Here is a 55,445-nt window from a genome sequence, read left to right as displayed (position 1 = left end):
CAGGAAGCCGTCCGGTTCGACAAGGTAGCCGCTGTGGCCCGGGGTGTGACCGGGGAGGTGGACGACGGTCACGGTGCGGCCGCCGAGGTCGAACACCGTTCCGTCGGTGAACCCCGCTGCGTCGGGTCGGTCCCGCACATGGAATCGGTCGCGCAGCGGGGCGAGGTCGGCGTCGTGGACGTGGACGGGCACGTCGTAGCCGCCGAGGCCCGCGACGTGGTCCTCGTGGGCGTGACTGATCAGGACCGCGTCCGCGGGCGGCGCCGCTCCGACGAGCGACAGCGACGGGTCTATGAGCAGTGTTTCGGAAGTTCCGTGTACGAGGACGGAGTTGGCGTACGGGTAGGCGCCCCCCTCGGCTCCGACGAGCACGGAGACCCCGTCGTACTTCTCTTCCGTGTATTCCGTGGCGGCCAAGACCGGAGCTCCTTCGGGTGCGTGCGGGAAGGGGGTGTCCCGCCGATCATGCCGGGCTCCTCCCTCCGCGTCTTCCGCACGGGGCCGGGCCCGGCCCCGTGCGCGCGGCCCCCACCCCTCCGCGCGCCCGGCGCCCCGGCGTCCGGGCCCCGTACCCGCTGTACGGGAGTTCGGTTAGGCTTGCCTTTGCCGGGCGAGCCCGGCTCGGCTCCAGGCCCGGGCCCCGGGTCACCATGGTGGAAGCGCAGCGGACGGAACGGGCATAGGCGGATCTCAGGTGAGAGACGGAGACCGGGCGTGTGCCCGTCGTGGGTCCGCCGGTGCGGCCCCCTCGAAGCGGACGGCGGAGAACGCCCGCCCGGCGCCCCGGGCGGGGCGCCGTGGATAAGGTCGCGCTCACGGCCGGCGCCCTGTACGTCATCGTCCTCCTGCGCGCCGGAGGAACGTTCGCCGTCGGATGGCTGGCCGGTGCCGGTGCCCGGCGCAGCAAGTTCTCCGGACGGATCTCCTCGGCCAAGTTCCTGCGCGCGGAACGGGCCATCCAGCGGTGGGGCGCCCCGGTGGTGGCCGTCTCCTTCCTGACCGTCGGCTTCCAGACCGCCGCCAACTTCCTCGCGGGCAGCATGCGCATGCCCCTGCCGCGCTACCTCCCCGCGCTGTTCGTGGGGGGAGCGGCCTGGGCGCTGATCTACGCGACCGCCGGGATCGGGGTCCTCGAAGTACTGGCGAGGCTGTTCGCCGAGCGGACGGCGTTCGGCGTCGCCGCGGTCGCCGCCCTCCTCCTCGCGGTCTGCGGCGCGGTGCTGTACCGCCGGCGCAGGACCGCCCGGTCCGCCCGGCCCGCTCCCGACGCCGTGGCCGAGGAGTCCTGAGCCCGGACCGGGCCGGGGCGGGACGGGACCTCGCCGGGGCCGGTGGTCCGGGAGGTTGCCGCGGGTCCCGGGCGCGGCATGGCCTCGGGGAATGGTGCGGAGCGGGGCCGACGACGTCGACGGCCACATGACCGGGGTCCCCGAGGAGCGCAGGGCCGCGCCGGCCGAGGGGCGGTGGCTCTGCCGCGAAGAGCTGACGGGCTTCGACGGGGTCGTGGCGTACGGGACGCCCGCGTACGAGCGGGACGGAGTCTGCGCGATCGCGTTCGCCTCCCAGGAGCAGTACATCTCCTCCCTCATGCGCGACGACGGCCGCACCGCCTTCGAGGAGCGGCCGGCCGGCCAGGACACGGGCGAGGGCTGCCTGCGGTTCCGCAGGCCGGAGAGCATCGACCACGCCCTGTTGCGGGACCTGCTCAAGGCCACCGCGGCCCGGCCCGGCAAGACCCGCTGACAGCGGTGCCGGCGGCCGCCACCCGGCCGCCCCCGCTTGATCGTCCCGGGGCGGGGTAGCGACAGTGCATGGCCACCGACAACGCATCCGCCCCCGAGAGCGGCTACGTACAGCCCGAGATCGACGTCCGGGCCCTCGCCGAGGTGCTCGACGGCGAGTACGCCGGGATCCGCGACCTCGTCCGGACCAACCTGGTGACCCACTCCTCCGTCCTGGACGAGGCCGACGAACTCGGCGTCGACGCGTTCCGCGAACGGGTGCGCGAGATCGTGGTCGCGATGGCCGCGACCGGGCAGACCGGCATGGGCTTCCCGGCCGGGTACGGCGGGGGCGGTGACGTCGGGGCCTCGATCGCCGCGTTCGAGACGCTGGCCTTCGGCGACCTGTCGGTCCTGGTGAAGACCGGCGTGCAGTTCGGCCTCTTCGGCGGCGCGATCCTGCACCTGGGCACCGAGCGCCACCACGACGCCCACCTGCCCGACCTGATCGCCGGGCGGCTGATGGGCTGCTTCGCGATGACCGAGACCGGCCACGGCTCCAACGTCCAGGCGCTCGGCACCGTCGCCCGGTACGACGCCGCGACCCGGGAGTTCGTCCTCACCACCCCCGACGACGCGGCCCGCAAGGACTACATCGGCAACGCGGCCCGCCACGCCGAACTGGCCGTCGTCTTCGCCCAGCTGGAGGTGGGCGGCACCTCCCGGGGCGTGCACGCCTTCGTCGTACCCGTCCGGGTCGGCGGCGAGACCGCGCCCGGCGTCCGGATCGAGGACGACGGGCGCAAGATGGGCCTCAACGGCGTCGACAACGGCCGCATCCGCTTCGACGGCGTGCGGGTGCCGCGCGAGGCGCTGCTCAACCGGTTCGCCGACGTCACCCCCGAAGGCGTCTACACCAGCCCGATCGACAACCCCGACCGGCGCTTCTTCACCATGCTCGGCACCCTGGTGCAGGGCCGGGTCAGCGTCGGCGGCGCCGGGGTCGGCGTCGCCAAGGTCGCCCTGGCGATCGCCGTGAAGTACGCCGTGCGGCGCAGGCAGTTCGCGGCGGCCCCGGGCACCGAGGAGCGGCTGCTCCTCGACTATGGGCTCCACCAGCGCCGGCTGCTGCCGCTCCTCGCCCGCACGTACGCGCTCCACTTCGCGCAGGACGTCGTCCGCGCACAGCTCCACGAGGTCTTCTCCGGCACCGAGGACGACCCGCGGGCACGCCGCCGCCTGGAGTCACGGGCCGCCGGGACCAAGGCGCTCGGCACCTGGCACGCCACCCGGGCCGTCCAGGAGTGCCGTGAGGCGTGCGGCGGCGCCGGCTACCTCGCCGTCAACCGGTTCGCCGCCCTCAAGGCCGACAGCGACGTCTTCACCACCTTCGAGGGCGACAACCACGTCCTGCTCCAGCTCGTGGCCAAGGGCCTGCTCACCGACCACGCGAGCGAGTTCGAGGACCTCGACCAGCTCGGCGTGGTCCGCTACGTCGCCGGCCTCGCCGTCGAGACCGTCATGGAGCGCACCTCGGCCCACAAGCTGCTCGAACGGGTCCGGGACCTGCTGCCCGGCGGCGACGAGTGGGACCGCGAGGCCGGGCTCCTCGACCCCGAGTACCAGCTGGCCATGCTCCGCTACCGCGAGGAGCACATGCTCGCGGGCGTGGCCCGCCGGCTCAAGCACGGCATCGACCGGAAGCAGGACCCCGGCGCCGTCTTCTCGCAGGTGCAGGACCACGTCATCGCGCTCGCCCACGCGCACGTCGAGCGCCTCGTCCTCGAAGCCTTCGTGGAGAAGGTGCGGGCGCTGCCCGAGGGCGGCAACAAGGACGCGCTCGGGCTGCTGTGCGACCTGTTCGCCCTCTCGACGATCGAGGCGGACCGGGCCTGGTTCATGGAGCACGGCCGGCTGACCGTCCAGCGCTCCAAGGCGATCACCCGCGAGGTGAACGACCTCTGCCGCAAGGTCCGTCCCCTCGCGGCCGACCTGGTCGACGCCTGGCGCGTCCCGCCCGAGATGCTGCGCGCGCCGGACCTGGTGGGCTGACCCGGCGCGTCCGGCCGCGCCAGGGCGCACGCACACGGAACCGTCCCGGCCGGTGGTCGTACTCCCCACTCGTGCGGGGGGCACGGCCGCCGGCCGGGACGGTTCCGTATGCGGAATCCTCAGGCCCTCGGACCTTCGGGTCACCGGGTCACGCGCTCACGACCACGGCACCGAGGATCATGCCCAGGACCAGGCCCGCGGCGCTGACCACGAGGGCGACGCCGGAGAGCCGCTCGTGCCGGACGAACTTGGCGATGACGGCGAGCACCAGGCCGATCACGCCGAACACGATCGGGAAGAAGACGATCGAGACCACGCCCAGCACGATCGCGATGATGCTCAGCACGTTGCCGGTCGACCCGGCGGTCCGCTGACCGGTGGTGCGGTTTTCATACTGCGTCGTCATGTTCCACTCCTTCGGGACGATCACCCTGAGAGCTGATCCGGAGGTGGACCGGCCCACCACCCGGCTACCCCGAAGTTCCTTGCCGACACGGTCACTTGGAAAAGCGAGAAGAAGTACGGGCCGACCGGGGCCCGTCAGCGGCCCGTCACCAGGACCACCTCCAGGGTCCGGGGCCCGTGGACGCCCTCGACGCGGTCGAGTTCGATGTCGCTCGTCGCGGACGGGCCCGAGATCCAGGTCAGCGGGCGCGCCGGGTCGAGCCGGGGGAGCGCCAGGGGAACCGAGGCGACGACCTGCTCCGGGGCCCGGACCACGCACAGGTGCAGGTCGGGGACGAGGGTGAGGGCGCGGCGGCCCTGCCCCGGACCGCCGTCGAGGACGAGCGTGCCGGTCTCGGCGACCGCCACCGCGCACCCCGTCACCACGGCGTCGACGCCGTCCAGCTCGTACGGGGTCAGCCTCGGTTCGTCGGTCCGCCGCACGGCCTCCGCGGCGGCGAGCCAGTCGGCGGGCAGGCCGGGCGGGACGACGACGGTGCGGGCGCCGCGCTCGGCCAGGAGCCGGGCGATCAGCCCCGCCAGGCCGTCCGGGGCGGTGCGGTGGACGTGGGCCCGGTAGTCGGCGAGGTTCTCGTGGAGCAGGTCGAGGAGGGCCGCCGGGTCCTCGGCGGTGTGGCTCGTCCGGTAGTCGCGGGCGGCGGCGGGCGGCTCGGGCGCGTCCGCGACGGCGGCGCGGATCCGGGCGAGGACGCGCGCGCGTGAGTCGGTCATGTGCGGTTCTTCCTCCACCAGTCGCGGAACGGTTCGGCGGGCATCTCCGGCAGGTCGCGGCTCTCGGTCCACCGGCGGATGCCCGGCCCGGGCGCCCGCCGGGGGTGCAGCGCGCGGGTGCGGGAGGCGAGGCGCTCCCCGGCGGCCAGCACGCCGGGGTGGTCCAGCACCCAGGCGGAGGCCTTGACCGCGGCCCTCTCCGGACGGTGGCCGCCCTGCCCGGCGACCTTCCCCCGCAGGTGGACCAGGACCTCGGGGATGTCGATGGCGACCGGGCACACCTCGTAGCAGGCCCCGCAGAGCGAGGAGGCGTACGGCAGGGAGGCGTCGACCCCGCTCGCCGTGCCCCGGAGCTGGGGGATGAGGATCGCGCCGATGGGCCCGGGGTAGACCGAGCCGTACGCGTGCCCGCCGGCCCGCTCGTACACCGGGCAGACGTTGAGGCAGGCCGAGCAGCGGATGCAGCGCAGGGCCTGGCGGCCGACCTCGTCGGCGAGGGCGGTGGTGCGCCCGTTGTCGAGGAGGACGAGATGGAAGGACCGGGGGCCGTCGTCGTCCGTGGTGCCGGTCCACATCGACGTGTACGGGTTCATGCGCTCGGCCGTCGAGGAGCGGGGGAGGGTCTGGAGGAAGACCTCCAGGTCCCGCCAGGTCGGCACCACCTTCTCGATGCCGACGACCGAGATCAGGGTCTCGGGCAGGGTCAGGCACATGCGGCCGTTGCCCTCGGACTCCACGACGACCAGGGTGCCGGTCTCGGCGACCATGAAGTTCGCCCCCGAGATCCCGACCTTGGCGCGCAGGAACTTCTCCCGCAGGTGCAGCCGGGCCGCCTCCGCCAGCTCGGCCGGGGAGTCGGCAAGGCCCTCCGGTGCCGGACGCCCCCAACTCCCCATCTCCTCACGGAAGATGTCGCGGATCTCGCCCCGGTTGCGGTGGATGGCCGGGACCAGGATGTGCGAGGGCCTGTCCCGGCCGAGCTGCACGATCAGCTCCGCCAGATCCGTCTCGTACGCGGCGATCCCCTCGGCCTCCAGGTGCTCGTTGAGCCCGATCTCCTGCGTGGCCATCGACTTGACCTTGACGACCTCGCTCTCGCCGGTCGCCTTCACCAACTCCGTGACGATCCGGTTCGCCTCTGCGGCGTCCGCCGCCCAGTGCACGGTCCCGCCCGCCGCCGTCACCGCCTCCTCCAACCGGAGCAGATACGTGTCCAGGTGTCGGAGGGTCTCGTCCTTGATCCGCTTCCCCGCCTCGCGCAGGGCGGCCCAGTCGTCCAGCTCGGCCACCGCCCGCGCCCGCTTGTCCCGGATCGTGTGCGTGGCGTGTCGGAGATTGGCCCGCAGGGTCGCGTCACCGACCGCCTTCCGCGCCGCCTCCGGGAAGGCCGGCATCCCGACGAAGGCCGGGCCGGGACCCGGCGGGGTCGTCCTCTCGTCGCCGCTCATCGCCAGGGCTCCTCCTCCGTGCTCGCCAGGATCTCCGCCAGGTGCAGCGCGCGCAGCGGCGCCCCCTGCCTGCTCAGCATGCCGCCCAGGTGCAGCAGGCACGAGTTGTCCGCGCCGCACAGCACCTCCGCGCCGGTGGCCAGGGCGTTCCCGATCTTGTCGGCGCCCATGGCCGCCGACACGTCGGGGTTCTTCACCGCGAAGGTGCCGCCGAAGCCGCAGCACTCCTCCGCACCCGGCAGCTCCACCAGTTCCAGGCCCTTCACCGACTCCAGGAGCCGCCGGGGCCGCTCCCCGAGCCCGAGCAGGCGCAGGCCGTGGCAGGAGGGGTGGTACGTCACCCGGTGCGGGAAGCACGCGCCCACGTCCGTCACGCCGAGCACGTCCACCAGGAACTCCGTCAACTCGTGCACGCGCGGCGCCAGGCCCGCCGCCCCCGGCACCTCCGCGCCGAACGAGCCGTAGTGGTGCCGGACCATGGCCGCGCACGAACCGGACGGGACGACGACGTGGTCGTACCCCTCGAAGGCCCGCACCGTGCGCCGCACGAGGGGAACGGCCTCCTCGCGGTAGCCGGTGTTGAACTGCGGCTGCCCGCAGCAGGTCTGCGCGGCCGGGAAGTCGACCTCCACGCCGAGCCGTTCGAGCAGCCGGACCGTGGCCACGCCCGTCGAGGGGAAGACGGCGTCGTTGACGCAGGTGACGAAGAGGGCGACACGCATGGCGGATTCCTCGGGGACGGCTCGGCGCGGGGTCGGACGCGGTCCGTAGTCTGGCATCCGCGGTCCGGCAGGGGACGCGGCCGGGCGCCCGGCCGGCACCGCGCGCGTCTACCGGCGCACCCCCAGCAGGTGCTCCAGGGCCAGCTGGTCCAGGCGCTCGAAGGCCATCGAGCGCGCCGCCGTCGCGTCCGCGTCGAACGTCTCGTACGCCGTGGGGTCCGCCAGCAGTCCGGCGAGGCCGTCGGCGGCCGTGGGGACGGCGAGCTCGGGCAGCCGGGAGGCGCCGAGCGCCGCCACGACCTCCGGGTCGGCGCGGAAGGCGGCCGAACGCTCCTTCAGGATCAGGTAGTTGCGCATGCAGTTCTTCGCCGACTCCCAGACCCCGTCGAAGCCGTCCGTGCGCACCGGCTTGAAGTCGAAGTGGCGCGGACCCTCGTACCCGGCCGTCTCCAACAGGTCCACCAGCCAGAACGCCTGGCGCAGGTCGCCCGCCCCGAACCGGAAGTCCTGGTCGTACTTGATGCCCGACTGGCCGTTGAGGTCGATGTGGAACAGCTTGCCCGCCCACAGCGCCTGCGCGATGCCGTGCGGGAAGTTGAGCCCCGCCATCTGCTCGTGCCCGGTCTCCGGGTTCACCCCTACCAGGTCCGGGCGCTCCAGGCGCTCGATGAAGGCGAGGGCGTGCCCGATCGTGGGCAGCAGGATGTCGCCGCGCGGCTCGTTCGGCTTGGGCTCGATCGCGAAGCGCAGGTCGTAGCCCTGTTCGGTGACGTACTGGCCGAGCAGGTCGAACGCCTCCTTCATGCGGTCGAGCGCGACCCGCACGTCCTTCGCCGCGCCGGACTCGGCGCCCTCCCGGCCGCCCCACGCCACGTAGACGCCGGCGCCGAGCTCGACGGCGAGGTCGATGTTGCGGAGGGTCTTGCGCAGGGCGAAGCGGCGCACGTCCCGGTCGTTGGCGGTGAACGCGCCGTCCTTGAAGACGGGGTGGGAGAAGAGGTTCGTGGTGGCCATCGGCACCGCGAGCCCCGTGCGGTCCAGGGCGGCCCGGAAGCGCTTCACGATCGCGTCGCGCTCGGCCTCCGGCGCGCCGAAGGGGACCAGGTCGTCGTCGTGGAAGGTGACGCCGTACGCACCGAGCCCGGCGAGCCGCTCGACGGCCTCCACGGGATCGAGGGCGGGCCGTGTGGCCTCGCCGAAGGGGTCGCGGCCCTGCCAGCCGACGGTCCAGAGACCGAAGGTGAAGCGGTCGGCGGGGGCGGGGGAGAAGCGCTCCGGCATGGGGACCCTCTTTCGTACGCCGGGGGACCGTCCGGCGGCCGGGTACTGGCCACCGGATTTGTTTTCTGAGATAACTAATACGGGACGGGACGCCACCGCGCCAGACCCGCCCCGGAACGAACAGGATCGGCAGAACCGGCAGAACCGGTAGAACCAGCAGAGCCGACAGGGTCGACCGGGTCGATAGAACCGATAGAACCGACAGGACTGTCAGGACCGAACCCGAGACGAGGTGAGGGCGTGCCCGCGAGCCGCTCCGTCGTGATCGGCGTGGACAGCTCCACGCAGTCCACCAAGGCCGCCGCCGTCGACGCCGACACCGGCGAACTCCTCGCCGTCGGCCGCGCCCCGCACACCGTCACCGGGACCGCCGGGGCGCGCGAGAGCGATCCGGAGGAGTGGTGGACCGCGCTCGTCGCCGCCGTCCGCTCGGCCGTACGGGACGCGGGCGTCCCCGCCGGGTCCGTCACCGGCATCGCGGTCGCGGGCCAGCAGCACGGCCTGGTCGCCCTCGGCCCCGGCGGGCGCCCGCTGCGGCCCGCGCTGCTCTGGAACGACACCCGCTCCGCGCCCCAGGCCGCCGCCCTCGCCGCCCGCCTCGGCGGCCCGGAGGCCTGGACGGACAGGACCGGCTCCGTCCCCGTGGCCTCCATGACCGCCGCCAAGTGGCAGTGGCTGCGCGAGCACGAGCCCGAGCGGGCCGCCGCCGCCACCGGTGTCCGCCTGCCGCACGACCACCTCACCGAACGCCTCTCGGGCACCGCCGTGACCGACCCCGGCGACGCCTCCGGAACCTGCTGGTACGGGACCGCCACCGGTGCCTACGACCGCGAGGTCCTCGACCTCGTCGGCCTCGACCCGGCCCTGCTGCCCGCCCTCGCCCCCACCGGCGCCACCCGCGTGGACACCCTCGCCCCGGCCGCCGCCGAGGCCCTCGGCCTGCCCCGCACGGTCGCCGTCGCCGCCGGGACCGGCGACAACATGGCCGCCGCCGTCGGGCTCGGTCTCGGCGGCGCGGGACTGCTCGACCACCCGGTCGTCAGCCTCGGCACCTCCGGCACGGTCTTCGCCGCGACCCGCGCCCGTCCGGCCGCCCCCGGGCTCGCGGGCTTCGCCGCCACCGACGGCGGCGGCACGTACCTCCCGCTCGGCTGCACGCTCAACTGCACCCTCGCCGTCGACCGGTTCGCCTCGCTCCTCGGCCTGGACCGAGAGGACGCCGCACCCGGCGGCGGGGGCGGGGTCGTCGTACTGCCGTACCTCGACGGCGAGCGCACCCCCGACCTCCCGCACGCCGCCGGACTCGTCACCGGCCTCCGGCACGGCACGGACCCCCGGGAGGTCCTCGGCGCCGCCTACGAGGGCGCCGTCTTCACCGTCCTCCGCGCTCTGGACGAACTCCTCGCCGCCTGCGGCCTCGACCCGGCCGCACCGGACGTACGGGACCGGCCGCTGCGTCTGATCGGAGGCGGTGCGCGCGGCCGGTTCTGGACCGACACCGTCCGCAGGCTCTCCGGCCGCCCCCTGGTCGTCCCCGCCGCGGGCGAACTCGTCGCCCTCGGCGCGGCCGCCCTCGCCGCGGGCGCCGTCACCGGCTCCGACCCCGTCGCCCTGGCCGCCGCGTGGGGCGCCGGCGCCGGGGAGTGCCTGCCCCCGCTGCCCCGCGACGAGGAGACCTGGAACCGGATCGCCGGGGTCCTGTCGGCCACGGCGCCGACCCTGCTGAGCTGACGGGGCGGGAGCGGATGCGGGTACGGAAGCGGAAGTGGATACGGGGACGGGGACGGGGACGGGGACGGGTACGGAAGCGGATACGGGGACGGGTGGGGGCGCGGGTGAGGAAGCGGAACGGGCATGATCCACTTCATCGCCGCACCCTGGCCGGGCCGTGATCTCCGGGTTACCCTGCGGGTGACCAGGGGGAGGAACACATGACCGCTCTGCTCATCCTGTTCGGAGTCATCGTCGGCCTCGGGGTGCTGGCGTTCGTCGTCGTGCACCGCCGAAATGCGGGCAGGACGGAGACGATCGAGGGACTGCTCCAGGAGCAGGAGGCCCTGCGCCAGGCCCGGACCGACCGGGTCTCCTTCAACTCCCTGTCCGTCCACAACTCCCCGCCGACCGGCAGCGACGCCCACCACCGCCGGGGCGGAAACCGCTACTGAAGCCTGTCCCGAAAATGCGGCGATCTGTGATCATGGCGCGATGGATCATGTTCGGCAGACAGTCGGTTCTGGTTCGCCGCTCGAACCTCGCATCGGTTTCTCCCGGGCGGTCCGCAAAGGGGCACACGTCGCAGTCGCCGGGACTGCTCCCATCGGGGACGACGGAGCGACCGTGGGCCGAGGCGACGTCCATGCCCAGACTGTCAGGTGTCTGGACATCGCAGACGCCGCGTTGAAGGAAACGGGCGCGTCCCTGGGGGACGTCGTGCGGACCCGCATCATGCTTACCGACGTGACGCGTTGGGAAGAAGCCGCGCGAGCGCACGGAGAGCGCTTCGCGTCTGTCCGCCCGGTCTGCACCTTCCTCGAGGTCTCACGCTTCATCGATCCCGAATGGCTCGTTGAAGTGGAGCTTGACGCCATCCTCGGCTGACCCCCGGGAGCAGTGGTGGCAACAGCCGCTCGTGGATGGCGGCGACCGGCACGGTCGCTTCACGGCGGACGGCGAGTTCCTCGTATCTCGTGGCGACCGCGGGGAGTCGCCCCGCTGTTGGAACCGCGGGGAGTCGCCCCGCTGTCCGCCCGTGCTCACGAGTGCTCGTGGAGCCGACGGAGACGTCCCGGGTGATCGGGCCCCTCGCATCGGCCCTGGCCCGGAGCTGCGCGGGGTCCGGTGCCACGTGCCGTCACGGCGCCTCACGCGTCCGGGCCGCCGGCCCAGTACGCGGCCCGCACCTCGCCCTCCGCGAAGTCCTGGCGCGGCAGGCGCAGGCCGAGGGAGTCCTCCAGGGCGTGGAAGTACAGCTCGAAGGTGTTGGTCAGCTCGGGATGGTCCAGTTCGGCGCGGCGTACGGCCCGGTTGAGGAAGTCCAGCTCGCCGCCCCGCAGATAGGGGGCGTGACCGCGCTCGTACCAGATCAGCTCCAGGACGCCCCAGTCGTCGTCGACACGGTGGTCGCCCCTCGTGTAGTCGAAGGTGTAGATCGCCTTCGCCGAGGTGGCGGTCAGCCGCACGCTCTCCTCGATCCCGAGCGCCGCGTACGCCTCCCGGTCGAAGGGCCTGTGGGGCGTCTCGTGGTACAGCAGGTACGTCCATTCTCCCGCCTGCCCGAAGCAGCAGCTCTCCCACTCGCGGTCCCAGTGGGTCCGGCCGCCGTCCACGGCCTGGAGGTCCTTCAGGCGCGTGCCGGCCGAGACCTGGGCGGGATCGGCCCCGCGCAGCAGGGCCAGCCGCTCGGCGTCGACGGTCCGCCCGGGCGCCGCCCGGACGAAGGAGAGCGTCGTGTACGGGGTCTGGCCGCGCCAGGACCCGGCGATCCAGGCGAGGCCCTCCAACGGGTCGCGCCCGCACGCCTCGATCGTCCCGGTGTCGTCCAGGCCGCCGCTGCGGAACCGCCGGCCCCACGCCGGATCCATCCGCTCCAGCGCGTCGGCCGACCGCTCGGGGCCGTCGCCGCGCCGGCACACGGCGTCCTCGGCGATCAGGTAGAGGACCTGTTCGAGGTCGCGGGTGACGAAGACCTCCCGGTAGGGTCCGTGACGGCCGCGTACCGTGCCGTCCTCGTCCAGCAGCAGGCGCAGGCGGTCGCTCTCCTCGGCCCGCTCCAGCTCCTCCTCCGAGTGCGCCACCGGTGGCAGCCCCACCCCGTCGAGTGCGGCGTGCCGCGCGGCCGTCCGCTGCCAGGCCTCCGCCAGTACCTGCTCGGTGATCTCCATGGCGCCAATGTAGAAGAGGGCACTGACAGCGTCCGCCACCAGCGTCCGTGCACGGACAGGGGGCCCCTCTTCTCGTCCTCGCGGACCACGACCACCAGGTCCCCGACGTCCTTCCGCCACAGCTCGCCGCCGCCCGCCGGGGCGACGCGCCATGCCCCGGACGGCAGGACGAGCAATGGCGCGGCGCGGGCGGCCACGGCGGCCCAATGGGGGACGTGGGGAAGGGCCTTGGGTTTCTTCACGGGGCCGGGCTGCCGGCGCCCCGCCCTCCGGGCGTCGGCCCGGAGGGCGCTCCGTCTCCGCCGGGCGGCGGAGGGGGGGAGTCCTCCTGGGGATGCCCCGGGCCCCGGACCCCGCCCCGACCCGGGCCGGCTCCGGACCTCCGCCCCGTTCCGGGCCTCCGCCCCGTCTTCGTCCCGTTCCGGGCCTTCACCCCGCGGGGGCCGCCTCAGACCCCTGCCGCCGCCCGAGCCGTGACCCGGCGCTGGTGCACGCGCAGGGTCGCCAGGTCGAGCAGGGGCGTCGCCACGCCGAGTGCCCGGGCCCGGGCGGTCAGGTCGCCAAAGAGGTGTTCGACCTCCGTGGGATGACCCGCCGTCAGGTCGCGGTAGAGGGACGGCACCATCGGCGACCCGGACGCGGACACCACGGCCAGCGTCGCCGCCCGTTCCTCCTCCGGTACGGGGTGCCCGGCCGCCGCGGCGACCGCCGCCGCCTCGTCGAGCACCGCCGGGCCCAGGGCGGGGCCGCCCGGCGCGTCGTACACCTCACCGACCGTGCCGCGCATCAGGCTCGTCACGGCGCCGAAGGTGGTGATGAACACCCACTTGTGCCACATCGCCGTCAGGACGTCCTCCGGCACCGGCGCGTCGATCCCCGCCCCTTCGAGGACCGACCGGATCCTCTCCACGCGCGCGGAGACCGTGCCGTTTTGCTCGCCGAGGGCCAGGTGGGCCAGGGGGGCGAGCCTGCGGATGTCCCCCGTGGCGTCGAGGGTGGTGACCACCTTCGCCACGCCGCCGAGGACGGCCGACGGGCCGAAGAGGGCGTTGAGCGCGTCCAGGTGGGCGAGGCCGTTGAGGAGCGGGACGATCGCGGTGTCCGGTCCGACGGCCGGCGCCATGTCCGCCGCCGCCCGGTCGAGCCCGGTGGACTTCACCGAGAGGAGGACGAGGTCGTACGGCCCGCCCGGCGCGTCGGCCGTGACGAGACGGGGCTCCAGGGCCCACTCCCCGTCCCGCCCGACGACCCGCAGCCCGCGCTCGCGCAGCGCGGCGGCCCGGGCGGGACGGACCAGGAAGGTGACGTCCTCGCCGGCACGGGCCAGCAGGGCACCGAAATAGCCACCGGTGGCGCCGGCTCCGACGACCAGGATCTTCATTCTCGTGGACCTCTCGTGGGACGCCCCGCGGGCGCGTGGGCGATCAAGGGGGTGAGCAGCCGGTGGGGCCGGGCGAGCGCCGCCGTCACCGGATCGGCGTCGGGGCCCGGGGGAGCGAGTCCCGGGCCGGGCGCGACCAGGGCGTCCGCGGCCGGCACGGACGTACCGCACTCCGTACAGCGCCCGTCCGGATCGAGCGGGGCCTCGTCCTCGGAGTGCCGGAGGACGCGGCGCGGTCCGCCCGCCGCCGGGTGGAACTCCTCGCCCCAGGCGGTGAGCGCGCGGACGACCGGCCACAGGGCGACGCCCTTGGGCGTCAGTCCGTAGGCCTCCCGGCGGCCCGTCCCCGGCTCGGGACGGCGCTCCAGGACCCCCGCCCCGACGAGGGTGGCGAGCCGGTCGGTGAGGACGGACCTGGGCACCCCCAGATGCGCGGCGAACTCGCCGAACCTGCGGACCCCGAAGAAGGCGTCGCGCGGGATCAGCCGCGTCCAGCGCTCGCCGACGGTCTCCGACGAGCGGGCGAGGGCGCAGGTCCGGCCCCGGTAGTCGCGGGGAAGCGTCACGGCCGGAGCCTAGTGGAGGAGAGTTCGGTGAGCGAACTGTTTGGTGAGGGGCGCCGGTACGGGGTGGGAGGGGGGTGGGCACGACGCCGGACGCGGGGGGCGGCTCCGCGCCGGACGCCGTTGCCGTGCGGGCGAAAGGGGCGACTAGGCTCTCGCTCACCATGAACCAGCCCACGGAACCCAAGGCCGACAAGTCGGGAGTGCGCCGGCACAACCTGAGCCTCGTCCTGCGGACCGTCCACGAGGCCGGCGAGACCACCCGGGCCGCCGTCGCGGCCCGCGTCGGACTCACCCGGCCCGCCGTCTCCTCCCTCGTCGAGCAGCTCCTCGACCTCGGGCTCCTCATGGAGTCGGGCAAGACCTTCAGCGGGCAGGCGGGACGGCCGGGCACCGTTCTGAAACCGGCCGACACCGGGCCCGCCGGTCTCGGCGTCGAGATCAACGTCGACTACGTCACCGCCTGCGTCGCCGACCTGACCGGCACCGACCGCGTCCGGCACACCGAGCGCCTGGACAACCGCGCGTCCGGCGCCGGCGAGGTCCTGGCCCGGGCCGCGCGCATCGCCGCCGGGGCCCTGGACGAGGCGGCGGGCCTCGGCCTCGTGCCGGCGGGGGCCGGGCTCGCCCTGCCCGGACTCGTCTCCGGCGGGACCGTCCGGCAGGCCCCCAACCTCGGCTGGAACGAGGTCCCCGCCGAACGCCTCTTCGCCGAGGCCCTCACCGCCCTGCGGCCCGCCACCGCCGGCCTGCCCGTCGCCTCCGACAACGAGGCCAACTCGGCGGCCCTCGCCGAGCTGTGGTTCGGCTCCCTCGGCGAGGTGCGCACCTTCCTGCACCTGACGGGGGAGATCGGCGTCGGCGGCGCGATCGTCGTCCACGGCGAACTGCTGCGCGGCGCGCACGGGTTCTCGGGCGAGATCGGGCACATGGTCGTCGACGCCGCGGGACCCCGCTGCCGCTGCGGCTCGCGCGGCTGCCTGGAGCAGTACGCGGGGCAGGCGGCCCTCCTCGTCTCGGCCGGAGCGACCGGCGTCCCCGACCTGGCGGGCCGCGCCGGGGCGGGGGAACCGCGCGCCCTCGCCGCCCTCGCGGAGGCGGGCCGCATGCTCGGACGCGCCCTGTCGGGGGCCGTGAACCTCCTCGACCCCGAGGCCGTCGTCCTGGGCGGCATCTACCCGCGCCTGATGCCCTGGCTGACGCCCGCCCTGACGAAGGAGCTCGCCGACCGGGTCGTCTCCGGCCTCTGGACCCCGGACGCGGGCCGGCTGCGCCCGGCGTCCGCCGCCACCGACGCGGCCCGGGGCGCGGCGGCCCTCGTCCTCCGCGACGTCCTGGCCGACCCGCTGGCCCACGCCGCGGTGGCGGCGGGCGGCCGGGGGGACTGACGGCGCCTCCTCGCCGGGAAACCGGAACCGCTGCCTCCCCCTCCCGGGAACCGGTGGTGACCTGCCCGGAAGGACCGGTGGCGACCCGCCCGGAAGGACGGGTGGCGCCGCCCCTCGCCCGGGGCGTTGTCAGTGGTCACCCCTAACGTTCTTCCCATGACGACGACTTACCTGGAGCTGTCGCAGGACGGCGGCGGTGCCCACAAGTTCTACGAAGTGACCGTCGCGGACCTCGCGGTGTCGGTCCGCTACGGCCGGATCGGCACCGAGGGGCAGACGCAGCGCTCGACGTTCCCGACCGCGCAGAAGGCCCAGGCCGCCGCCGCGAAGAAGATCGGGGAGAAGGTCCGCAAGGGGTACGCGCCCGCGGTGCGCGGAGCACGCGCCGCCCGCCCGGTGACGCGCCGCGCCGTCACCTCGGCGCCCTCCACCGCGCGGGCCGTCGCCCCGGTGCTCTGGCGCTTCCGGACGGGCTCGGCCGCCTTCGGCATCCACGTCGAGGAGGAGCGCTGCTGGGTCGGCAACCAGGCGGGGGACGTCTTCACGCTCGACCGCACCGGCGAGGTGCAGGCCCGCTTCAGCCTGCCGGACGGCGTCAAGTGCCTGGTCGCCGACGACTTCTGGATCTACGCGGGCTGCGACGACGGCAAGGTGTACGACCTGTCGTCCAAGCTCCCCTTCGCCGCGTACGACATCGCCACCGACGTCGACATCTTCTGGCTCGACATCCACGAGGGCGTCCTGCACGTCGCCGACCGCTCGGGCCGGCTCACCGTCATCGACCACGAGGACGAGCACCAGTGGGCGCGCGGCGGCCAGGGCGAGCACGCCTGGATGGTCCGGGCCGACGGCGACGCCGTCTACTACGGGGACACGCGCGGCGTCGCGGCCCACGCACCGGACGGCGGCGGCGAGCTGTGGCACACGGCCACCGACGGCGCGGTCCTCTTCGGCTGGCAGGAGGACACCGCGGTCTACGCGGGCACCGGCCGCAGGAAGGTGCAGCGGCTCGCGAAGAAGGACGGGCGCGTGGAGGCGGTGTACTCCTGCGACAGCGCGGTGTACTCCTGCGCGACCTCGCCCGGCGGCCGGTTCGTCTTCGCGGGCGACTCGTCCTCCTCCGTCTACTGCTTCGCGGAGGACGGCACCCGCCTGTGGAAGCTCGGCACGGGAGGCGGCTCGGCGCTCTCCATGCAGTACCGGGACGAGCGGCTCTACCTGGTGACCACGGACGGCTCGCTGGTCTGCGTGGACGCGAGCGAGGCGGCGATCACGGCCGCCCAGCAGGGCACGGTCCCGGTCGCCCGGGACGTCAAGCTCGCCGCCGCGCTGCCGGTGTACGAGCCGGCCACGACCGCCGCCGCCGTGACCGTCGTCAGCGACGCCCCGGCCGGCGCGGTGGTCGTGGAGTGCGTGAACGAGTCGGGCCGCACCCGGGTCCGGGTCGTCTCCGGAGGCTACGACTCCTCGTGGAACGTGCAGTTCCCGCGGGCGATCCGCGAGCCCGGCGCGCGGTACGTGGTCGACGCCCTGCACCCGGCGGCGGGCGGGTTCTACCGGGTCCGCGGCGACATCCGGCGCCTGCTGTGACGGTACGGGGAGCCGGCGGCGGTGGCGGCGGTGGCGTCTTCGAGGCGGCCACGGGCGACGGACCGCCCCCGCCCGACGCCGAGCAGCGCTCCCGGGAGGTCAGGACGGCCCTCGACGGGCTGCTCCAGATCCGGCGGCTGACCGGGGGCCGGGGCGCGGGCCCGGAAGGCGCGCCGGCCGACTGGGAGCTGCGGCAGCCGGTCCGGGCGGTGGCCCTGGTCCTGGAGGCCGGCGGGATCGCGCCCTCGTCCGTGGACGAGGGCGGGGCGCGGAGCTCCACCGGCTACCGGGTGCGGGCGGGGGAGCGGCCCGGCACGGCCGTGGTGGAGTGGCTGGGGCCGCCGGGCTCGGGCGCCGCGCGGGAGGAGGCGGAGGCGCTCGGCGCGTGCGTCCCCGTCCTGGCCCGGTTCGGCTGGGACGCCCTGCTCTACAGGGGTCCGCGCGGGCGCCGCTTCCTGGAGGTGGAGCCGACGGGGGCCTGAGGCCCCGGAGATCAGGCGATCGAGGCGGAGACGATCGCCGCGACCGCGAGGTTGCAGGAGGCGGTGACCCAGACCGCCGGGTGCGGCTCGGGGTCCACGAGGGTGGCGCCCAGCTTCCCCGGCGTGACCAGGTCGACGACGAGGAACGCCACCGCCATCAGGACCAGGCCCAGGAGGCCGAACGCGGCGGTCGAGACGAGGCCCTTGCCGAAGTCGTCGTACGTCGTCCAGATCGAGGTGAAGACGATGCCGCCGATGCCGAGGAGCGCCGAGCTGAGCAGGATCGAGGCGTTGCGGTTGCGGTCCTCCCAGATCTGTCGTCCGAGCTTGCCGGGGGTCAGCACGTCCACGAGCACGATGCCGAGGATCAGCAGGACCACGCCGAGGGCGCCGTAGGCACTGGTCCGGCCGAGGCCGTTGACGATGTCGCTCATGGGATGCCGGCTCCGAAGGGTTCGCGATCGCGGAGGATCGGTGGTCAAAGACCGGCAAAATGTAGCGCACGCGTCAACGGCGGCCGCCGTCCGCCCGGAGATCCGGACGGACGGCGGAAGGCCGCAGGGGGCGGAGCCGGGGTCGGTGGCGTCCCTCTAGATCCCCGGCGGGAGGTTCTTGGCGCGCGAGCGCACCTGGAGGGCCGTGACGATCTCGACGGCGCCGACGGCGACGAGCCAGATGCCGCCGAGGAGCGTGAGCACCGCCGCCGACTCCAGCGGGGACACGATGAGGACCACCCCGGCCAGTGCGCTGACGATGCCCAGGAAGACCTGCCAGCCGCGGGCCGGCATCGCCGGGTCGGAGGCCGCCGCCACGGTCTGGGTGATGCCCCGGAAGAGCCAGCCGATGCCGATCCAGAGGGCGAGCAGCAGGATCGACTGCATCGCGCCCCGGAAGCAGAGCAGGCCGAGCAGGATCGAGAGGGCGCCGCTGATGAAGGCCATGACCCGCAGCGCGGTGCTCACATGGGTGCCGAAGGCGGCGACCAGTTGCATCACGCCGCTGAACAGCAGGTACAGGCCGAAGAGCACCCCGGCCACGACCAGCGAGGCGCCCGGCCAGACCAGGACGAGGACGCCGAGGACCAGCGCCACGACGCCGGCGAGGAGTAGGGCCTGCCAGGCGGCGCCCGCCAGCATGCCGAGGGGCCCGGCCGAGGTCTCGCGGTCCTGGGGGCGCTCATGGGATCGGTCGTGAGTCTGCGTCATGGGACGGGAACCGTTCTGTTCGTGGCTGTTCGTGTCTGTTGGTGGGGAAGGGGCCGTTCGTGAAGAAGGCCGTTCGTGGGGAAGGCGTCAGAACGGGGCGGCGCGGCCGCTGAGGAAGGGAGCCTCGGTCAGGGCCGTGTGCTCGGTCTCCGAGGGGTCCACGCTCTCGTCGGGCGCGGGGATGAGGGGCAGCCCGGCTCCTCGGCACCGATGAGCGCGCCCCGGGCCTCCGGGAAGCGCGCGGCGAGCGCGTTGCACAGCGGGATCGAACCGTCCTGCCCCGCCTGTGTCATGTCCTTCCCGTGCGCCTCGCGGAACGCCGTCCCCGGGTGCCGTCGTTCGCGAGCCCCTTGACCGACGTGGTGCCGTGCCCGTCGCGGAGGCCGTCGAGCATCCGGACGGGCGCGGCCAGGTCCTCCTGCGCCCCGGCGCACCAGCGCCCGGGCCCTCTCCCGCAGGGCTGCGGTCTCGGTGGACTCGGCGGTCATGCGCACCCACTTCCCTCGGGCCGCCTCCGGGGCACGGCACGCGACGGTCCCGGGACGGCGACAGCCCTCCCACTAAAGCAACAGCAGACATATGCCGCAAAAGGTGACCCGGGCGGAGTACGGATCCGGACCCCGGGCGGCGGGAGGCCCGGAGGGCGGTGACAGTGGACGGCGTACGCGTCCCCCTCCCGCACCTGGAGAACCCCATGGCCCATCCCAACCGGCGCGATCTCGGACTGCTCGTGCTGAGGGCCGGCACCGGCGCCGTGCTCGCCGCGCACGACGCGCAGAAGCTCTTCGGCTGGTTCGGCGGCGGGGGAGTCGAGGGCACCGGCAAGGCGATGGAGGCCATGGGCTTCTCGCCGGGCCGGCAGAGCGCGATCGCCGCCGGCCTCGGCGAGGCCGGCGGCGGCGCCCTGCTCGCCCTCGGCCTCGCCACCCCGGCCGCCGGAGCCGCCGCGGCCGGCGCCATGGCGGGCGCCGTCTCGGTGCACGCCCCGGCCGGCTTCTTCGCCCAGGGCGGCGGCTACGAGTACCCCGCCTTCCTCGGCTTCACCGCCGCCGCGATCGGCGTCGCCGGCGCCGGGCGGTACTCCCTGGACCACGTCACCGGGCACGTCCTCGACCGGCCCTGGGTGGTGGCGGTCGCCTTCCTCAGCACCGCGCTCGCGGCCGCCGCCGTCGTCGGCCGCCGCGCCCAGGGCCGGGCCGCCCCCGAACCGGACCCCGAGCAGTCCTAGAAGGGCCTGACGGGGACCCGCACGCGTTCGCCGCGCGGGAGGGTTAGGCTCGCCGGAGAGGAAGGGACGGGCGCCGCGCATGAAGATCGATCTGACGGACACCAATTCCAGCGAGATCAACAAGACGATCCTGAGGGGCCGCAGGGACGTCGGCACCCCCGCCGTCGGCGCCGTGCTCACCCTCGTCGTCGTCACCGACGAGGAGAACGCCTACGACGCCGTCAAGGCGGCCAACGAGGCCTCCCGGGAGCACCCCTCCCGCATCCTCGTGGTCATCAAGCGCCACGCGCGCACCCCCCGCGAGCGGCACGAGACCCGGCTCGACGCCGAGGTCCGGCTCGGCAGCGACGCCGGCTCGGGCGAGACGGTCATGCTCCGGCTCCACGGCGAACTCTGCTCCCGCGCCGAGTCCGTGGTCCTGCCGCTGCTCCTGCCGGACGCGCCCGTCGTGGTCTGGTGGCCCGTCGACGCCCCCGAGGTCCCCTCCAAGGACCCGCTCGGCTCGCTCGCCCAGCGCCGCATCACCGACGCGTACGCGGTGGAGGACCCGCTCGGCGTCCTGGAGACCCGCGCCGCCTCGTACGCCCCCGGCGACACGGACCTCGCCTGGACGCGGCTCACCCCCTGGCGCTCGATGCTGGCCGCCGCGCTCGACCAGACGCCCCTCGCCGTGACCTCCGCCGCCGTCGAGAGCGAGGCGGAGAACCCCAGCGCCGAACTCCTCGCCCGCTGGTTCGAGGTCCGGCTCGGCGTCCCCGTCGACCGGATCGTCACCGACGGCCCCGTGATCACCGGCGTCCGCATGGGCACCGCGGACGGCGAAATCCTCATCGACCGGCCCGAGGGCCCGGTGGCCCGCCTCGCCATCCCCGGCCAGCCCCACCGCGTCCTCGCCCTGAAGGTCCGCTCCACGGCGGAGCTGATCGCCGAGGAACTGCGCCGGCTCGACCCCGACGAGGCCTACGCGGCCGCCCTGCGCGGCCGCGCCTGACCCGGGCGGCCCCGGCCACGACCTGCGGGCGCGCTCGCTCCCGGAGCGGGCCGCGCGCTGCTACGAGGAGGCGTACGGACTGCTCGGCGAGACGGCGGCCGGCATGCGCGCCCGCGACCTCGCCCGCGCCGCGACCGCGGCGGCCCGCGTCCACGAGGGCCCGGACGGCGGCGCACTGGCCGAACTCACGCTCCGGGAGCGGCAGGTCGCGGAACTCGCGGGCGAGGGCCTGAAGACCCGGGACATCGCCGCCCGGCTCCTCGTGAGCCCCCGCACGGTCGACGTCCACCTCACCCGCATCTACAGCAAGCTCGGCGTCCACACCCGCGCCGCCCTGGTCCGCCTGATGGCCCGCGCGGCCTGAGCACGGCCCCCCCCGCCCGGAGCGGAGGGCCGTGCCCGGGCGGGCCCCGGGCGGTCAGCCCGCCGTGGGCAGGTCGAGCAGCCGGTCGGAGGTGAGGATCGCCCGGTGCAGCAGGCGCAGCGAACGGTGCGGTTCGAGACCCAGCTCGGTCCGCAGCACGCGCTGCGCCGAGCGGTAGACCTGCAGGGCCTCGGCCTGCCGCTCCGAGCGGTACAGCACCAGCATCAACTGCCGGTAGAACGACTCCCGCAGCGGGTACTGCGCGGTCAGCGTGCTCAGCAGCCCGATCACCTCGCGGTGCCGGCCGAGCGCCGTGCGTGCCTCCACCGACAGCTCCAGGCCCTGCAGCCGCTCCTCCTCCGCCCAGGTCGCGAACGAGGTGAGGACCGGCCCCTCGGCCATCCCGTCGAGCACCGGCCCCCGGAACAGCCCCACGGCCCGCTCGAAGCACTCCAGGGCTTCCTCGTGCCGCCCGGCCGCCCGCAGGCCGCGACCCAGCCGCATGGCCTCCTTGAACTCCTCGACGTCCCAGCCGGCCCCGTCGAGCCGCAGCTCGTACCCGAGCGGCCGGGTGACGATGGCCCGGCCCTCCGGCGCGCCCGAGCGGGCCAGGAACTTGCGCAGCTGGGATATGTACACGTGGACCGCGGCCGACGCCCTGCGCGGCGGCCTGTCCCCCCACAGCTCCGTGACGAGCCGTTCCTTGGTGATGACCCGGCCGCTGCCGATGAGCAGGGTGGCCAGCGTCGTCTCCACCTTCGGGGCGGACAGCGAATGGCTCTGCTCCGCGTGGAGAATGCGGAGAGGCCCAAGGATTTCGTAGCGCACCGAGTCCTCGCCCAGTAGGGGAACAGGTGTCCGTGCTTCAGTGGCTGATTCACTGTCACCTCCCCTCCGGGGTCCACGCATCGGGGAAAGTACGTACGTATCGCGCACCGGCCGGACCGGACGGTCGCGCGACGGCCGCGACCTCCGGCTTTGGCACCGCTTTGGCCCCCGGCCGGAGAGTGCGGGGATGCCGCTCTTCGTCCTCCGCCGCCTGGCGGGGCTGTGGGAGGCCCTGATCGCCTTCGGCCACCTCTGGGTCCACATCCCCACCCCTCCACCCGCCGACCGCACCGACCCCACCGGCCCTGCCCCCGGCCACCCCGAACGCCTCTGCCCGGAACTCCCGCCGACGAACGGGAACGAGCGCTGTGGGAGGACCTCACGGGCGGAACCCGATGACACGCGGCGGGACCGGCGGGCCGCGGGTCGTCAGGAACAGGCCGTTCATGCCCGGCCCGGCCGCCCGTCGCGAGGTACTGGCGGACGTGCCCGCCACCCACTCGTTCGGACTGTCGGTGACCTCCTCGTCCTCCTCCCGGGCGCCCATCAGCCGGCCTCGACGCCGACGTGCGTGCGGTGGTGCCGCGGAGCGTCGATCTCGTCGAGCAGCGCGATCGCGAAGTCGGGCGGGAGGTGCGGCTGTCCGCCCCGGCCGGGGCCGTCCGGTACCCGCCGGTGCGGGCGCCGCCGTGGTCGAAGTCGCCCGCCGGGCTGAGGACCGGCCGGTCCGGGCCGGAGGCCGCGGCGCGCAGTGCGTCCGTCCCCGCCGCGTGCCCCAGGTGGAAGGCGTGGTACTCCCGGGGCAGCCGGGGGTGTCCATGGGGAGGTCCCCGGAGGCGGTCTCCAGGGCCGAGGCCAGGCCGACCCGTCCCCGGTCTCGAAGCCGAAGGAGGCGGGCACGGTGATCCCGCGCCGCTTCAGCGCGAGGTGGACCGGCGTCACGTGCACCGCGAAGGACAACAGGGCCGCGCCGATGGCGAGCGGGATCGCCGCGGCGACGGGGCGGACGACCCCCTCTCCTCCGCGTGCGACGCCGACCCGGATCGTGTGGCCGGCGCAGGCGAGGAAGAGACCGAGGACGACCGCCTGCCGCCGCCGGCACTTCGGGTGGTACTTCACCTCCTCCGTCTCCTCCGGGGGAGCCGGCGGGGTGACCGTGACGCGGGCGCTGCCGGCCGGGTCGCGCCGCGCGGGAGCACGGCGGTCAGGGCGGTGACGAAGGCGGTGGCGGCCGTCGGGTCGCCGCCGTCCACGGGGTGCACCGTGCTGCCGGTGAGCACGATCCCGACGTGCTGCCCGTCGGCGGTACGGGCCTCCCGGACCACCGCGAGGGGGATCTCCGTGCGGGCGCTCCGGTCGACGAGCCGGAGGCCGCCGTCCTCGAGCATGGCCTCGGTGCCGTCGCCGCCACCGACCGGTATCCGTGAAGGGACCGTCACGTTCGCCCCTGTCGGCAAGTCGCTGATGCGCCACGGCGCCGTCCGCCGTCGTGCTGCCGGAGACCTACCGCGAGGAGGAACGGCCGGCCGCCGCGGTCACGCCCCGGGCTCCTTCATCAGCTCCACCAGGGTGGAGAAGCTGTCCGCGGCGTGGCCGGCGTCCATGCCGCGCCGGAAGAGTTCGACGGCCGAGGCCGGAAGCGTGGTGTCGACGCCCGCGTCCGCGCTGGTGCGCAGCACGTGTTCGACGCTGGCCGTCCCCATGGCCAGGCGGTCCACGTCGCCGGTGTGCCGGCCGGCGTCGATGCGCCCGGCGTAGAAGGAGAAGAACCCCGGCAGCGAGTGCGCGGTGTCCACGGCGTGCGGCAGGACGTCCGCCGCCTTCAGGCCGTTGGCGTCGGCGAGGGCGACCGCCTGCCAGTAGCCCAGCATGGAGGTCCAGAACATGGTCATGCCGATCTGGTACATCAGCGCGGCGAGCCCGGGATCCTCGCCCAGGTGGTCGGTCCGCCCCGTGAGGACTTCGAGCGCGGCCCGGTGCCGGTCGAAGACCCGGCGCGGCCCGCTGTAGAAGCTCGCCGACTCGGCCAGGCCGATCCCGTCGGGCGGCACGGTGACGCCGCCGGTCAGCTGGACGGCGCCCCGCCCGGCCGCCCAACGGGCCGCGGCCCGTGCCCTTTCCGGCGTGTCGGAGCTGAGGTTCACCAGGACCCGGCCGGCCAGCGCGGCGCCGGCGGGTTCGAGGACGGCGTCCACGGCGTCGTAGTCCGTGAGGCTGAGGACCACCAGCTCGTGGGAGGCGAGGGCCTCCTGAACGTTCGGCGCGAGCACCGCGCCGCGCGCGACCAGGTCGCTCGCGCGTGACGCGGTGCGGTTCCAGACGGTGACGTCGTATCCGCGGTCGAGGAAGGCGCCGGCCATGGCCCGCCCCATGGGGCCGAGACCGATGACGGTGACGGACTGCTCGGTGTTGCTCGTGACGCTCATGACGAGATTTCCACCTCTCACTAGAACGAACGCTCTACCCAGAGTTCGGAGGGAACGTATCACGGCACTGGAACGAACGCTCTATTCAGGGAACCGGGTACTGTGCCCGCATGCAGAGCAGCACACGGGACCGGATCGTCGTCGCCGCCTCACGCCTCCTGCAGCGGCAGGGCTACGTCGGCACGGGAATCAAGCAGATCGCGCAGGAGGCGCGGGCCACCCTCGGCTCCGTCTACCACTTCTTCCCGGGTGGCAAGGAGGCCGTCGCCATCGCCGCGATCGAACACGGGGCCGGGGAATTCGCCGCGCTCCTGCGGGAGGCGCTGGACGGTGACGACGACCCGGCGGAGGCGGTGGCGGCCTGCGCCCGGCAACTCGCCCACGAACTGCGCGAGTCGGGGTGGACCGACGGCTGCCCGGTGACGGCGGCGGCACTTGAGACCCTCGGCACCGACTCGGAGATCCAGCGCGCCTGCGCCGACGCGCTGCGCGACTGGGAGCGGTTGGTCCGCGACAAGCTGCTGCGCTGCGGCTTCCCCGCCTCGGACGCACGGGAACTGGCGACCACCGTCGTCTCCGCCCTGGAGGGGGCCGAGGTCGCCGCCCAGGTCGGCCGCAGCGAGGAACCCCTCCTGGTGACGGGCCGTCAACTCGCCCGGCTGGTGCGCTCGTACGAGATCCAGGGCCTGTCCCCGTGAGGGCCCCGGCCCCTGGCGCGCCAAACCCGGCACTCCGCCCACCGACGGCGTCCCCACCAGCTACTGCGCGGCCGTCCGGTTCACCTGCCGGGCCACGATCGTCGACGAGCCGGAGTCCGAGCCCGAGCCCGAGCCCGAGGCCGAGCCCGAACTGCTGCGCCGCCAGATGGCCCACTTCCAGCCCGACGGCGACCGTCTTCCGCATCGGCCCCGCCGCCGTCGCCTTCCCCGGCACCCTCGTCGCCGTCGTCACCGCCACCGGTCTGCGCGGCCGCGAACCCCGGTCCCGCACCGCCGCCCAGTCACCGCCGCCGACGAACTGCGGGACCTGCTCGCCGAACACCCCACCCGTACCGCCGCCCACCGCCTCGACCCGGCACACCCGCCGGAACCACCGACCGGAACCACGTCCCGGAGTCCCCGCCGGAGCACGCCCCGTACGCGCGTCCAGGCCGGCCGCCACCCCACGAGGAGACGCACCATGCCCGCCCGCCCCAGCATCCTGTTCGTGACCGACCTCGCCTACCAGGCCCGGGGCCGGCGCTACTGCGACGAGGACATCCTCCTGACCTCGCGGCTGCGCGAGACCTTCGACATCGCCCAGTGCCATCCCCTGGACGCCGCGGCGCTGATGGACGCCTTCGACGCGGTCGTGGTCCGCAACAGCGGGCCGGTGCTGCACTACCAGGAGGAGTACGACGCCTTCCGGGCGGAGGCCGCCGCCCGGGGCACCCGGGTCTACAACCCGCTGAACGGGCGCGGGGACATGGCGGGCAAGCAGTACCTCCTCGACCTGACGGCGGACGGGTACCCGGTCATCCCCACCGTCGACCGCCCCGAGGACCTGCACGTCCTGCCCCGGGCCGAGAGGTACGCGGTCAAGCCGAGGGCCGGGGCCGACTCCATCGGCCTGACCTTCGTCCCCCGGGACCGGCTCGACGGCCTCCCGTACGGCGACATCCTCGTCCAGCCGGGCGTCGACTTCCGCTACGAGGTGTCCTTCTACTACGTCGACGACGCCTTCCAGTACGCCCTCCACGCCCCCGACCCCACCCGGCGCTGGGTCCTCGAACCCTACGAGCCCACCGGCGCCGACCTCGCCTTCGCGCGCCGCTTCATCGACTGGAACACCCTCGACCACGGCATCCAGCGGGTGGACGCCTGCCGCACGCAGGAGGGCGGACTCCTCCTGGTCGAACTGGAGGACCTCAACCCCTACCTGTCCCTCGACCGGGTCCCCGACCGCACCCGCGACGCCTTCGTGACCGCCGTGACGGCCTCCCTGCACCGCTTCCTGGACACCGCGCCCCGCGCCTGAGACGACGCCTGCCGCGTACGGCCGCCCTCAGGAGGACATGCCGGCGGGGCTGCGGTTCAGGGCGCTGTCGGGGCGGGCGGTGAGCTCCTCCCAGGTGCCCTCCCCGGCGATGCGCCCGGCCTCCAGGACGGCGGTGCGGTCGGCCCGGCGGATGGTGGCGCGGCGGTGGGCGATGACGACGGTGGTGCGCCCCTCCCGGTGGAGCGCGGCCGCGATCCGGGCGTCGCTCGCGTTGTCCAGGTGGGCGGTGGACTCGTCGAGGACCAGGACGCGCGGCCGGGCGAGGAGCGCGCGGGCGAGGGCGACGCGGGCCCGCTGTCCTCCGGAGAGGGTGGCGCCGCGCTCGCCGACCGGGGCGTCCAGCGGAGCGATCCGGCGCCTCCGGCCTCAAGTCCCTGGCCACGGCGATCGAGAAGGCGAAGGTGCCGGCGGTCTTCGCGGACTCCTCCCGGCCCGACCGGCTCGCCCGGGCCCTCAAACGCGAAGGCCACGTGGACGTACGCGTCCTGCCCCTGTTCTCCGGATCCCTGACGCGACAGGGCGGGGGCCCGCCACCTACCTGGAAATGATGCGCGCCAACACCACGGCCATAGCCGACGGCCTCGGCGCGCCCACCCCCACCGTCCGCCCCACGGCGGGCACCGAAAGGAAGACCCCGTGACCAGCACGACCCGCTCCCGCGCCACGGCGGGCATCACCCTCCTGCTCGCCACCTCCCTCGCCCTGACCGCCTGCGGCACCGACGGCACCGACACCACCGACGAGCCCGCGGCCGAGGAGAACAGAACAAGCCCGGCACTCCGGCGAAGCCAGGCACCCCGACGAAGCCCGGCACTCCGGCGAAGTCGGTCACCGACCCGCTCGTCGTCACCTACGAGGGCGGTCTCTACGTCCTGGCCGGCCGGGCCCTGAAGACCGCCGAGGACGTACCCCTGGCCGGCTTCAACCGCGTCAACCCCGCAGGCGACGACCGCCACGTCATGCTCTCCACCTCCGAGGGCTTCCGCGTCCTGGACGCCGTCGGCCGGCGGCTCACCGGCATCGCGTTCGAGGGCCCCAAGCCCGGCCACGTCGTACGGCACGCCGATCGGACCGTCCTGTTCACCGACGGCACCGGGCAGGTCACCTCCTTCGACCCCCACGACCTGGCCAAGGGCAGGCCCGCCACCAGCACGTACACCTCCGCCAGCCCCCACCACGGCGTCGCCGTCGAACCGGAGGACGGCCGGCCGGTCAGCACCCTGGGCACCGAGGAGAAGCGCACCGGCCTGATCGTCCTCGACGGGGACCGCAAGGAGATCACCCGCAACGAGCAGTGCCCCGGCGTCCACGGAGAGGCCACCGCCAAGGACGAGGTCGTGGCCGTCGGCTGCGAGGACGGCGTCCTCGTTCACAAGGACGGCCGCATCACCAAGGCGAAGAGCCCCACGGCCTACGGCCGGATCGGCAACCGGGCCGGATCCGACCTGTCCCCGGTCGTCCTGGGCGACTTCAAGAAGGACGAGGACGCCGAACTCGAACGCCCCCGGCAGGCCTCCCTGATCAACACCACCACCGGGAGGACGAACCTGCTCGACCTCGGCACCGGCTACACCTTCCGCTCCCTGGCCCGCGGCCCGCACGGCGAAGGCCTCGTCCTGGGCACCGACGGCAGGATCCACGTCATCGACCCCGAAGCCGGCAGGGTCACCGGGACGATCCCGGTCATCGGCGCCTGGCAGGAGCCCTTGAACTGGCAGCGGCCGTACCCCGCCCTCTTCGTCCGCGACCGCACCGCCTACGTCACCGCCCCCGCGACTGGGCAGGTGGTGGAGGTCCGCCATGAGGAGCATGTTCTCCTCGCCGGTGATCAGGCCGTCGACGGCGGAGAACCGGCCGGTGACACCGATGGCGGCACGGACCGCCTGCGGGTCGGCGGTCAGGTCGTGCTCGCCGGCATGCAGGTCGCCGGCGTCGGCGGTGAGCAGCGTGGAAAGGATCTTCACGGTGGTGGTCCTGCCGGCGCAGTCGGAACCGAGCAGTGCGAAGACGGTTCCGGCCGGGACGTGCGGGTCGATGCCGTCGAGGACGCCCTTCTCACCGTACGACCTGCGCAGACCCACGGCGGAGATCGCGGTCGGTGACGGACCTCTGTCCCTTCGAGGGAGGGTGTCGGGCGAGCTCGTGCCGGAGCCCCGCGCGCAGGGGAGCGTCGGAACGGCTGAGCCAGGTACCGCGAGCAGTTTCGCCCAACGCGGTGGGTGGGGGCTGCGGCTACGGGGAGCCGGTCGGCGCGCGCCCGTTTGCGCCGCACCGATGCGTACGAACCGCGCCTGCGGGTCACTGCGTCCCCAGGCGCGGCGGCGCTGGATGAGCGGTCGATGCCCGTGGTGCGGTAGCCGAGGCCGTGGAGGTGGCGGGACAGGGTACCGTCGCCGCTCCCGACGCCGGGGGCGGCGCGTCCGTGGCCGGGGTGCTCGTCCAGGATCCGGGTCTCGGCGTCGCCGCGTGTCAGGGGCACCAAGCACCCCTCTCGGGCAGGCAAGCGTCCGCGGAGCGACCGCGTTTGCCGGCCTTCGGCCCGCAGCAGGCGCCTGGGCGTGGTCCCGGGGCGGAACGGATGGTTCGTCGATGGCCCGACCGCGCGCCCGCGGCATGCGGTTCCTCTTCGAGGACTGTGACGGCGTCGTCAGGGTGGTGACCCGCTGGGAGCCGGGTCGACCGACGGCCGAGGAGCACGCGAAGCAGTGGCGCCTCGGCGGTGCGGGACGACGTGCCGCCCCACGGGTGAGCGCCTCGACGGCCGGGGCGGAGCCGCGGTCTCCGTGCCCCGGTTCCTCCTGCCCCGCCGAGGGGACGGGCCTCGGCGGGCGTGACGACCGGAGGAACTGCTCGACGCATTCGCCGTTCGGGTGCCACCGGCCGTGTGCCGCGATCGCGGATCAGGGCCGGGCGGTGCCTTCGCCGTCGGGAAGGAAGGGGAAGATCCGGTCGAGGCCGGTGGTGCTCATGAGGCGGAGGGTGTGGTCCGGGACGGCGGCGAGCAGGCCGCGCAGTTCGGGGGCGGTGCCGTGGTCGAGTGCGCCGAGGACCTCCGGGACGGGACCGGTCGCGGCGTCTCGGGCGGTAATCTTCAGTGGGCTCACGCCGTGTTCTTCGTCGTCGACCCGGGTGCCGGACGGGCGGGGACACCGAGGGCGAGCAGGGCGGTGTCGTCGTCCAGGCCGTCGCCGAAGCCGTCCAGGAGGCGGCTCAGCGCCTTGATGAGGGCGTCCGGGGGCTCTCCGGCGTGGTCGGCGGCGAAGGCGAGGAGCGCTTCGTCGCCGTAGAGGGTGGTGCGGTCTCTGCCGGTGCGGGCTTCGGTGAGGCCGTCGGTGTGGAGCAGGAGCGTGTCACCGGGGTCCAGGGTGGTGGTGGCGACGGCGAACGGCGCGGTGGGCAGGATGCCGACGAGGAGGCCCCCGGGAGTGGGGAGGCGGCCGACGTGGCCGTCGGCGCGCAGGACGAGGGCGGGGGGATGGCCGCCCGAGGCGAGGCGGACGTCCGCCCGTCCGGTCTCCCCGTCGGGTTCGACGATGCCGAAGACGACGGTGCAGTAGCGCGGGTCCCCGGCGGTGTAGCGCTCGTGGAGGACCTTGTTGAGGGTGGTCAGGACGGCGGTGGGGTCGGGGTCGTGCAGGGCCGCGGTGCGCAGGGTGTAGCGGGTCAGGGAGGTGACCGCGGCCGCTTCGGGTCCCTTGCCGCACACGTCGCCGAGGAAGAAGGCCCAGCGTTTGCCGTCGAGGGGGAAGACGTCGTAGAAGTCGCCGCCCAAGCGGTCCGGTGAGGCGGTGCGGTAGTGGGCGGCCGTCTCCAGGCCGGGGATGGTGGGCAGGACGTCGGGCAGCAGTGACCGCTGGAGGACGGCGAGGGCCTCTTGCAGGCGGGCGCGATCGGCCTCTGCCTGCCGGCGGGCTTGTTCGGCGGTTCTGCGGGCGAGCAGGAGCTCTTCTTCGTAGGCGCGGCGGTCGCGGGCGTCGAAGACGGTGGTGCGGATGAGCAGGGGGTCGCCGCCGTCGCCGCGCTTGACGACGGAGGAGACCAGCACCGGCATCCGCCCGCCGTCGCTCCGTTTCATCTCCAGGGCGATGCCGCCGATCTCCCCCCGCATCCTGAGCAGGGGCGCGAAGTGCGTCTCGTGGTAGAGCCTGCCGCCCACGGTGAGCAGGTCGGTGAACCGCATCCGGCCCACCACCGCCCCGCGTTCCAGGCCGAGCCAGTCCAGCAGGGTGGCGTTGACCTTCGCGACGGTGCCGTCCATCAAGGTGGACAGGTATCCGCAGGGGGCGTTCTCGTACAGTTCCTCGGCGCTGTCCTCCAGCAGCGCGGCGAACGCCGCGGCCGGCGCCTCCTCGCGGTTCTCGTGGTCCGCGCCGTACGGACCGGACTCCCGTCCGGTGCGGCACATCATCGCAGGCCCGCCAGGAAACCGGTGATCGCCTCGTTGGTGGCCTCCGGTGCGGACAGGTGGGGGCAGTGTCCGGTGGCGTCGAGGGTGACCAGCGTCGAGCCGGGGATCGCCCGGTGGACGAAGGCGCCCACCTCCCGGGGGGCGACGACGTCCTGGGCGCACTCCAGGACCAGCGTCGGCACCGTCACCTTCTTCAGGTCGTCGCGCGAGTCCGAGAGGAACGTGGTCCGGGCGAAGACGCGCGCCATGTCCGGGTCCGTGGCGCAGAAGCTGTTCGTCAGCTCCTCGCCGAGTTCGGGACGTTCCGGATTTCCCATGATCATCGGAGCCGTCGCCGACGACCACCCGAGGTAGTTCGACTCCAGGGACGCGAGCAGCTCGTCGATGTCCTCACGGCTGAAACCGCCCCGGTACCCCTCGTCGTCGACGTACCGCGGGGACGGCGCGACCATCACCAGCGCTCCGATGCGCTCCGGCGCCGCGTCCGCCGCCAGCACGCCGGTCATCGCGCTGACCGAATGGCCCACGAACACCGCGTCACGGAGGTCGAGCGCCTCGCACACCTCGACCACGTCCCGGGCGTAGCCCTCCAGGGAGCCGTAGCGTTCCTCCGAGAACGCGGACGGGTCCGAACGCCCCGAACCCACGTAGTCGAACAGGACGACCCGGTGGTCCCGCGCCAGGGCGGGCACGGTCAGCCGCCACATGTTCTGGTCGCAACCGAACCCGTGGGCCAGCACCACCGTCCGTCCGCGCGGGTTTCCGGCGACGGTGACGTTGTTCCTGCGTTCGATGTCCATGTCCCCACCCTCTCAGGCGGGGTCCGCTTCCCCCGCATCGCCGTGGAACCCCCACAATCCCACCACTGCTTCCATGACTCCCGCGCACCCCGGATCACCACCCCGGCCGAAACGGTCGTCGTTCGAGGGCGGAATGGGAACGCCGCCGTGATCTCCGGTCCCGCCCTCGGTCACGGCACGGACAGGGGGCCGACCCCGGCGGTGGCGGTGGAGGGAACCGGACGCGACGCCGTGGCGGGACCGCGGAGCCCTCCGCCGTACAGCTCCTAGCAGGCGGCGGCGTCCTCCACCGTCGGCCGCACCGTCAGGACGGTGTCGGCCCCCGTGATCTCCAGGAGCCGCTTCACCTGCGGTGTCGGGCCGGCCAGGCGCAGGTCGGTCGTCCGGTGGGTGAGGATCAGCAGGTTCAGGAAGGCCGAGTCCGCGAAGGTGACGCCGGAGGCGTCCAGGACCACCTTCCGGTGCTTCTCCGCGGCTGTGTCCAGGGCCGTGGCCAGGGGGGCGACGGTCTGCATGTCGTAGGAGCCGCGCGCGACGACGACCCCGACGCCGCGGGCCGCGTACCGCGCCACCGCGGCTCGGTCCGGGCGCCGTCCGTCGGCCTGCCCGCCGCTGACGGCGCAGGCGCCGCGGCTCGTCATGACGGTCTCGTCCAGAGACATCGTCGGCCCTTTCTGTGGTTCCCGCAGTATCCTGCCGCCTGTTACACGAAAAGTATGTCACGCATTGGGTGTCCGGCAATGACGGTCCCTAGAATGCCGTACATGATCGGAGTGCCCGAATCCCACAGAGGCTGGACGTTCGTCACCAACCACGCGCGCGTACTGGCTGCCATCGCCGACGATCCGAATGCCCGGATCCGCGACATCGCCGCCCACTGCAGGCTCACGGAGCGCGCCGTCCAACGGATCATCTCCGACCTCGAACAGGACGGTTACCTCTCCCACACCCGTGACGGGCGCACCAATACGTACCGCATCGAATCGGACAAGGTGCTTCGTCATCCCGCCGAAGCGGGCCTGACCGTGGCCTCCCTGCTCTCCCTGCTCGTCCAGGACGAGGCGCATCGCACCGGAGAGACGGAAGCACGGCCGGACGAAGCCTCTCGCGCCGGTTAGGGCCTGTCCGGCGGACAGGGTCGGACCCCTGGCGAGCGATCCCGAGGTCCAGCAGACGGTCACCGACCGCGTCACCGACGTCGTACTGGCGCGGGTCGACGCGGACGCGTTCGTCGGACAGCCGACGGACGCCGCCGCGGAGCAGGGCGTCCCGCCCCGGCCGGCCGCACTGCCCGGCGATCCGGACGGTCCGATCTCGGACGGTCCCGGGCGATCGGTCGGGAAAGCAGTGGAGGAGGTGGTCGCCGGCGGCGCCTTCGGGACGGTCTGGGCGGACGCCGACCGCGGGGCCCGTTCGGCGCCGGCCAAGGCCCGGACGAGCGGGCCCGACACCGTGGTCGAGCTGAAGGACGACGAGGCCGTCGTCGACCTCGGCCCGGTCGTCGCCCGGGCGAAGGATCGGCTGGTCGAGGTCGGCTTCTCGCCCGCCGCGAAGATCCCGGCCGTCCGCATGGACTTCGTGGTGTTCGCGTCGGATGACGTGGGCGAGTTCAGGACCTGCGTGAGGGCGCTGGAGATCCTCGGCGGCCGACCGCCCGTCATCGCGTTGTCGGCCGCGGCGGCCGGAGAGTACCCGGCGCCCCGCCGGCGGTACGCGGTCGTCGGAGCCGGACTGGCCGTGTTCGCCGCCATGGTCGCCCTCGGAATCGGTCTCACCGCCTTCCGCGACGTCCACCCGGACCGCCTGCCTCCCGGCGCGTTCCGGGCCGCGACGGGAACCGTGTACGACGCGCTGGTGCGGTTCCTGCGCGCCGGCGTGCGGACCCTCGCGGCGATCGCCCCTCCACCGCCGCCGGTGCCCTCCTGCGCGTCCTGGCGACCGCCGCCGTGGTCCTGTTCGCCCGGAGCCACCCGACGACGACGGTCGTGGTGCGGACGGTGGCGGTCGTCCTGCCGGAGCCGCCGTGGGCGGACCTTCCGAACGGATCCGCGGGCCCACGGGCGTGGCTCGCTTGACCGGCCGGACCGGCGCGTGCAGAGTCGGGACGCGGCACCGGGACGGCGCCGCGCCCCCTGTCGGCCGGTCCTTCCCGCACTCGTGGCGGACGGCCCTGACGCCCAGGAGGGACTGGTCCGGTGGTCCTCGACCTGGTGGTGATCGGAACGGCCATCACTCTGGGCCCCCTGCACAACACCGCCTTCATCCTGTTGCTGTTCTCGCGACGAGGCGTCCGCCAGGGCCTGGCGTTCCTGTTGTCGTGGCTGGCCAACCTGGTCGCGGTGATCGCCGTGGTGGTGCTGCTGACCGGCGGTCGGCCTCCCGAGCGTCACAGCACGCCCTCGACCGCCGCGATCGTCGCGAAACTCGTCATCGGCCTGGCGCTGGTGCTGTACGGGGCGTACCGGCACCGCAGGCCGCCCCGCCCGCACGGCCCGTCCCGCTGGACCGCCCGGGTCGACAACGCCTCCCCGGCCACGGCAGCGGGTCTGGCGTGGCTGCTGCAGCCCTGGGGCCTTGTCGCGGCCGGCGCCGCGACCGTCGTCGACGCGGACCTCTCCACCCTCTCCGACTGGCTCGTACTGGCCGGCTACTGCCTTCTCGCGACCCTCAGCCTCATCGTCATGGAGCTGTACGTGGTCCGGGCGCCGGCGGCCGCCGACGCCCGGCTCAACGCCCTGCGGAGCCGGCTGGGCCGACATCAGGAACAACTCGTCGTCGCCCTCTCCCTGGCCGTCGGCGCGTGGCTGACGGCCAGGAGCGTCTACCAGCTCGTCGCTTGACGCCGGGGCCCGTGGGGTCCACCCGTGGGCTTCGGCCGACGCGGCGGGGCGGGTCCCAGCCGCCGACGGGGGCGGCCGGTCGCTCTCCCGGCCGGTACCGGGCCTTCGTCCCCAAGGGCGGGGACGGTCTCCGGGAGGCCGCCGGAATCCTTGACCCGGCGGTTCCGCGGGTGTCGTCGTGCACGAGGACGCGCGGGCCGCGGCGGCACCCGGCGGGCGTACGGCACCCCGCCGCCCGTGCCCTCGGCACCTGGTCCTTCCCGGGGTTCCCTCACGCGGCCCGCGCCCCTCCGCGCGGGCGGCGGGGCGTGAGCGGCGGGCCCGGAGGAAGCAGTTCGGCGGTGGCGAAGGCCGTCACCGCCGCCAGGATCACCACCGGAATCGTCTCGGAGTTGCCGAGCAACAGGACCACCAGGGCCACGCTGCTGACCGGAAGCCGCAACGCGGCGGCCGAGGCCGCGGCCATTCCGGCGGCTGCCCCGGGGACCACCCCGAGGCCCGGCAGCGGCGCGAGCAGCACGCCCGCGGCCGCGCCCAGGAAGAGCACGGGGAAGACCAGTCCGCCGCGGAGACTGCCCAGGCACAGGGCGTACGCGGCACCCTTGAACAGCAGGACCGCCACCAGCGCGCCGACGCCCCAGGCGTGGGGATCGGAGGCGAGTCCGGCCAGCGTCGCCTGGCCCGAGGAGGCGACGTCCGCCGGGGTGCGCCCCGTGACGACCGAGTACAGGGCGGCGCAGCCCCCGGCGGCGACCGCGCAGACCACCGTGCGTACGAAGGGGGAGGCCGCCACGAAGACGGCGGTCAGCCGTCCTCCGACGACCAGCAGGTGCACCAGCGCTCCGACGCCGACCGCCAGCAGGACCGACCACACCACGTCCCCGGTGTCCAGGCGCGGCGGAGCGGTGGGGAAGCCGAGGGAGAGGCTGCCCGTCTCGAGGCCGGTCCAGCGTCCGAAGCCGGTGAACACCACGGCCCCGACGCCACTGGACAGCAGGGCGGGGAGCATGACGACGAACAGTTGAGGACCGCCCACGCCCGCCACTTCGATCAGGAGGACGGCGGCGATGAGCGGATTGCCGAAGATGGCGGAGACGGCCGCCGCCGCACCGGCCGCGCCCAGCAGCGCGGTGCTCTGCGGGGTGGCCGGAGCGCGGACGAGACGCCGGAAGAACAGCGCCAGGCCGCCGCCGAGCGCGATCAGGGGGGCCTCCGGCCCCAGGACGGCGCCGAGCGGCAGGCTCGCGACCGCGGCGACGACCACTCCGGGCAGGGCGGCGGTGGAGGCACCGCCGGCGTGCAGTCCCCCGGCCGGGACGTGCCCGCCCGCGCCGGGCAGCCGGGTCACCACCAGACCCACGACGACCCCCGCGACGGCGAGCAGCGGCAGCGGCCACCAGGCGGGAGGCGAAGCCCAGCCGAGCGCCTCCGGCAGGTCCGCCCACACCACGTGCTCCAGCTCGTGCAGGCCGACGAGGAACCAGAAGGCCGCCAAGGACACGGGGACGCCGATCAGGGCGCTGAAGACCAGGGCCTTGAGGTACGCGGGGGTCCGCAGGAGGGCCCGCAGCCGGTCGGCCTCCGAGGGTTCCTCGGGTCCCGGGGAGGAGGCCGGGACTGTTTTCGACGCGGTCATGGACTTCCGCCCTTCCGGACCTGGGGACGTGGATGCGGAAAGGTCATGGTTCGGGTCCCCCGGCGGAAGAGGAGGACCGGCGCCGCTCCAGCCCGATCCTGACCGCCCCGACGACGGCCTTCGCGATCACCCCCACGAGGACGAGGTCCGCCACCATCTGACACGTGGTCAACGCGCGAGCCGTCTGCGAGACGGGCACGATGTCGCCGAAGCCGACGGTGGCGAAGACGGTCACCGTGAAGTACAGGGCGTCGTTCCTGCTGAGCGGTTCGGAGAAGGACCGCCCTCCCTCTTCCCGCGCGTACAGGAAGTAGGTGCACGAGAACAGCAGCAGGAACAGCGGAACCGCTGTGCTCAAGGTCTCGACGGCGCGCAGCCGCGGGTACGGCGACCTGACGATGCCGACCGCCTGCAGGGCCAGGAGCGCGCCGATCCCCAGCATGCCCAGTACGAGCACGACGACGGTGTGCTGGTCGAGGGTGCTGTCGAGGGGCAGCAGGAAGTAGGCGGTGGTGCTCGTCGCCACCACGACCGCCGAACGCAGGAGGGGCAGGAGGGGGCGGACGCGTGGGGGACGCGGCCGCCGGTCCCGTTCTCCCCCTCGCGGCACGCTCATGTGGGCCGCGACTCTCCGGCGGTCCGTCCGTCCACCGCGCCGCAGGGGGGAGTGCCCGGCCCCGCGCCGGACGCCGTCGTGCCGGGGGGCGCGGCGGACGCCGGCTGCACCGGCTTCGGCTGCACTGCCATGAGGATCTCCTGCGGAACGCTTCACGGGCCGTCGTACCCGGCGGAGCACCCGCCTTCCGTCCAGCAAAAGTGCTTCCGCCGCGTCCCGCTACCGGAGACGAGCCGCATGCCGTCGTCCGGGTGTCGACGCGCCGCGGCGTCGGGGGAGACGCGCCGGGGCCGGCCCTCGGCGCACGGCGGATCGGGGACCGGTCCGGTTCCCGTCCCGGGGGCCCGCGGTGCTCGCGCCTCCGCGTTCCCGCCCCCAGGACCTCACCCGCTGCTTCCCCGCCGCCGTCCCGGGCGCTCCGGGCCCGCAGGCCGGGTGTCAGTACCTCGTCGGCCGGGGAGCGACGCACAGACCCCAGATGACGAGGGCGTCGATCACGATGAGGAGCGACGCCCACCACGGAGTGTGGGGAAGCCACATGAAATTGGCGATCATGCTGAGTCCTGCCAGGCCCACGCCGACCGCCCTGGCCCACGTGGCGCCCTTGTACACGGCGGCGCCGGTGACCGCGACGAGGATGCCCAGGATGAGGTGGATCCATCCCCACCCCGTCAGATCGAGCTCGTAGACGTAGTTACGGGTGGCCAGGAAGACGTCGTCCTTGGCGATGGCCGAAATGCCCGCGAGCAGCGTCATGATGCCGCTGAAGACCATGATGACGGAGGCGAAGACCAGCCAGCCGCTGCTGTGCGTCTCCCCGTGCCGACCGGATGCGCCCGTGTGGGTCGTCATGACAGGCTCTCCTTCCGTCGCTGCCCGCCGTGACCTCCCGTCCGGCGGACCGGATACCTCCAATCTGAGTCCCGGAGCCTCCTGACGCACGTCGGAGGAGGAGCCGTTCCTGCCGCCGTCGGCCCGGCGTGCGAGAAGGGCGCTCTCCGGCCTTCCCGACGACAGCGGGACCGGACAGGGTGCTCCTGTCCGGCCCCGCCACTCGTGTCCGTTCTCCGCCGGGGCCCGTCGTCACGGAAGGGAAGCCCGTGCGGACCGCGGAGCACGGAGCAGGAAGCCGCCCGTCGCCGGCCGCACGGGAAGGAGAACGGGACGCCGCCCGGCGCGTGTACGCGGGCGGACTCGGCTACCTGGCCGTCCGTGCGCGGCCGGCGGTGTCGCGGCCGAGGAGGAAGCCGAGGGCGATCATGCCGATGCCGAGGAAGAAGTGCAGCCAGTTGTCGGCGGTGTTGACGGGGACGAAGTTGGCGGCGCTGTCGTGGTCGATGAACATGCCGTACAGCCACAGCACCAGGTAGACGGCGCCGCCGACGACGAGGTAGTTGCGGGCGGTGCCGGCGCTGCGGGCCAGTGCCAGACCGGCGACGCCGAAGAGGAGGTGGACGATGTTGTGCAGGACGGACACCTGGAAGATGCCCAGGAGCTTGGCCTCGGAGTGGTGGGCGGCGAACTCCATGGTGTCGTAGTGGGTGGTGACACCCGGGACGAAGCCGAGGACGCCGACGAGGAGGAAGACCGCTCCCACGGCCAGAGCCGCCTGCTGGACCGGTGTTCTGGCGTTGCGGGAGGAAGGGGCGTGCGTCGTCACGACATCTCTTTTCGTTCAGGAGCGAAGGCCGTCCCGGTCGCCCGGTCCGTCATGGCTTCCTGCGGGTGCCCCCGGCTGTGGCGGACATGCCACGCCGGCCCGTGCGAATTCCCTCGCGCCGGCTGGGACCGGTGTCGCGTCACATGAAGGGGCTCACGGAGCGGGCCCGCTCCCACATGCCCGCCACCTGCTGACCGGCGCGCTGCTGCTCGCCGTGCAGGGCGTTGAGCACCACCAGGCATCCGGTGAACGCCGGCACCGCCCACTGGGCCCAGGTCAGCTGTCGGCGGGCCTTGTCCAGGTCGACGGGGTGCTCGGCCGCCTTCTCGGCGTCCTGGGGGTCGGAGGAGGAGGCCAGTTCGACCTTCTTGCCCAGGACACGGGCGTAGGCGGTGGCGGCCAGGGCCGCGGCGGTGACGGCGGTCTTGGCCGCCGTGGAGGCGGCGACGCCCTGCTGGGTGGCGACGCGGTGGGCGTTCACGGCCAGCAGCCCCCCACTGCCGAACAGGTGCGCGGCGATGGCGGCGGCGTTGACCGGCGTCCACTTCGCCCAGCCCGCCGAAGCGATCCGGTCCGTGGCCGCCTCCGTCCCGCCCTCGCTCCGGGCCGCGCCGTTGAGGCCGACCGCGCCCATCAGCGAACCGCCGAACCAGGCGGCCAGGCCCACGTCGTGCAGACTGCGGATGAGCGTGTTGCGTTCGGACATGACCGTGCTCCTTCTGGAAGGTGGGTCGCCCGACACGGGCGTCGGGCGGACGACACCCCACCTTCGTCCGTCCCGGTTGCCGTCGCCATCGCGGTGGGCCGGACGGGTACGGCCGGGGCGCCGGCGGCCGGTGCCGGCCCGGCCGTCGGCGCCCCCGGCCACGACGGCACCGAGGCGCCCGGTCCACGGGCCGGACGCCCGGTTCGAAGACGCGGTCCGGAGCCCGGACCCCGGGACGTCGGCCGCCCCGGCCCGTCACCGTCCGGGGCGGCTCGCCGCGGAGACCCGGGCGGGAGGGCACGGGGTGAGAACAACGTGATTTTCGGGGCAGAGAAACGTGCGGGAACGAGGACGCTGGGAGGCGGACATGACTGACCGGATCGGTTTGGCCGACGTGCTGGCCGCGGCCGAGAACGCCGCGCCCGTGGCCTCGCTGGATGTGGTGGCGCGCTACCTGCGGGAGCGGTTCGACGCGCGTTACGTCTCCTTCCTGTTCGTCGACGTCGTCGGCCGCACGGTGGTGCGGGTCACCGAGGAGACGTCCACGCGGCGGGACCGCAGTACCGAACGGATTCCGCTGGCAGGCAGCGCGTACCACGAGGTCCTGCGCTCGCAGAAGCTGCTGCGGGCCCAGGACGACGACGGAGGGCAGCGGATCCTGGCACCGGTCACCAACCGGGGCGACACGATCGGCGTGCTGGAGCTGTTCCTGCCCGACGCCACCGAAGAGGTGCTGGAGCAGGTGGAGCAGGCCGCGCACGCACTGGCGTACATCATCGTCACCGATCGCCGCTTCACCGACCTCTACCACTGGGGGGAGCGCACCACCGAAGTCAGCCTCGGCGCCGAGATCCAGCGCCAACTGCTGCCCTCCTCACCCTCCGTGGAAGCGGCCGAGTTCTCCCTCGCCTGCGCCCTGGCCCCCGCCGACAGCGTCTCGGGCGACACCTACGACTACACCCTCGACCACGACGTCCTGCACCTGTCGATCACCGACGCCATGGGCCACGACGTGGACGCCGCCCTCATCGCCACCCTCCTGATCAACGCCTCCCGCGGCGCCCGCCGTGCCGGAGCGGATCTGGCCGAACAGGCCCGGCAGACCCACCGGGCCATGCTCACGTACGGCCGGCGCACCTTCGCCACCGGCCTGCTCCTGCGCGTCTCCCTCGACGGCAGCGGCGCGCAGCTCGTCAACGCCGGCCACCTGTGGCCGCTGCGCCTGCGCGGGGACCGGGTCGAGGAGGTCCCCCTGGCCGTCAACCTGCCCTTCGGCGTCGACGCCCCGGCCCCCCACAGGGTGCAGGACCTCGACCTGAGACCCGGCGACCGCCTCGTGCTCTACACCGACGGCGCGCAGGAACGCCGGACCGAGAACGTCGACCTGCCCGGCCTGATCCGCGACACCGCGGGCGAGCGCCCCCGCGAGGTCGTCCGGATCCTGACCGCCGCGGTCACCGACGCCGCCGGAGGCCACCTCCAGGACGACGCCACCGTCGTCTGCCTGGACTGGTACGGCCCCGGCGCCGGGAGGCGGCACGCCGACACCGGCGCCGACGCGTAGGTCTTCGTCCCCGTCGGTCACGGCCCCGTGACGGCCGGTCCCGGGAGCGACCGGCAGAGTGGAACGGCCCCGGGGACTTCGTACGCCCTCGCCTCCCCCGGCCCGCGCGGGCCGGCGACACGTGTCGGGCCCCGTCCGAAGGCGACGCCGTCGCCCTCCGGGCCCGGCCGGAACCAGGGGTCGATCGCGGGTTGTTCGTCCGGATCGGTGCACCACAGCCGCACCCGTCCCCGGGAGGCCCGCCGCGCCGGGTGGCGGGGCGCGGTCGGCCACGCCTCCGTCCAGGATCGCGGCGTCACGGGAGTCGGCGTTCACCCGGCGCGTCCCGGCCCGGAAGCGGGCCGGTCGGCGGTGAGTTCGGCGACCGCGTCGAGCAGGGTGACGCGTTCGATGGCGTCGCTCCCGGTCGCCGGTACGGTGCAGGCGTACGCTCCGGCGACGGCGACGGCGACAGCGCCGTGCAGTGCGCACCGCCGCAGGTCCTCGCCGGCGAGCCGGGCGAAGGAGAAGGCGGCCGCGTACAGGGGAGTTCGGGGGCGTGGACGATTCCGTTGACGCCCGGTCGTCCCGGGACGAGGACGTCGTGGGCGCTGCTCACCGCTGTTCCTCTCGTGCGCGGGCGTTGCCGTCCGCCGCGGATCGCGGCTGGTCTTGCGGCCGTTGCCGGACGCGGCCTCTGCGCAGGTGGCGGGGCCGGGCACGGCGCTCTCCTCTCGCGGGTGCGCGGCGGGTGCGGACGCGGCCCGTGGCTTCCGGGGGAGACCGGAGGTCGTCGCCGCGGATTCCGGCGAGAACGTGAGCAGGACCGGGCCGCTCTCATCGTGGATCGATCGATCCGGCGGATCGTCCGGCAGCGGTGACCCGGGCCTCCGCCGATGCCCGTCCCGGTGCCCGGCGTGCCGGCTCCCACGGCCGGAACCACGGATCGGGCCACGCCTCGGCGGCGGCGAGCAGCGGGTAGAGGGTCGCGCCGTCGAGGCTCTCGCGAATGATGTCGGCATGGCCTCCGTGCCGGGCCGTCTCCTCGATCAGGTGCAGCAGGACCCAGCGGACCGACCACTCCTCGACCTCGGCGGGAAACCAGGGGAGCCCCCGCGGGACTTGAACGGCCTGCCCGAGGTCGGGAACCCCGGCGATGACCGCGTCCGTCCGGTCGGCCGCTTCCGCGTGCGCGGCCAGCGCCCAGGCCAGGGTCTCGTCCGGAGAGAGCCGGAACTCGTCGTCGTCCGGCTCGTCCGCCTTGCGCCGGGGCCCGCTCTCCTCCCCGAGGACGAGGTCCGTCCAGAAGGCCTCGCACCGCGCGGCGTGCTTGATCAGCCCGCCGATGCTCAAGTCACCGACCGGGGACGCCGTGCGGGCCTGTTCGTCGGTGAGGCCGTGGGCGGTGACGCGCAACGCACGCCGCTGGTGCGCGAGATAGGCGGTCAGGGCCGTGCGCTCGTCGCCGGCGGGCGGGGCGAATCCCGGCATGGTGGATCCCTCCGATTGCAAAATCTTGCAGAAAGTTTCGGTCGGACTCTACTGCCGTACCCGGCCGACGTATACCGGTACGGCGATGCCGCCCGGGTGTCGTGCGGATGCCGCGCCGCGAGCGGGAGCCGGCCCTGGATCCTCGCTGCTACCGCGCCGATCCGGGTTTCGGATCCGCGAGTTCGAAACGGTGGTGGCGAGCAGGGGCCGCGCTTGCCTCGCGGCGTGTGCACGGGGGATTCGAAGCGTGCTTCAGTCGGGAAACGCGCAGTGGCCCGTCGTTTCGCGCGAGTGACAGGGCTTTGGCTGAAAGATTATTCATCATCTTGCGCAAGCTTCTGCCGTGCCCCGAGGATGCGGGGCATGGCAAACGACACGAAGCGCATGGCGCGCCCCTTCGCTCTCGCCGCCGTGGTCGCGGCGGGTCTCCTGACGCCCCTGGCCGTCACCCCGTTCGCCGCGGCCGCCGCGCCACCGGCGCCGGACTGCGTGGAGCACTTCCAGAGCTGGCGCTACACCGAGGTCCACAACGGCTGTGCCGACACCGTCTCGGTCACGGTCGAGTACACGAACGGCCAGTGGGCCCCGTGCCGCGTCGTGGAGCCCGGTGGCCGGGTGACCTTCGCCGGTTACGGGACGAACGGCAACTACGTCACCGGGCTGAGGGTCTGCGACCCCGTCCTCGTCACCACCGGCCGCGCCTGAACCTCCGGTGCTTCTCCGGCCGGTGCCGATCGCGAAGCGGGGCGCCCCCGGCGGCGGCATCCCGATCACCGGTGTCGCGCGGCGTGCGCACGCCCCCGTGGCCGGGTCGGCGCCCACCCGGAGCGCGGGGCCGCCGCGCCCGACTCCGGCTCTCCTTCCTGCTCGACCCGTGGAGGCTCGCGCGTCCGGCTTGAGGTGTGGGCACCCGGTCGGGGCTCCGGTGGCCCGATGCGCGGTTGCCGGGGCGGTGCCGGCCCGGTGGAGCGGGAGCGGAACGGTGCGCCGCCGCACAGGAGGGCGGTCGAGGACGCGCCGGTGCAGGGCGCCGGGGCGGCGGCGGTCGAACGGCCGGCGCCGAGCACGGGCGTCCGTCGACGGGTCCTCAGGGCGTGGCGTGGAAGTACCGCACGCAGGTGCGCAGCAGACCGTCGTCCGCGATCGTGAACACGTCCACGAAGCGCTGTTCGGCCGCGGTGCTCTCCGGCGTGACCCGGTGGCCCGTGGCGATCACCGTGCGGTTCTGCGCGACGACCTGGTCCACGACGTGCCGGGCGCCCGGGAGGGCGTGCAGGACGTGGGCGCGCAGTGCGTCGGTGCGGCCGCGGGCCGCCTGCTGGCCCGGGAGTTCGAGGACCATCGCGTCGTGCAGGAGCGAACCGCAGCCGTCGAGGTCGCCGCCGTCCAGGTAGTCGTAGACCAGCCGCACGTGGTCGATGCCCGCGGCGGTCACCAGGTCCCCGCTCCCCGGGTCTCCGGTCGTCATGGTGTCTCGGCTGTTCAACGGTGCCAACCCCTTTCGCCTTCGTCCAGGATTCTGCGGCGACCGCCCAACTCCCCGTTATCGCCTCCCTATCGCGAAGCCGGAATCTTCACAGCATGGACAGGAGCGGGAGAGACGTGGAGACTGTCCTCACATGATCCTGACGTCCCGGCACGGACCGGCACGTTCCGGTGTGGCGCGGTGCGGTTCCGGTGTGTCGTCTCATCTGTTGCGTGGGGGAATCAGTGGCTGCTGCCGACGGCGGGTTAGGGGATCCGGACGTTCCGGGCGGGCCCCGTCTCACCTTCCGGGTCCTCGGGCCGCTCCAGGTGCAGGGCACCGCCGGGCCGCTGCGCGTGCCTCCCGGCCGGCAGGAGGTGATCCTCGCCGCGCTCCTCCTGGAGACCAACAGGGTCGTGAGCACCAGCCAGTTGGTCGACCTCATCTGGGAGGACAATCCGCCGGAGACCGCCAGGACGCAGGTGCAGATCTGCGTCTCCCGGCTGCGGAAGCTGCTCGTCGGCGCGGACGGCGAGGTCACCCTCACGACCCGACCGCCCGGGTACGTGCTCCACACCGGGGCCGGCAACGTCGACGCCGCCCTCTTTACGGGTCTGGTGCAGCGCGCCCGCTCGCTCGGCGAGGGCGGCGACCGCGAGGAGGCGGTTCGGCTCCTGAGATCCGCGGTCACGCTCTGGCAGGGCGACTGCCTCACCGGACTCGACAGCGGCCCGCTCGCCAACGCGGCCCGGCAGCTCAACGAGGAGCGCCTGGCCGCCGTGGAGCTCCGCACCCGGCTCGAACTCGAACTCGGCCACCACGACCGGCTCGTGGGGGAACTCCAGCGGCTCACCCGCGAGCACCCCCTGCGGGAGAAGCTGCACGGTCAGCTCATCCAGGCCCTCTACTGGTCCGGCCGGCAGGCCGAGGCCCTGGAAGCCTTCCGGACCGCCCGCCGCTACCTCGCGGAGGAGCTCGGGCTCGAACCCGGCCGCGAACTGCGCGACCTCGAGGCCGCCATCCTCGCGGGCGAGCTTCCGCCGCCCACCGCGGCGCGCCCCGCCCCGCCGTTCGCACGGGGCGCCACCGCGCCCGGCCCCGAGGCGCCGGACGGGGACCCCGCCGCACTCGACGCGGCGTCGCCCGCGCCCACTGCTGAATCGATTCGCCACGAGACCGTTCCCCATCAGCTCCCCGCCGACATCGCCGACTTCGTCGCCGACGGGCAGCGGCTCGGCACCCTGGAGAAGGCCCTCACAGGCGGCGACGGACGCGGCACCGTCGGCCTCGCCGCCATCACCGGCAAGCCCGGAACCGGCAAGTCGACCCTGGCCGTCCACGTCGCCCACGCCCTCGCCGAGACAGGCTTCCCCGACGGGCAGCTCTACTGCGACCTGCGCGGCACCACCGCCGCCCCGGCCACCCCCGCGGAGGTCCTCGGCCGCTTCCTCCGAGCCCTCGGGATCCCCGGCCAGCTCATCCCCGAATCCCTCGACGAGCGCGCCGAGATGTACCGGACCCGCCTCTCCACGCGGCGCGTCCTCGTCGTCCTCGACGACGCCGCCGGCGAGGGCCAGGTCCTCCCCCTGCTGCCCGGCAGCCGCGGTTGTGCCGTCCTCGTCACCAGCCGCGCCCGCCTCACCGCGCTCCCCGGCGCCCACCGCGTCGAGCTCGACGTCCTCGACGAGGACCGGGCCCTCGAACTCCTCGCCCGCATCGTCGGCGGCGACCGGGTCGCCGCCGAGGCCGCCGCCGCCGAGGCACTGGTCCGCACCGTCGGCCGCCTGCCGCTCGCCCTCCGGATCGTCGCCGCCCGCCTCGCCGCCCGCCCGCACTGGACCCTCGCCTCCATGGTGCAGCGGCTCGCCAACGAGCGGCACCGGCTCGACGAGCTCGCCCACGGCGAGATGACCATGCGCGCCAGCCTCTCCCTCACCTACGAAGGACTCGCCCCCGAGGACGGGGGGCTGCTGCGGCTGCTCAGCATGGCGCAGGCGCCGACGTTCCCGAGCTGGCTCGCCGGCGCGCTCCTCGACGACCACCGCCTCTTCCCGTCCGACCTGATGGAACCGCTGGTCGACGTGCAGATGCTCGACGTCGCCGGCGTCGAGCCCAGCGGCGGCTTCCGCTACCGCTTCCACGAGATCATCCGCGTCTACGCTCGCGAGCGGCTCGCCGCGCAGCACCCGCCGGAGGTCCGCCACGCCGCCTTCGCCCGCATGGCCGGCGGCTGGATGCACCTCGTCGAGGAGGCCCACCGCAGGGTGTACGGAGGTGACTTCACCGTGCTGCACGGCACCGCGCCGCGCTGGCGGCCGCCGTCCCCGTACACCGACGACGCCCTCGCCGACCCGCTCGCCTGGCTCGACGCCGAACAGGCCGCGCTCTGCGGCATGGTCGGGCACGCCACCGAAGAGGGTCTGCACGACCTCAGCTGGGACCTCGCGACCTCGCTCGTCACCCTCTTCGAGGTGCGCGGCCACTACGACCTGTGGGAGTCGACCCACCTCACCGCGCTCGCCGCCGTCCGCAAGGCCGGCAACCTCCGCGGGACCGCCGCGATCCGCGCCTCCCTCGGCTCCCTCTACATGAGCCGCAACCAGTACGACACCGCCCGGCAGTCGCTCAACTCCGCCCTCGACGTCTTCCAGGCCCTCGACGAGCCGATGGGCGAGGCGCTCTGCCGTCGTGACATGGCCCTGATCGCCCGGACCAACGGGGACGACGCGGCCGCCCTGGAGCTGTACCGCCGGTCCCTCGCGGACTTCGAACGCGCCGGCGACGTCGTCGGGCGCGCCATCGTCCTCACCCAGAGCGCCCACATCCGCATGAGGCAGGGCGAGACCGACCTCGCCCAGAAGCAGCTCGACGAAGCGCTCGACATCTACGAGGGCATCGGCTACGCCGGCGGCCGGGCCCGCACCCTGCGACGGGTCGGCCAGGTCCTCCTCGAACAGGGCAGGACCGACCTCGCGGTCCTCACCTTCACGGAGGTGCTCGAACTCTGCCGGGACTCGGGCGACGTCATCGGCGAAGGACACCTGCTGCGCGACCTCGGCCACGCCTTCGCCATGATGGGGCGGCCGGACCGGGCCCGCGACTTCTACGACCGCGCGGTCTCCTCGCGGGAGCAGGTCATGGATTTCAGCGGTGGCGCGCTGGCGCGCCTGGACCTCGCGCGGCTGCTGACGGACGAGCCGGGACGTTCGCGGGAACTGCTGGTGCCGGCGGTCGAGGTGTTCCGCGAGCGGCGGATGACACGGGAACTCGCGGAGGCGGAGCGGCTGCTCGGCGCCCGCTGAACGCCTCCGCGTGGAGGTCGGCGGGGCGGACGGGCCCGGCGGAGTGCCGGGCGGGGAGCGCCGTGGGCCGGTGCCCGTGACGGGAACGGGAGCGTGCGGGCCGATGCCTGCGGGACCTCGGGGCGGGATCGGTGGCCGACGGGATTCCGGGCGTCGGGTCTGACGCGCGGGCGTGTCGCGGGGGTGCGCCGGGACGTGCTCACGACCCTGCCCGAGGGGGAGTGGGGTCGAGCGGGGGTGGCGCCTGGAACGTCTCGACCGCGGAGGCCGCGGGCGGCGCGTCGGGTCGCGCCGCGCTTCCGGTCCGGGATGGTCCGGGACGGACGGTCCGGGACCGCGGGGACGTCAGTCCCAGGGGTTGTTGTCGGTGGTGGGGCTGGGGGTCGGGGCGGGGGCGGAGGACGTGGCCGGGGTGCCGGTGGCCGGGGCCGGGTCGTCGGCCCAGCTCGTCTGGAGGCCGAAGCCGGTCACCAGGACGACCAGGGCGGTGGTGACGGCGGCGCGGAGGGCGGTGCGGGCGGCGGCGGTCTTCTTCTGCATGGGACTCTCCGTCTCGTCTCGTGTTCCGTGCGGGCCCTTCGCGGGTCCCTTCCGGGCTTCGTCCGGGGCTGTCGTTTCCTTCTGGACACCAAGCTACGAAGGGGCGGATTCACCGCACCGCCCGCTGCCCTATCGCCTCGCTATCACCGCACCGCCTCCGCCCGCACCGGGACGCGGACCGCTATCACGGACCGCCGGACGGCCTTTCACCGCTATCTCCGTGACCCCTTCCGGACGCCCCCGGCACGGTTAGTGACGCGATGCCCCGTCGATAGGCGCCCCCCGGAACCTGGTGCCAGAAGACGGCGAGGAGCCGCCGCCTCCGGCCCCGACCAGGCCGGGCGCCCGGTCCCGCCCCCACCTGACCAGCGGGAGCACTCCATGACGACAGGTCTCTCCCCCGAGGGCACGTCGACGGCCACCGCCGCGATCGGCGCCCTCATCCGCGGACACCGCCTCCGCATCGGGCTCACCCAGCGCGAACTCGCGGATTTCTCCACCATCAGCGTCCGCGCCATCCGCGACCTGGAGAAGGGGAAGGCCCTCCGGCCCCGCGCCGACACCGTCCGGCTGATAGCCGACGGCCTCCGCCTCGGCCCCCGCGCCCGCGCCGCCCTCGAAGACGCGGCGAGACGGGGCCCCCAGGGCGGAGCCGGCCGCCACCAGCTCCTGGAACGGTGCGCGCCCCCCGTCCCGCTGCACCCGATGATCGGCCGGCAGGCCGAGGCCACCGTCCTCGCCGAGGAACTGCGCTCCGGCGCCGAGCGCCTGATCACCGTGGTCGGACTCAGCGGCGTCGGCAAGACCAGGCTCGCCCTGGAGACCGCCGCCCGCCTCCACGACGCCGGCCTCCCCGTCCTCTGGCACACCGCCCCCGGCGCGGCCTCCGACTGCCTGCCCCACGACGGCGACCCGCTCGCCGCCCTCGCCACCACCTGCGCCGCCCACCTGCGCCTCCCGGACCGCCCCGCCGCCCCTCCGCACGCGACGGAGTCCGGTACGCAGCACCTCCACGGTCCCGAGGCCGCCGCCGACACCCCGTACGGCTTCGGCGGCCGGGACGCGCAGCCGCCCGCGGAACTGCTCGCCGCCCTCGGGGACCGCGACGCGCTCCTCGTCCTCGACGGGGCGGACTGCGCGCGCCTCGACTTCGCCCGGCTGAGCAGGCTGCTGCGCGAACTGCCCGGTCTCCGCGTCCTCGTCACCGCCGACGCCCCCTGGGACGTGCCCGGCGAGCGCCTCTTCCTCCTCGCGCCGCTGGACGCCCCGCGCCCCGACGGCACGCCGTCCGCCGACGCGCCCGCCGTACGGTTCCTCCTCAGCCGGATCCGCCGTGCGCGGCCCGACATCGTCGCGGACGAGCGGAGCCTCGGCGACGTCGCCCGCGTCGCGCACGGGCTCGACGGGCACCCCCTCGCCCTCGCCGCTGCCGCGTCCTGGCTCACCGTCTGCGACCTGCCCACCCTCCGGGGCATCGTCGAGACGGACCCGGCCCCGCTCCTGGACCACCTCTCCGACGGCACCTCCGGCTCGCACCTCCGCGACGGCGTCGTCCGTGCCCTCGACGGCCTGCCGGCCGGCCCCCGGGACCTCGTCGCCCGGCTGTGCGCCGCGGAAGACGCCGACTTCGACCTGGACGAGGTGGTCCGGCTCACCGGCACCCGCCCCCGCCGCCCCGGCCGCCGCCCCCACCGCCCCGGCCGCCGTCGCCGCCTCCGCTGCCGCCTGACTGCCGCAGCGCCGCCGATCCGCTGCCTTACCGCCGGAGCAACTGCCGCTCCGGGCACCCGCGGACGGGTTGTATGGCCACTGCCGGCCGATCGCCACGAGCCGACCGGCCGGCCGGACGGAACCCGGCCGGACCCGCCCGGAGATCCCCGGGCGGGTCCGCCGGGCCGCTCCACCGCCCGGGACTGCGATCCGCCCGAAGGATCCCGCCCGACCCCGACCGACCCAGCTCCACGCCGATCCACGCCGATCCACCCCGATCCGCCGGGCGGCCCCCGCCGACCCGCTCCCGCCCGGCCCCCCCGGCCGACCCCGTACGCATCCGGTGCCGTCGGCACCCCCGCCCGACGTGACCCCACAGGAGCCTTCATGCCGTTCGACACGCCCGTCGCACCCGCACCGGCCGCCGTGCGGCTGCCGCTCTCGGTGGCCCAGCGGGACATCTGGACGGCCCACCTCCTGGACCCGACCGGCGTCAAGTACAACGTCGGCGAGTGCCGGGAGATCAACGGCCCGGTCGACCCGGAGCTCATGGCGGCCGCCTGGCGGCGGCTGGTCGACGAGGCCGACTTCCTGCGGATCCGGGGCTTCGAGGAGGACGGCGAGGAGGTCCGGCAGCTGCTCGACCCCGACGCGGGCGACCGCACGCTGCCGTTCCACGACGTCAGCGCCGCGGACGACCCGGAGGCGGCCGCCTGGCGGCTGATCGACGGCCTCATCGGCGCGCCCTTCGACCTCACCGGCGAGGCCCCCGTCCGCTGCGCGCTCGTCAAGCTGGCCGAGGACCGCTTCTTCTACTTCTACGGCTTCCACCACCTGGTCGTCGACGGCGTCGGCGTCGCCATGGCCCTCGCCCGGCTCGTCGAACTGTACGAGCGGGCCGTCGCCGGCGAGCCCTGGGGCGACTCCCCGTTCGGCTCCCTCGCCGAACTCCTCGCGGAGGACGCCGCCTACCGCTCCTCCGCCGACGCGGCCGCCGACCTCGCCGCCTGGCGCGACCACCTCGCCGGCGCCCCCGACGCCCCCACCGGACTCGTCAGGGGCCGCGACCGCGCGCCCGCCGCCCACGGCGCCCTGCCGTTCTCCCGCCGCAGCGTCCGCGTGAGCGCCGCCGACGCGGAACGCCTCCGCACCGCCGCCCGCGCCGAGCGGGTGAACTGGTCCGTCTTCCTCATCGCCCTGTTCGGCGTCTACCTGCACCGCGTCACCGCCCGCGACGAACTCGTCCTCGCCCTCCCGGTCACCGGCCGCACCACCCGTGCCGCCCGCAACACCCCCGGCATGGCGTCCAACATCGTCCCGCTCCGGCTGCGTATCCGCCCCGACGACACCTTCGGCGAGCTGCTGCGCGCCACGGCCGCCGCGGTCAAGCACGGGCTGCGCCACCAGCGGACCCGCTACGAGGACCTCCGCCGGGACGCCGGCGCGGACCGCCGGCTCGCCTCGCCCGTCCTCAACATCATGGGCTTCCACGCCGACCTGACCGTCGGCGGCCACCCCACGGTCAACCACAACGTCTCCAACGGCCCGGTCGACGATTTGAACGTCGCCGTCCTCGACCTCGGCGCCGCCCACGGCCTCCGCATCGACTTCGACACCCCCGTCGAGGGCGTCGCCCCCGTCCTCACCGCGACCCACCAGGACCGCTTCGCCGCCTTCGTCACCGCCGTCCTCGCCGCGGAGGAGGCCCCCGGCGTCCGCCGGGTCGCCGACCTGGACGTCCTCCGCCCCGAGGAGCGCACCCTCCTCACCCGTGACTGGGCGGGACCGGTCGCGGTGCCCACCGAGACGACCCTGGTCGCCCGCTTCGAGGAGCGGGTACGGCTCCACCCGGACCGCACCGCCCTCGTCGACGCGGACGGTGCCGTCACGTACGCCGCGCTCGACGCCGCCGCGAACCGGCTCGCCCGTCGTCTCGCCGACCGGGGCCTGGGCCGTGGGCAGCTCGCCGGCGTCCTCCTGGAGCGCGGCGTCCCCTTCTCCGTCGCTCTCATCGCCGTCCTCAAGACGGGCGCCGCCCACGTCCTCCTGGACCCCGACTTCCCCGACGAGCGCCTCCGCTCGGCCGCCGCCGACGCCGGCATCACCCACCTCGTCACCCGCCCCGGCCTCGCGGACCGCCTCACGGGTACCTGGACCACCCACACGGACCCCGCCGGCGCCGACGCGGCCGCCGCCCCGGACGCGCGGCCCGGCCCCGACACCGAACCCGGTCCGGGCGTCCGCATCAGCCCCGACGACCCCGCCTGCCTCATGTTCACCTCGGGATCGACCGGCCGCCCCAAGGCGATCCTGTCCTCGCACCGCAACCTGGTCGCCACCCTCCTCGGCCAGCCCTGTCTCCCCACCGGCACCGACCAGGTCTGGCTCCAGAGCTCGCCGGTCTCCTGGGACGCGTTCAGCCTGGAGTTCTGGGGCGCCCTCCTGCACGGCGGCACCGCCGTCCTCCAGCCCGGCCAGAAGCCCGAACCCGCCCTCGTCGCCGAGCTCGCCCGTCGCCACGGCGTCACCACGCTCCTGCTCTCCGCGACGCTCTTCAACTACCTGACCGACGAGCACCCCGAGGCCTTCGAGACCGTCACCACCGCCTTCACCGTCGGCGAGGCCGCCTCCCCGGCCCACGTCCACAAGCTCCAGCGGCTCAAGCCCGGCATCACCGTCCTCAACGGGTACGGCCCCGCCGAGGTGATGATCTTCGCCACCACGCACGCCGTCGAGCCCGCCGGGGCGCCGCACGAGGTCGTCCCCGTCGGAGCCCCGCTCGTCAACAAGCCCGCCTACGTCCTCGACCCGTACCTCAACCTCTGCCCGCCCGGCGTCACCGGCGAGCTGTACGTCGGCGGCGAGGGCCTGGCCCACGGCTACCTCGGACGACCGGACCTCACGGCGTCCAGGTTCGTGCCCGACCCCTTCGGCCCCGCCGGCGGACGGCTGTACCGCACCGGCGACCTCGTCCACTTCGACGCCGGAGGCCGCCTCGTCTACGAGGGCCGGGCCGACGACCAGATCAAGATCCGCGGCTTCCGCGTCGAACCCGGCGAGACCCAGGCCGCGCTCCTCACCCACCCCGCCGTCATCCGGGCCGTCGTCACCGTCCACCAGCAGCGCCTGGCCGCGTACCTCGTCCTCGACTCCGGCCCCACCGCCCCCGACACGGACGGCGGCGCCCGCCCGGACACCGCCCTCGGCACGGCCGCGCACGCCGACGCCCACCCCGACCCGGAGGCGTTCCGCCGGTACGTCGCCGATCGCCTGCCCGACCACCTCGTCCCCACCTACGTCACCGTCCTCGACCGCCTTCCCGTCACCCCCAACGGCAAGATCGACAAGCGTGCCCTCCCCGCCCCGGACACCTCCTCCTCCGCCGCCCGGCGTGCCCCGCGCGACCGCACCGAGGCGACCCTCGTCGCCCTCTTCGCGCTCACCCTGGACACGGCGGAGGTCGGCATCGACGACAGCTTCTTCGCCCTCGGCGGGCACTCCCTCCTCGCCGCCCGCCTCACCAACCGCATCGCCGAACTGCTCGGCACCCGCCTGACCATCCGCGACGTCTTCGAGCGGCCCACGGTCGCCGGTCTCGCCGAGCTGATCGCCGGGCGCGGCGGCGCCCCGGTCGCGGAGCTCCTCCCGCTGGTCGCGGGGGAGGCGGAGGGCGGGTTGCCGCCGGCGTCGTTCGCGCAGCGGCGGCTGTGGCTGCTTTCCCAGCTGGACGGGGGCAGCGCGGCGTACAACGTGCCGATGGTGGTCCGGCTGGAGCGCGGTATCGACGCCGACGCCCTGGAGTCCGCCCTCGGCGCCGTGATCGAGAGGCACGCCCCGCTGCGCACCGTCTTCGAGGCCGTCGACGGCGAGCCGTACCAGCGCGTGCGCCCCGCCGAGCGGGCCCGCCTCACGCTGGAGCACGTCGCCGTCACGTCCGACGCCGAGCTGGACGCGGCCCTGGACGAGGCCGCCGGCCGGGTCTTCGACCTGGGGGCCGACCTTCCGATCCGTGCCCGGCTCTTCGAACGCCCCGACGGTTCGGGGGTGTTGTCGCTCGTGTTCCATCACGTCGCGACGGACGGGCTTTCCCACGACGCCTTCTTCACGGATCTGGAGCGTGCTTATGCGGGTGAGGTGCTGGATCCGCCGGCGGTGCGGTACGCGGATTACGCGGTCTGGCAGCGGCGCGTCCTCGGGGCGGCCGACGATCCGGGCTCTCTCCTCGGTCGTGAACTCGCTTATTGGCGGGAGGCGTTGGCCGGTCTTCCGGAGGAGCACGGTCTGACGCTCGACCGCCCGCGTCCGGCTCGGGCCTCGCATCGGGGGTGGGGTTCTTCGTGAACACGTTGGTGCTGCGGACGGACAGTGCGGGTGATCCGACCTTCCGGGACCTCCTCGGCCGCGTGCGTACGGCCGACCTGGACGCGTTCGCGCATCAGGAGGCGCCGTTCGACCTGGTCCTGGAGGCCGTCAACCCGGCCCGGTCGCTCGCTCGGCACCCCCTCTTCCAGATCTGCCTGACGCTGGAGGCCGCCTCTGGCACCCCCGCCGGCGCGGCCCCCGTGTTCGGGACGGTGGAGAAGCGGGGCAACGGATCCGCCAAGTTCGACCTGGAGTTCTTCCTCCGCTCCGAGGACGGCGCCGAGCTGTCCGCCACTGTCCTCTTCGCCGCCGACGTGTTCGACGCGGAGACCGTGCGTCGGATGACCTCCCTCCTCGGCCGGGTATGCCACCAGGTCCTCGACGACCCCGGCACACGCCTCTCGGCCCTGGACGTCCTCACGCCCGGGGAGCGCGCGTTGCTCACCGGGCCCTGGGCCGGTTCCGTCGCCGAGACCGGTGACGCCTCGTTGGTGGTGCGGTTCGAGGAGGCGGCGGCCCGGTTCGCGGAGCGGACGGCTTTGGTGGACGGTGAGCGGAGGGTCTCGTACGCCGAGCTCGACGCCTCTGCGAACCGGCTGGCGCATCTGCTGAGGGCCCACGGCCTGGGCCGGGGTGATCTGGCGGGGGTGCTGCTCGACCGTGGTGCGGACTTCGCGGTGGCGGTGCTGGCGGTGGTGAAGGCGGGAGCGGCGTACACGCTGCTCGACCCCGACTTCCCCGACGAGCGGCTGCGTTCGGCGGCGGAGAACGCGGGCATCTCCCTTCTCCTCACCGTCCCCGCCCACGCCGCACGCGTGGAAGGCGCATGGCCGACGGTCCTGTTCCCGGCCCACGACGACTTGGCGGCCTTTCCGGCCGACACCTCGGAGGACGGTGAGCGGGCAGTCGTACGGGCGGTTCGGTCCGGGCGAGGTGTTCCTGCAGTGCTCGCCGGTGTCGTGGGACGCGTTCAGCGCCCACGTCCAGAAGCTGCAGGCGCAGCGGCCCGGGATCACCGTGGTCAACGGGTACGGGCCGGCCGAGTCCATGGGCTTCACCACCACCCACCTCATGGCGCCCGGCGTCGATCCGAGCCTTCCCGTCCCCATCGGCGTCCCGCTCCTCAACAAGGGCGCCTACGTCCTGGACCCCTGGCTGAACCTGTGCCCGCCCGGCGTCACCGGCGAGCTGTACCTCGCGGGGGAGGGCCTGGCCCACGGCTACCTCGGACGCTCCGACCTGACAGCCAGCCGCTTCGTACCCGACCTGCTCGGCGGCAAGGGCGGACGGCTGTACCGGACCGGTGACCTCGCCCGCTTCGACCGGGAGGGGCGGCTGGTCTACGAGGGCCGGGCCGACGACCAGATCAAGATCCGCGGCTTCCGTGTCGAACCCGGCGAGACCGAAACCGCCCTGCTCACCCACCCCGCCGTCACCCAGGCCGTCGTCACCGTCCACGAGGAACGACTCGCCGCCTACCTCGTCACCGGCGGCACTACCTCGCCGGACGAGATCCGCCGGTACGTCGCCGATCGCCTCCCCGACCACCTCGTCCCCACCCACGTCACCGTCCTCGACCGGCTGCCGCTCACCCCCAACGGC

At 74.1% G+C, this 55,445-nt stretch carries 51 protein-coding genes and 5 pseudogenes; 27 read left to right on the top strand and 29 right to left on the bottom strand.

From position 1 onward, the window contains the following. Window positions 1-417: MBL fold metallo-hydrolase (locus OO47_RS27650; protein WP_033210511.1), on the bottom strand; the 417-nt coding region annotated here is incomplete at its 3' end. A gap of 380 nt (window positions 418-797) precedes the next feature. Between OO47_RS27650 and OO47_RS27645 the strand changes: the two genes are divergently transcribed. From OO47_RS27645 to OO47_RS27635, 3 genes are all read left to right on the top strand, one after another. Next, entirely contained in the window at window positions 798-1,289 is a 492-nt protein-coding gene (locus tag OO47_RS27645) for a DedA family protein (protein WP_030220325.1), read from the top strand. A 91-nt stretch (window positions 1,290-1,380) separates the two neighbouring features. Further along, a complete protein-coding gene (locus OO47_RS27640; RefSeq protein WP_030220324.1) occupies window positions 1,381-1,743 on the top strand; it encodes a DUF1801 domain-containing protein in 363 nt (120 codons plus the stop codon). Window positions 1,744-1,811: 68 nt separating this feature from the next. Continuing rightward, window positions 1,812-3,773, top strand: coding sequence for an acyl-CoA dehydrogenase family protein (locus OO47_RS27635; RefSeq protein ID WP_030220322.1), 1,962 nt, complete (start codon window positions 1,812-1,814; stop codon window positions 3,771-3,773). 148 nt (window positions 3,774-3,921) lie between these two features. Here OO47_RS27635 and OO47_RS27630 read toward each other — a convergent pair whose 3' ends face one another. The 5 genes from OO47_RS27630 to xylA all read right to left on the bottom strand — a co-directional run bounded on the left by OO47_RS27630 (window position 3,922) and on the right by xylA (window position 8,400). Next, window positions 3,922-4,179, bottom strand: coding sequence for a hypothetical protein (locus OO47_RS27630; RefSeq protein WP_030220319.1), 258 nt, complete (start codon window positions 4,177-4,179; stop codon window positions 3,922-3,924). Window positions 4,180-4,313: 134 nt separating this feature from the next. Beyond that, the gene (locus tag OO47_RS27625; protein WP_030220316.1) at window positions 4,314-4,949 is read right to left on the bottom strand and encodes a LutC/YkgG family protein; all 636 of its coding nucleotides are present in this window, start codon (window positions 4,947-4,949) and stop codon (window positions 4,314-4,316) included. Continuing rightward, window positions 4,946-6,397, bottom strand: a complete 1,452-nt coding sequence (locus OO47_RS27620; RefSeq protein WP_051716283.1) for a LutB/LldF family L-lactate oxidation iron-sulfur protein — start codon at window positions 6,395-6,397, stop codon at window positions 4,946-4,948. Before OO47_RS27620 ends, OO47_RS27625 begins: the two co-directional genes overlap by 4 nt. Continuing rightward, window positions 6,394-7,119 carry a (Fe-S)-binding protein gene (locus OO47_RS27615; RefSeq protein WP_030220311.1) on the bottom strand — a complete coding sequence of 242 codons (726 nt, stop codon included), beginning with the start codon at window positions 7,117-7,119 and terminating at the stop codon, window positions 6,394-6,396. The genes OO47_RS27620 and OO47_RS27615 overlap by 4 nt, the downstream gene beginning before the upstream one ends. A gap of 108 nt (window positions 7,120-7,227) precedes the next feature. After that, complete coding sequence (gene xylA, locus OO47_RS27610; RefSeq protein ID WP_030220307.1) at window positions 7,228-8,400, bottom strand: xylose isomerase; 1,173 nt, start codon at window positions 8,398-8,400, stop codon at window positions 7,228-7,230. Window positions 8,401-8,640: 240 nt separating this feature from the next. Between xylA and xylB the strand changes: the two genes are divergently transcribed. The 3 genes from xylB to OO47_RS27595 all read left to right on the top strand — a co-directional run bounded on the left by xylB (window position 8,641) and on the right by OO47_RS27595 (window position 10,998). Next, complete coding sequence (xylB, locus tag OO47_RS27605) at window positions 8,641-10,131, top strand: xylulokinase (RefSeq protein ID WP_030220305.1); 1,491 nt, start codon at window positions 8,641-8,643, stop codon at window positions 10,129-10,131. A gap of 200 nt (window positions 10,132-10,331) precedes the next feature. Beyond that, window positions 10,332-10,565 carry a hypothetical protein gene (locus tag OO47_RS27600; protein ID WP_030220302.1) on the top strand — a complete coding sequence of 78 codons (234 nt, stop codon included), beginning with the start codon at window positions 10,332-10,334 and terminating at the stop codon, window positions 10,563-10,565. A gap of 40 nt (window positions 10,566-10,605) precedes the next feature. Then, window positions 10,606-10,998 (top strand): RidA family protein, encoded by a 393-nt coding sequence (locus tag OO47_RS27595; RefSeq protein WP_030220300.1) that lies wholly within the window; start codon window positions 10,606-10,608, stop codon window positions 10,996-10,998. Between the two features lie 263 nt (window positions 10,999-11,261). On the opposite strand, the gene OO47_RS27590 is transcribed toward OO47_RS27595, so the two are convergent. The 3 genes from OO47_RS27590 to OO47_RS27580 form a co-directional block, all read right to left on the bottom strand. Next, window positions 11,262-12,281 (bottom strand): hypothetical protein, encoded by a 1,020-nt coding sequence (locus OO47_RS27590; protein ID WP_030220297.1) that lies wholly within the window; start codon window positions 12,279-12,281, stop codon window positions 11,262-11,264. A 448-nt stretch (window positions 12,282-12,729) separates the two neighbouring features. Beyond that, complete coding sequence (locus OO47_RS27585; protein ID WP_030220294.1) at window positions 12,730-13,662, bottom strand: ketopantoate reductase family protein; 933 nt, start codon at window positions 13,660-13,662, stop codon at window positions 12,730-12,732. After that, entirely contained in the window at window positions 13,659-14,228 is a 570-nt protein-coding gene (locus tag OO47_RS27580) for a winged helix-turn-helix transcriptional regulator (protein WP_030220291.1), read from the bottom strand. The genes OO47_RS27585 and OO47_RS27580 overlap by 4 nt, the downstream gene beginning before the upstream one ends. A 161-nt stretch (window positions 14,229-14,389) precedes the next feature. Here OO47_RS27580 and OO47_RS27575 point away from each other — a divergent pair, with 161 nt between their 5' ends. The 3 genes from OO47_RS27575 to OO47_RS27565 all read left to right on the top strand — a co-directional run bounded on the left by OO47_RS27575 (window position 14,390) and on the right by OO47_RS27565 (window position 17,685). Continuing rightward, complete coding sequence (locus tag OO47_RS27575) at window positions 14,390-15,613, top strand: ROK family transcriptional regulator (RefSeq protein ID WP_030220288.1); 1,224 nt, start codon at window positions 14,390-14,392, stop codon at window positions 15,611-15,613. A 156-nt stretch (window positions 15,614-15,769) separates the two neighbouring features. Further along, a complete protein-coding gene (locus OO47_RS27570; RefSeq protein ID WP_030220284.1) occupies window positions 15,770-17,203 on the top strand; it encodes a WGR domain-containing protein in 1,434 nt (477 codons plus the stop codon). Continuing rightward, on the top strand, window positions 17,200-17,685 hold the full coding sequence (locus tag OO47_RS27565; RefSeq protein WP_033210509.1) for a hypothetical protein: 486 nt from the start codon (window positions 17,200-17,202) through the stop codon (window positions 17,683-17,685). The genes OO47_RS27570 and OO47_RS27565 overlap by 4 nt, the downstream gene beginning before the upstream one ends. A gap of 11 nt (window positions 17,686-17,696) precedes the next feature. Here the strand turns inward: OO47_RS27565 and OO47_RS27560 are convergent, their stop codons facing one another. Beyond that, entirely contained in the window at window positions 17,697-18,119 is a 423-nt protein-coding gene (locus OO47_RS27560; protein WP_030220280.1) for a DUF350 domain-containing protein, read from the bottom strand. Between the two features lie 156 nt (window positions 18,120-18,275). Then, the gene (locus OO47_RS27555) at window positions 18,276-18,890 is read right to left on the bottom strand and encodes an HdeD family acid-resistance protein (RefSeq protein WP_030220277.1); all 615 of its coding nucleotides are present in this window, start codon (window positions 18,888-18,890) and stop codon (window positions 18,276-18,278) included. A gap of 694 nt (window positions 18,891-19,584) precedes the next feature. On the opposite strand from OO47_RS27555, the gene OO47_RS27550 reads away from it, so the two are divergent. The 3 genes from OO47_RS27550 (at window position 19,585) to OO47_RS27540 (ending at window position 21,473) form a co-directional block, all read left to right on the top strand. Continuing rightward, window positions 19,585-20,118 (top strand): DoxX family membrane protein, encoded by a 534-nt coding sequence (locus OO47_RS27550; RefSeq protein WP_030220274.1) that lies wholly within the window; start codon window positions 19,585-19,587, stop codon window positions 20,116-20,118. Between the two features lie 79 nt (window positions 20,119-20,197). Further along, complete coding sequence (gene opcA, locus OO47_RS27545) at window positions 20,198-21,109, top strand: glucose-6-phosphate dehydrogenase assembly protein OpcA (RefSeq protein WP_030220271.1); 912 nt, start codon at window positions 20,198-20,200, stop codon at window positions 21,107-21,109. Between the two features lie 103 nt (window positions 21,110-21,212). After that, entirely contained in the window at window positions 21,213-21,473 is a 261-nt protein-coding gene (locus tag OO47_RS27540) for a helix-turn-helix domain-containing protein (protein WP_030220266.1), read from the top strand. Between the two features lie 54 nt (window positions 21,474-21,527). On the opposite strand, the gene OO47_RS27535 is transcribed toward OO47_RS27540, so the two are convergent. Further along, window positions 21,528-22,229, bottom strand: coding sequence for an AfsR/SARP family transcriptional regulator (locus OO47_RS27535; protein WP_234323316.1), 702 nt, complete (start codon window positions 22,227-22,229; stop codon window positions 21,528-21,530). A 259-nt stretch (window positions 22,230-22,488) separates the two neighbouring features. Here OO47_RS27535 and OO47_RS38150 point away from each other — a divergent pair, with 259 nt between their 5' ends. After that, the gene (locus OO47_RS38150) at window positions 22,489-23,016 is read left to right on the top strand and encodes a DUF6059 family protein (RefSeq protein ID WP_234323315.1); all 528 of its coding nucleotides are present in this window, start codon (window positions 22,489-22,491) and stop codon (window positions 23,014-23,016) included. A 400-nt stretch (window positions 23,017-23,416) separates the two neighbouring features. Here the strand turns inward: OO47_RS38150 and OO47_RS27525 are convergent, their stop codons facing one another. Both OO47_RS27525 and OO47_RS27520 read right to left on the bottom strand, forming a co-directional pair. Beyond that, the gene (locus OO47_RS27525; RefSeq protein ID WP_158708704.1) at window positions 23,417-23,740 is read right to left on the bottom strand and encodes a hypothetical protein; all 324 of its coding nucleotides are present in this window, start codon (window positions 23,738-23,740) and stop codon (window positions 23,417-23,419) included. Between the two features lie 96 nt (window positions 23,741-23,836). Continuing rightward, entirely contained in the window at window positions 23,837-24,727 is an 891-nt protein-coding gene (locus OO47_RS27520; RefSeq protein WP_030220256.1) for an NAD(P)-dependent oxidoreductase, read from the bottom strand. Between the two features lie 110 nt (window positions 24,728-24,837). Here OO47_RS27520 and OO47_RS27515 point away from each other — a divergent pair, with 110 nt between their 5' ends. Both OO47_RS27515 and OO47_RS27510 read left to right on the top strand, forming a co-directional pair. Beyond that, on the top strand, window positions 24,838-25,425 hold the full coding sequence (locus OO47_RS27515; protein ID WP_030220254.1) for a TetR/AcrR family transcriptional regulator: 588 nt from the start codon (window positions 24,838-24,840) through the stop codon (window positions 25,423-25,425). Window positions 25,426-25,906: 481 nt separating this feature from the next. Continuing rightward, on the top strand, window positions 25,907-26,743 hold the full coding sequence (locus tag OO47_RS27510) for an ATP-grasp domain-containing protein (protein WP_030220247.1): 837 nt from the start codon (window positions 25,907-25,909) through the stop codon (window positions 26,741-26,743). Window positions 26,744-26,770: 27 nt separating this feature from the next. On the opposite strand, the pseudogene OO47_RS35545 reads toward OO47_RS27510, so the two are convergent. Next, window positions 26,771-27,106, bottom strand: a pseudogene (locus OO47_RS35545) (ATP-binding cassette domain-containing protein); the annotation flags it as partial. 14 nt (window positions 27,107-27,120) lie between these two features. Between OO47_RS35545 and OO47_RS38665 the strand changes: the two are divergent. From OO47_RS38665 to OO47_RS38140, 3 genes and pseudogenes are all read left to right on the top strand, one after another. Continuing rightward, window positions 27,121-27,404: pseudogene (locus OO47_RS38665) on the top strand (metal ABC transporter solute-binding protein, Zn/Mn family); the annotation flags it as partial. After that, entirely contained in the window at window positions 27,401-27,655 is a 255-nt protein-coding gene (locus OO47_RS38830) for a hypothetical protein (protein ID WP_158708703.1), read from the top strand. The pseudogene OO47_RS38665 and the gene OO47_RS38830, both read left to right, overlap by 4 nt. Beyond that, window positions 27,637-28,509: pseudogene (locus OO47_RS38140) on the top strand (hypothetical protein); the annotation flags it as partial. The gene OO47_RS38830 and the pseudogene OO47_RS38140, both read left to right, overlap by 19 nt. On the opposite strand, the pseudogene OO47_RS38135 reads toward OO47_RS38140, so the two are convergent. The 5 genes and pseudogenes from OO47_RS38135 to OO47_RS27485 all read right to left on the bottom strand — a co-directional run. Next, window positions 28,504-28,854, bottom strand: a pseudogene (locus OO47_RS38135) (ATP-binding cassette domain-containing protein); the annotation flags it as partial. The pseudogenes OO47_RS38140 and OO47_RS38135 overlap by 6 nt on opposite strands. Before the next feature lie 810 nt (window positions 28,855-29,664). Further along, window positions 29,665-29,868 carry a hypothetical protein gene (locus tag OO47_RS27500; protein ID WP_030220244.1) on the bottom strand — a complete coding sequence of 68 codons (204 nt, stop codon included), beginning with the start codon at window positions 29,866-29,868 and terminating at the stop codon, window positions 29,665-29,667. After that, window positions 29,865-31,169, bottom strand: a complete 1,305-nt coding sequence (locus OO47_RS27495) for a PP2C family protein-serine/threonine phosphatase (protein WP_030220241.1) — start codon at window positions 31,167-31,169, stop codon at window positions 29,865-29,867. Before OO47_RS27495 ends, OO47_RS27500 begins: the two co-directional genes overlap by 4 nt. After that, on the bottom strand, window positions 31,169-31,972 hold the full coding sequence (locus OO47_RS27490) for an alpha/beta fold hydrolase (RefSeq protein ID WP_030220239.1): 804 nt from the start codon (window positions 31,970-31,972) through the stop codon (window positions 31,169-31,171). The genes OO47_RS27495 and OO47_RS27490 overlap by 1 nt, the downstream gene beginning before the upstream one ends. 266 nt (window positions 31,973-32,238) lie before the next feature. Next, window positions 32,239-32,634 (bottom strand): STAS domain-containing protein, encoded by a 396-nt coding sequence (locus tag OO47_RS27485; RefSeq protein WP_030220238.1) that lies wholly within the window; start codon window positions 32,632-32,634, stop codon window positions 32,239-32,241. 102 nt (window positions 32,635-32,736) lie between these two features. On the opposite strand from OO47_RS27485, the gene OO47_RS27480 reads away from it, so the two are divergent. The 3 genes from OO47_RS27480 (at window position 32,737) to OO47_RS27470 (ending at window position 34,812) form a co-directional block, all read left to right on the top strand. Further along, entirely contained in the window at window positions 32,737-33,090 is a 354-nt protein-coding gene (locus OO47_RS27480; RefSeq protein WP_030220237.1) for a helix-turn-helix transcriptional regulator, read from the top strand. A 229-nt stretch (window positions 33,091-33,319) separates the two neighbouring features. After that, a complete protein-coding gene (locus tag OO47_RS33600) occupies window positions 33,320-34,189 on the top strand; it encodes a hypothetical protein (RefSeq protein ID WP_051716281.1) in 870 nt (289 codons plus the stop codon). Then, the gene (locus tag OO47_RS27470; RefSeq protein WP_030220236.1) at window positions 34,168-34,812 is read left to right on the top strand and encodes a GAP family protein; all 645 of its coding nucleotides are present in this window, start codon (window positions 34,168-34,170) and stop codon (window positions 34,810-34,812) included. Before OO47_RS33600 ends, OO47_RS27470 begins: the two co-directional genes overlap by 22 nt. 271 nt (window positions 34,813-35,083) lie before the next feature. On the opposite strand, the gene OO47_RS27465 is transcribed toward OO47_RS27470, so the two are convergent. The 5 genes from OO47_RS27465 to OO47_RS27445 form a co-directional block, all read right to left on the bottom strand. After that, window positions 35,084-36,448 (bottom strand): chloride channel protein, encoded by a 1,365-nt coding sequence (locus OO47_RS27465; protein ID WP_051716280.1) that lies wholly within the window; start codon window positions 36,446-36,448, stop codon window positions 35,084-35,086. 43 nt (window positions 36,449-36,491) lie between these two features. Then, on the bottom strand, window positions 36,492-37,064 hold the full coding sequence (locus tag OO47_RS27460; protein WP_063831942.1) for a potassium channel family protein: 573 nt from the start codon (window positions 37,062-37,064) through the stop codon (window positions 36,492-36,494). A 438-nt stretch (window positions 37,065-37,502) separates the two neighbouring features. After that, window positions 37,503-37,916, bottom strand: coding sequence for a DUF7144 family membrane protein (locus OO47_RS27455; RefSeq protein WP_030220233.1), 414 nt, complete (start codon window positions 37,914-37,916; stop codon window positions 37,503-37,505). Window positions 37,917-38,262: 346 nt separating this feature from the next. Beyond that, window positions 38,263-38,724, bottom strand: coding sequence for a DUF4383 domain-containing protein (locus OO47_RS27450; protein WP_030220231.1), 462 nt, complete (start codon window positions 38,722-38,724; stop codon window positions 38,263-38,265). Between the two features lie 139 nt (window positions 38,725-38,863). Further along, window positions 38,864-39,430, bottom strand: coding sequence for a hypothetical protein (locus OO47_RS27445; RefSeq protein WP_030220229.1), 567 nt, complete (start codon window positions 39,428-39,430; stop codon window positions 38,864-38,866). A 367-nt stretch (window positions 39,431-39,797) separates the two neighbouring features. On the opposite strand from OO47_RS27445, the gene OO47_RS27440 reads away from it, so the two are divergent. Further along, the gene (locus OO47_RS27440; RefSeq protein WP_030220226.1) at window positions 39,798-40,994 is read left to right on the top strand and encodes a PP2C family protein-serine/threonine phosphatase; all 1,197 of its coding nucleotides are present in this window, start codon (window positions 39,798-39,800) and stop codon (window positions 40,992-40,994) included. A gap of 311 nt (window positions 40,995-41,305) precedes the next feature. On the opposite strand, the gene OO47_RS38825 is transcribed toward OO47_RS27440, so the two are convergent. Further along, window positions 41,306-41,695, bottom strand: a complete 390-nt coding sequence (locus tag OO47_RS38825; RefSeq protein WP_030220221.1) for a hypothetical protein — start codon at window positions 41,693-41,695, stop codon at window positions 41,306-41,308. 115 nt (window positions 41,696-41,810) lie between these two features. After that, on the bottom strand, window positions 41,811-42,464 hold the full coding sequence (locus tag OO47_RS27430; protein WP_051716279.1) for a DinB family protein: 654 nt from the start codon (window positions 42,462-42,464) through the stop codon (window positions 41,811-41,813). Window positions 42,465-42,827: 363 nt separating this feature from the next. Here OO47_RS27430 and OO47_RS27425 point away from each other — a divergent pair, with 363 nt between their 5' ends. Then, window positions 42,828-43,169, top strand: a complete 342-nt coding sequence (locus OO47_RS27425) for an alpha-amylase (RefSeq protein WP_234323314.1) — start codon at window positions 42,828-42,830, stop codon at window positions 43,167-43,169. Window positions 43,170-43,551: 382 nt separating this feature from the next. Here the strand turns inward: OO47_RS27425 and OO47_RS27420 are convergent, their stop codons facing one another. Beyond that, window positions 43,552-43,932, bottom strand: coding sequence for a nuclear transport factor 2 family protein (locus OO47_RS27420; protein WP_030220215.1), 381 nt, complete (start codon window positions 43,930-43,932; stop codon window positions 43,552-43,554). Between the two features lie 326 nt (window positions 43,933-44,258). Between OO47_RS27420 and OO47_RS27415 the strand changes: the two genes are divergently transcribed. Then, window positions 44,259-47,231, top strand: coding sequence for an AfsR/SARP family transcriptional regulator (locus OO47_RS27415; RefSeq protein WP_030220213.1), 2,973 nt, complete (start codon window positions 44,259-44,261; stop codon window positions 47,229-47,231). A gap of 345 nt (window positions 47,232-47,576) precedes the next feature. Here OO47_RS27415 and OO47_RS27410 read toward each other — a convergent pair whose 3' ends face one another. Further along, window positions 47,577-47,771, bottom strand: a complete 195-nt coding sequence (locus tag OO47_RS27410) for a hypothetical protein (RefSeq protein ID WP_030220211.1) — start codon at window positions 47,769-47,771, stop codon at window positions 47,577-47,579. A 381-nt stretch (window positions 47,772-48,152) separates the two neighbouring features. On the opposite strand from OO47_RS27410, the gene OO47_RS33595 reads away from it, so the two are divergent. From OO47_RS33595 to OO47_RS38120, 3 genes and pseudogenes are all read left to right on the top strand, one after another. Then, complete coding sequence (locus OO47_RS33595; protein ID WP_051736412.1) at window positions 48,153-53,822, top strand: non-ribosomal peptide synthetase; 5,670 nt, start codon at window positions 48,153-48,155, stop codon at window positions 53,820-53,822. Further along, window positions 53,807-54,601: pseudogene (locus OO47_RS38125) on the top strand (AMP-binding protein); the annotation flags it as partial. The gene OO47_RS33595 and the pseudogene OO47_RS38125, both read left to right, overlap by 16 nt. A gap of 136 nt (window positions 54,602-54,737) precedes the next feature. Next, window positions 54,738-55,445 (top strand): AMP-binding protein (locus tag OO47_RS38120; protein ID WP_234323313.1); only part of this gene is annotated, 708 nt, incomplete at its 3' end.

The organism is Streptomyces bikiniensis, assembly GCF_000716625.1.
Taxonomy (GTDB): domain Bacteria; phylum Actinomycetota; class Actinomycetes; order Streptomycetales; family Streptomycetaceae; genus Streptomyces; species Streptomyces bikiniensis.
This window is presented reverse-complemented; position numbering and strand designations above follow the sequence as displayed.

Coding starts and splice junctions, on each gene's coding strand:
- OO47_RS27635 (WP_030220322.1), top strand. CDS start 1,812: ATGGCCACCGACAACGCATCCGCCCCCGAGAGCGGCTACGTACAGCCC.
- OO47_RS27575 (WP_030220288.1), top strand. CDS start 14,390: ATGAACCAGCCCACGGAACCCAAGGCCGACAAGTCGGGAGTGCGCCGG.
- OO47_RS27590 (WP_030220297.1), bottom strand. CDS start 12,281: ATGGAGATCACCGAGCAGGTACTGGCGGAGGCCTGGCAGCGGACGGCC.
- OO47_RS27455 (WP_030220233.1), bottom strand. CDS start 37,916: ATGACGACCCACACGGGCGCATCCGGTCGGCACGGGGAGACGCACAGC.
- OO47_RS27520 (WP_030220256.1), bottom strand. CDS start 24,727: ATGAGCGTCACGAGCAACACCGAGCAGTCCGTCACCGTCATCGGTCTC.
- OO47_RS27420 (WP_030220215.1), bottom strand. CDS start 43,932: ATGACGACCGGAGACCCGGGGAGCGGGGACCTGGTGACCGCCGCGGGC.
- OO47_RS27570 (WP_030220284.1), top strand. CDS start 15,770: ATGACGACGACTTACCTGGAGCTGTCGCAGGACGGCGGCGGTGCCCAC.
- OO47_RS27600 (WP_030220302.1), top strand. CDS start 10,332: ATGACCGCTCTGCTCATCCTGTTCGGAGTCATCGTCGGCCTCGGGGTG.
- OO47_RS27410 (WP_030220211.1), bottom strand. CDS start 47,771: ATGCAGAAGAAGACCGCCGCCGCCCGCACCGCCCTCCGCGCCGCCGTC.
- OO47_RS27615 (WP_030220311.1), bottom strand. CDS start 7,119: ATGCGTGTCGCCCTCTTCGTCACCTGCGTCAACGACGCCGTCTTCCCC.
- OO47_RS27465 (WP_051716280.1), bottom strand. CDS start 36,448: ATGACCGCGTCGAAAACAGTCCCGGCCTCCTCCCCGGGACCCGAGGAA.
- OO47_RS27430 (WP_051716279.1), bottom strand. CDS start 42,464: ATGCCGGGATTCGCCCCGCCCGCCGGCGACGAGCGCACGGCCCTGACC.
- opcA (WP_030220271.1), top strand. CDS start 20,198: ATGAAGATCGATCTGACGGACACCAATTCCAGCGAGATCAACAAGACG.
- OO47_RS27495 (WP_030220241.1), bottom strand. CDS start 31,169: ATGTGCCGCACCGGACGGGAGTCCGGTCCGTACGGCGCGGACCACGAG.
- OO47_RS27460 (WP_063831942.1), bottom strand. CDS start 37,064: ATGAGCGTGCCGCGAGGGGGAGAACGGGACCGGCGGCCGCGTCCCCCA.
- OO47_RS38150 (WP_234323315.1), top strand. CDS start 22,489: ATGCCGCTCTTCGTCCTCCGCCGCCTGGCGGGGCTGTGGGAGGCCCTG.
- OO47_RS27445 (WP_030220229.1), bottom strand. CDS start 39,430: ATGTCCGAACGCAACACGCTCATCCGCAGTCTGCACGACGTGGGCCTG.
- OO47_RS27560 (WP_030220280.1), bottom strand. CDS start 18,119: ATGAGCGACATCGTCAACGGCCTCGGCCGGACCAGTGCCTACGGCGCC.
- OO47_RS27630 (WP_030220319.1), bottom strand. CDS start 4,179: ATGACGACGCAGTATGAAAACCGCACCACCGGTCAGCGGACCGCCGGG.
- xylA (WP_030220307.1), bottom strand. CDS start 8,400: ATGCCGGAGCGCTTCTCCCCCGCCCCCGCCGACCGCTTCACCTTCGGT.
- OO47_RS27620 (WP_051716283.1), bottom strand. CDS start 6,397: ATGAGCGGCGACGAGAGGACGACCCCGCCGGGTCCCGGCCCGGCCTTC.
- OO47_RS27640 (WP_030220324.1), top strand. CDS start 1,381: ATGGTGCGGAGCGGGGCCGACGACGTCGACGGCCACATGACCGGGGTC.
- OO47_RS33595 (WP_051736412.1), top strand. CDS start 48,153: ATGACGACAGGTCTCTCCCCCGAGGGCACGTCGACGGCCACCGCCGCG.
- OO47_RS27550 (WP_030220274.1), top strand. CDS start 19,585: ATGGCCCATCCCAACCGGCGCGATCTCGGACTGCTCGTGCTGAGGGCC.
- OO47_RS27585 (WP_030220294.1), bottom strand. CDS start 13,662: ATGAAGATCCTGGTCGTCGGAGCCGGCGCCACCGGTGGCTATTTCGGT.
- OO47_RS27625 (WP_030220316.1), bottom strand. CDS start 4,949: ATGACCGACTCACGCGCGCGCGTCCTCGCCCGGATCCGCGCCGCCGTC.
- OO47_RS27555 (WP_030220277.1), bottom strand. CDS start 18,890: ATGACGCAGACTCACGACCGATCCCATGAGCGCCCCCAGGACCGCGAG.
- OO47_RS27515 (WP_030220254.1), top strand. CDS start 24,838: ATGCAGAGCAGCACACGGGACCGGATCGTCGTCGCCGCCTCACGCCTC.
- OO47_RS27510 (WP_030220247.1), top strand. CDS start 25,907: ATGCCCGCCCGCCCCAGCATCCTGTTCGTGACCGACCTCGCCTACCAG.
- OO47_RS27480 (WP_030220237.1), top strand. CDS start 32,737: ATGATCGGAGTGCCCGAATCCCACAGAGGCTGGACGTTCGTCACCAAC.
- OO47_RS27540 (WP_030220266.1), top strand. CDS start 21,213: ATGCGCGCCCGCGACCTCGCCCGCGCCGCGACCGCGGCGGCCCGCGTC.
- OO47_RS27440 (WP_030220226.1), top strand. CDS start 39,798: ATGACTGACCGGATCGGTTTGGCCGACGTGCTGGCCGCGGCCGAGAAC.
- OO47_RS27485 (WP_030220238.1), bottom strand. CDS start 32,634: ATGTCTCTGGACGAGACCGTCATGACGAGCCGCGGCGCCTGCGCCGTC.
- OO47_RS27490 (WP_030220239.1), bottom strand. CDS start 31,972: ATGGACATCGAACGCAGGAACAACGTCACCGTCGCCGGAAACCCGCGC.
- OO47_RS27595 (WP_030220300.1), top strand. CDS start 10,606: ATGGATCATGTTCGGCAGACAGTCGGTTCTGGTTCGCCGCTCGAACCT.
- OO47_RS27425 (WP_234323314.1), top strand. CDS start 42,828: ATGGCAAACGACACGAAGCGCATGGCGCGCCCCTTCGCTCTCGCCGCC.